This is a genomic window from Aeromonas sp. TW 6, assembly GCF_013168745.1.
Taxonomy (GTDB): Bacteria; Pseudomonadota; Gammaproteobacteria; order Enterobacterales; family Aeromonadaceae; genus Aeromonas; species Aeromonas caviae.
In genome coordinates, this window is sequence record NZ_JABERS010000011.1 from 1 (window position 1) to 57671 (window position 57671).

Annotated in this window: 44 protein-coding genes (1 of these 44 running past the window's edge); 30 read left to right on the forward strand and 14 right to left on the reverse strand. The window is 64.1% G+C overall.

Going from position 1 to position 57671, the window contains the following annotated elements; all coding sequences use genetic code 11:
• Positions 1-555 precede the first annotated feature (555 nt).
• The 11 genes from hybO to HKD46_RS07480 all read left to right on the forward strand — a co-directional run bounded on the left by hybO (position 556) and on the right by HKD46_RS07480 (position 11722).
• On the forward strand, positions 556-1689 hold the full coding sequence (gene hybO, locus HKD46_RS07430) for a hydrogenase 2 small subunit (protein WP_042008183.1): 1134 nt from the start codon (positions 556-558) through the stop codon (positions 1687-1689).
• Positions 1690-1691: 2 nt separating this feature from the next.
• Positions 1692-2735 carry a hydrogenase 2 operon protein HybA gene (gene hybA, locus HKD46_RS07435; protein ID WP_139700855.1) on the forward strand — a complete coding sequence of 348 codons (1044 nt, stop codon included), beginning with the start codon at positions 1692-1694 and terminating at the stop codon, positions 2733-2735.
• Entirely contained in the window at positions 2728-3915 is a 1188-nt protein-coding gene (hybB, locus tag HKD46_RS07440; protein WP_139700856.1) for a Ni/Fe-hydrogenase cytochrome b subunit, read from the forward strand. Before hybA ends, hybB begins: the two co-directional genes overlap by 8 nt.
• Positions 3912-5615, forward strand: a complete 1704-nt coding sequence (gene hybC / locus HKD46_RS07445; RefSeq protein WP_139700858.1) for a hydrogenase 2 large subunit — start codon at positions 3912-3914, stop codon at positions 5613-5615. The genes hybB and hybC overlap by 4 nt, the downstream gene beginning before the upstream one ends.
• The gene (locus tag HKD46_RS07450) at positions 5615-6145 is read left to right on the forward strand and encodes a HyaD/HybD family hydrogenase maturation endopeptidase (RefSeq protein ID WP_139700860.1); all 531 of its coding nucleotides are present in this window, start codon (positions 5615-5617) and stop codon (positions 6143-6145) included. Before hybC ends, HKD46_RS07450 begins: the two co-directional genes overlap by 1 nt.
• A complete protein-coding gene (gene hybE / locus HKD46_RS07455; RefSeq protein ID WP_139700862.1) occupies positions 6127-6657 on the forward strand; it encodes a hydrogenase-2 assembly chaperone in 531 nt (176 codons plus the stop codon). Before HKD46_RS07450 ends, hybE begins: the two co-directional genes overlap by 19 nt.
• A 121-nt stretch (positions 6658-6778) precedes the next feature.
• On the forward strand, positions 6779-8398 hold the full coding sequence (locus HKD46_RS07460) for an ABC transporter substrate-binding protein (protein ID WP_139700864.1): 1620 nt from the start codon (positions 6779-6781) through the stop codon (positions 8396-8398).
• Complete coding sequence (locus HKD46_RS07465; RefSeq protein WP_139700866.1) at positions 8383-9393, forward strand: ABC transporter permease; 1011 nt, start codon at positions 8383-8385, stop codon at positions 9391-9393. Before HKD46_RS07460 ends, HKD46_RS07465 begins: the two co-directional genes overlap by 16 nt.
• Positions 9383-10198 (forward strand): ABC transporter permease, encoded by an 816-nt coding sequence (locus tag HKD46_RS07470; protein WP_139700868.1) that lies wholly within the window; start codon positions 9383-9385, stop codon positions 10196-10198. Before HKD46_RS07465 ends, HKD46_RS07470 begins: the two co-directional genes overlap by 11 nt.
• Positions 10192-10980 carry an ATP-binding cassette domain-containing protein gene (locus HKD46_RS07475; RefSeq protein WP_139700869.1) on the forward strand — a complete coding sequence of 263 codons (789 nt, stop codon included), beginning with the start codon at positions 10192-10194 and terminating at the stop codon, positions 10978-10980. The genes HKD46_RS07470 and HKD46_RS07475 overlap by 7 nt, the downstream gene beginning before the upstream one ends.
• 100 nt (positions 10981-11080) lie before the next feature.
• Entirely contained in the window at positions 11081-11722 is a 642-nt protein-coding gene (locus tag HKD46_RS07480; protein WP_139700871.1) for an ATP-binding cassette domain-containing protein, read from the forward strand.
• Positions 11723-12073: 351 nt separating this feature from the next.
• Here the strand turns inward: HKD46_RS07480 and hypB are convergent, their stop codons facing one another.
• Complete coding sequence (gene hypB / locus HKD46_RS07485) at positions 12074-12946, reverse strand: hydrogenase nickel incorporation protein HypB (protein ID WP_221413907.1); 873 nt, start codon at positions 12944-12946, stop codon at positions 12074-12076.
• Between hypB and HKD46_RS21310 the strand changes: the two genes are divergently transcribed.
• Complete coding sequence (locus HKD46_RS21310; RefSeq protein ID WP_234887563.1) at positions 12827-13207, forward strand: hypothetical protein; 381 nt, start codon at positions 12827-12829, stop codon at positions 13205-13207. The two genes, hypB and HKD46_RS21310, sit on opposite strands and share 120 nt — an antisense overlap.
• Here the strand turns inward: HKD46_RS21310 and hypA are convergent.
• The 5 genes from hypA to hypF all read right to left on the reverse strand — a co-directional run bounded on the left by hypA (position 13185) and on the right by hypF (position 18460).
• Positions 13185-13526 carry a hydrogenase maturation nickel metallochaperone HypA gene (gene hypA / locus HKD46_RS07490; protein WP_139700876.1) on the reverse strand — a complete coding sequence of 114 codons (342 nt, stop codon included), beginning with the start codon at positions 13524-13526 and terminating at the stop codon, positions 13185-13187. The two genes, HKD46_RS21310 and hypA, sit on opposite strands and share 23 nt — an antisense overlap.
• Before the next feature lie 69 nt (positions 13527-13595).
• Positions 13596-14600 carry a hydrogenase expression/formation protein HypE gene (hypE, locus tag HKD46_RS07495; RefSeq protein WP_171865086.1) on the reverse strand — a complete coding sequence of 335 codons (1005 nt, stop codon included), beginning with the start codon at positions 14598-14600 and terminating at the stop codon, positions 13596-13598.
• An 85-nt stretch (positions 14601-14685) separates the two neighbouring features.
• Positions 14686-15798, reverse strand: coding sequence for a hydrogenase formation protein HypD (hypD, locus tag HKD46_RS07500; RefSeq protein WP_139700880.1), 1113 nt, complete (start codon positions 15796-15798; stop codon positions 14686-14688).
• Positions 15792-16043 (reverse strand): HypC/HybG/HupF family hydrogenase formation chaperone, encoded by a 252-nt coding sequence (locus HKD46_RS07505; RefSeq protein ID WP_139700882.1) that lies wholly within the window; start codon positions 16041-16043, stop codon positions 15792-15794. Before HKD46_RS07505 ends, hypD begins: the two co-directional genes overlap by 7 nt.
• A 5-nt stretch (positions 16044-16048) precedes the next feature.
• A complete protein-coding gene (gene hypF, locus HKD46_RS07510; RefSeq protein ID WP_139700884.1) occupies positions 16049-18460 on the reverse strand; it encodes a carbamoyltransferase HypF in 2412 nt (803 codons plus the stop codon).
• Positions 18461-19205: 745 nt separating this feature from the next.
• On the opposite strand from hypF, the gene recR reads away from it, so the two are divergent.
• The 9 genes from recR (at position 19206) to HKD46_RS07555 (ending at position 28999) form a co-directional block, all read left to right on the forward strand.
• The gene (recR, locus tag HKD46_RS07515; RefSeq protein ID WP_010674419.1) at positions 19206-19808 is read left to right on the forward strand and encodes a recombination mediator RecR; all 603 of its coding nucleotides are present in this window, start codon (positions 19206-19208) and stop codon (positions 19806-19808) included.
• 443 nt (positions 19809-20251) lie between these two features.
• Positions 20252-22165 (forward strand): molecular chaperone HtpG, encoded by a 1914-nt coding sequence (htpG, locus tag HKD46_RS07520; protein ID WP_039038912.1) that lies wholly within the window; start codon positions 20252-20254, stop codon positions 22163-22165.
• A 240-nt stretch (positions 22166-22405) separates the two neighbouring features.
• Entirely contained in the window at positions 22406-23050 is a 645-nt protein-coding gene (gene adk, locus HKD46_RS07525; RefSeq protein ID WP_010674422.1) for an adenylate kinase, read from the forward strand.
• 119 nt (positions 23051-23169) lie between these two features.
• The gene (hemH, locus tag HKD46_RS07530) at positions 23170-24144 is read left to right on the forward strand and encodes a ferrochelatase (RefSeq protein WP_010674423.1); all 975 of its coding nucleotides are present in this window, start codon (positions 23170-23172) and stop codon (positions 24142-24144) included.
• A 64-nt stretch (positions 24145-24208) separates the two neighbouring features.
• Entirely contained in the window at positions 24209-24601 is a 393-nt protein-coding gene (locus HKD46_RS07535; RefSeq protein WP_010674424.1) for an MAPEG family protein, read from the forward strand.
• 175 nt (positions 24602-24776) lie between these two features.
• Entirely contained in the window at positions 24777-26081 is a 1305-nt protein-coding gene (locus HKD46_RS07540) for an inosine/guanosine kinase (RefSeq protein WP_069784835.1), read from the forward strand.
• A gap of 162 nt (positions 26082-26243) precedes the next feature.
• A complete protein-coding gene (locus tag HKD46_RS07545; protein WP_039038910.1) occupies positions 26244-27872 on the forward strand; it encodes a methyl-accepting chemotaxis protein in 1629 nt (542 codons plus the stop codon).
• A 123-nt stretch (positions 27873-27995) separates the two neighbouring features.
• Complete coding sequence (locus HKD46_RS07550) at positions 27996-28358, forward strand: DUF2750 domain-containing protein (protein WP_010674427.1); 363 nt, start codon at positions 27996-27998, stop codon at positions 28356-28358.
• A gap of 146 nt (positions 28359-28504) precedes the next feature.
• The gene (locus HKD46_RS07555; RefSeq protein ID WP_010674428.1) at positions 28505-28999 is read left to right on the forward strand and encodes a hypothetical protein; all 495 of its coding nucleotides are present in this window, start codon (positions 28505-28507) and stop codon (positions 28997-28999) included.
• Here the strand turns inward: HKD46_RS07555 and HKD46_RS07560 are convergent.
• Positions 28962-30599, reverse strand: a complete 1638-nt coding sequence (locus tag HKD46_RS07560; protein ID WP_102948326.1) for an EAL domain-containing protein — start codon at positions 30597-30599, stop codon at positions 28962-28964. The genes HKD46_RS07555 and HKD46_RS07560 overlap by 38 nt on opposite strands.
• A gap of 188 nt (positions 30600-30787) precedes the next feature.
• Between HKD46_RS07560 and glgC the strand changes: the two genes are divergently transcribed.
• Positions 30788-32062, forward strand: a complete 1275-nt coding sequence (gene glgC, locus HKD46_RS07565; RefSeq protein ID WP_010674430.1) for a glucose-1-phosphate adenylyltransferase — start codon at positions 30788-30790, stop codon at positions 32060-32062.
• A gap of 58 nt (positions 32063-32120) precedes the next feature.
• Here glgC and HKD46_RS07570 read toward each other — a convergent pair whose 3' ends face one another.
• On the reverse strand, positions 32121-34121 hold the full coding sequence (locus HKD46_RS07570; RefSeq protein ID WP_042863724.1) for a hypothetical protein: 2001 nt from the start codon (positions 34119-34121) through the stop codon (positions 32121-32123).
• 146 nt (positions 34122-34267) lie between these two features.
• Positions 34268-34819 (reverse strand): lipoprotein, encoded by a 552-nt coding sequence (locus tag HKD46_RS07575; RefSeq protein WP_102948328.1) that lies wholly within the window; start codon positions 34817-34819, stop codon positions 34268-34270.
• A gap of 335 nt (positions 34820-35154) precedes the next feature.
• Here HKD46_RS07575 and HKD46_RS07580 point away from each other — a divergent pair, with 335 nt between their 5' ends.
• From HKD46_RS07580 to amoH, 7 genes are all read left to right on the forward strand, one after another.
• Positions 35155-36327, forward strand: a complete 1173-nt coding sequence (locus HKD46_RS07580; RefSeq protein ID WP_171865087.1) for an isochorismate synthase MenF — start codon at positions 35155-35157, stop codon at positions 36325-36327.
• A 76-nt stretch (positions 36328-36403) separates the two neighbouring features.
• Positions 36404-38071 carry a (2,3-dihydroxybenzoyl)adenylate synthase gene (locus HKD46_RS07585; RefSeq protein WP_171865088.1) on the forward strand — a complete coding sequence of 556 codons (1668 nt, stop codon included), beginning with the start codon at positions 36404-36406 and terminating at the stop codon, positions 38069-38071.
• 23 nt (positions 38072-38094) lie between these two features.
• A complete protein-coding gene (gene amoB / locus HKD46_RS07590; protein ID WP_171865089.1) occupies positions 38095-39018 on the forward strand; it encodes an amonabactin biosynthesis bifunctional protein AmoB in 924 nt (307 codons plus the stop codon).
• A complete protein-coding gene (amoF, locus tag HKD46_RS07595) occupies positions 39015-42116 on the forward strand; it encodes an amonabactin biosynthesis non-ribosomal peptide synthetase AmoF (RefSeq protein ID WP_171865090.1) in 3102 nt (1033 codons plus the stop codon). Before amoB ends, amoF begins: the two co-directional genes overlap by 4 nt.
• 20 nt (positions 42117-42136) lie before the next feature.
• Positions 42137-42886 carry an amonabactin biosynthesis protein AmoA gene (gene amoA, locus HKD46_RS07600; protein ID WP_161646496.1) on the forward strand — a complete coding sequence of 250 codons (750 nt, stop codon included), beginning with the start codon at positions 42137-42139 and terminating at the stop codon, positions 42884-42886.
• 14 nt (positions 42887-42900) lie between these two features.
• Positions 42901-49212 (forward strand): amonabactin biosynthesis non-ribosomal peptide synthetase AmoG, encoded by a 6312-nt coding sequence (gene amoG / locus HKD46_RS07605; protein ID WP_171865091.1) that lies wholly within the window; start codon positions 42901-42903, stop codon positions 49210-49212.
• Positions 49209-50753 carry an amonabactin biosynthesis glycine adenylation protein AmoH gene (gene amoH / locus HKD46_RS07610; protein WP_171865092.1) on the forward strand — a complete coding sequence of 515 codons (1545 nt, stop codon included), beginning with the start codon at positions 49209-49211 and terminating at the stop codon, positions 50751-50753. The genes amoG and amoH overlap by 4 nt, the downstream gene beginning before the upstream one ends.
• Positions 50754-50837: 84 nt before the next feature.
• On the opposite strand, the gene HKD46_RS07615 is transcribed toward amoH, so the two are convergent.
• Positions 50838-51776 (reverse strand): iron-siderophore ABC transporter substrate-binding protein, encoded by a 939-nt coding sequence (locus HKD46_RS07615; RefSeq protein ID WP_042017262.1) that lies wholly within the window; start codon positions 51774-51776, stop codon positions 50838-50840.
• A gap of 185 nt (positions 51777-51961) precedes the next feature.
• On the opposite strand from HKD46_RS07615, the gene HKD46_RS07620 reads away from it, so the two are divergent.
• Positions 51962-52690: a 4'-phosphopantetheinyl transferase gene (locus tag HKD46_RS07620; RefSeq protein WP_161646493.1), complete on the forward strand. Its 729-nt coding sequence runs from the start codon at positions 51962-51964 to the stop codon at positions 52688-52690.
• A gap of 90 nt (positions 52691-52780) precedes the next feature.
• On the opposite strand, the gene HKD46_RS07625 is transcribed toward HKD46_RS07620, so the two are convergent.
• The 4 genes from HKD46_RS07625 to HKD46_RS07640 all read right to left on the reverse strand — a co-directional run.
• Complete coding sequence (locus HKD46_RS07625) at positions 52781-53599, reverse strand: amonabactin ABC transporter ATP-binding protein (protein WP_161646492.1); 819 nt, start codon at positions 53597-53599, stop codon at positions 52781-52783.
• A gap of 43 nt (positions 53600-53642) precedes the next feature.
• Positions 53643-54692, reverse strand: a complete 1050-nt coding sequence (locus HKD46_RS07630) for an amonabactin ABC transporter permease subunit 1 (RefSeq protein WP_161646491.1) — start codon at positions 54690-54692, stop codon at positions 53643-53645.
• Between the two features lie 12 nt (positions 54693-54704).
• On the reverse strand, positions 54705-55721 hold the full coding sequence (locus tag HKD46_RS07635; RefSeq protein ID WP_010674444.1) for an amonabactin ABC transporter permease subunit 2: 1017 nt from the start codon (positions 55719-55721) through the stop codon (positions 54705-54707).
• A 78-nt stretch (positions 55722-55799) separates the two neighbouring features.
• Positions 55800-57671, reverse strand: partial view of a siderophore amonabactin TonB-dependent receptor gene (locus HKD46_RS07640; RefSeq protein ID WP_010674445.1) — the 3' portion only. The gene runs 102 nt beyond the window's last position; 1872 of the gene's 1974 nt are visible here — the last part of the coding sequence; the start codon falls outside the window, past its right edge; it ends in the stop codon at positions 55800-55802.

Below are 57671 nucleotides of genomic sequence, written 5' to 3' on the forward strand. Positions count from 1 at the left end.
AAAGACTGGAATGGGCAGCTGATTATTTGGCCAAGAACGCTTGCCGAACCAAGCAGAGAAAATCGATACAGAACAGGACCTTGGAAGGAGTTTTAAAGGGACTCAACGCTTAAGGTCCTGTACATGAAAAGCTGATAATAAATATCGTTTGCGCGTTCATTTTGGTTGGTGATATATAATTAAATAAAATTTAAAGGTATATGTTTTTAGCTACTTCTGACGCGGAAAAAAGCCTGTAACTGGTAGCATAAATATTGGATCAAATAGTGTGACAACGCTTTCATTCTGATTATTTAACATCACGAACTAACGGGTAATTTAAATGAATTAAATTCAATAACACGCAAAAATACCCCCTAGTGGGTATTTTGGTGGCCCACGCCATGCTTTCTAAGTCTATGCTATATATGGATTTTTTAAATCCATGATGATGAGTTTTCTATTTGAATAATGTTCCGTCACTTGATGGAGATCAACATAAAGGGGGAGGGGGAGGCATAGCATTCCCGCAATTAAGCATTTGTCAAACAATGCTCACTGACGGGAATAAGAAAAATGGTCGAGGATACTTTTTTATCGGCTCATGGAATTAATCGCCGTGACTTTATGAAATTGTGCGCCGGGATGGCCGCAACTCTGGGATTAAGCCAGCATGCCGTGGCCAAGATGGCCACCGCGCTCACCAGCCCCGAGCGGCCGCCGGTGATCTGGATAGGGGCGCAGGAGTGTACCGGTTGCACCGAATCGCTGCTGCGCGCCACCCACCCCACCATCGAGAACCTGATCCTCAACACCATTTCGCTGGAGTATCACGAGGTGCTCTCGGCGGCCTTCGGTCATCAGGCCGAAGAGAACAAGCACAATGCCATCGAACGCTACAAGGGCAAGTATGTGCTGGTGGTGGATGGTTCCATCCCGCTTAAAGATGGCGGCATCTACTGCATGGTGGCCGGTGAACCCATCGTCGACCATATTCGCCGCGCGGCTGCCGATGCGGCCGCCGTCATCGCCATCGGCTCCTGCGCCGCCTGGGGCGGGGTGCCTGCCAGTGGTGGCAACCCGACCGGCGCCGTCAGCCTGGAAGAGGCCCTCGGCAACCTCGGCACGCCGATTATCAATATCCCGGGCTGCCCGCCCAACCCCCACAACTTCCTCACCACGGTCGCCTACTACATCACCTACGGCAAGCTGCCGGCGCTCGATGCCAAGAAGCGGCCGCTGTTTGCCTATGAGCGGCTCATCCACGAAAACTGCGAGCGTCGTCCGCACTTCGACGCCGGCCGTTTCGCCAAGGAGTTTGGCGACGAGGGCCACCGTCAGGGCTGGTGTCTCTATCACCTGGGCTGCAAGGGGCCGGAGACCTACGGCAACTGCTCGACCCTGGAGTTCTGCGACGTGGGCGGCGGCATCTGGCCGGTGGGCATCGGCCACCCCTGCTACGGCTGCAACGAGCAGGGGGTGGGGTTCAGCAAGGGGATCTTCCAGCTCGCCAAGGTGGAGAATCCCACCCCGCGGGTGAACAAGCCCGACGTGGCCATCCAGGAGGGAGGACACATGTCGCCCACCGCCACCGGCCTTATCGGTGGGGCGCTCGGGGTGCTGGTCGGGGTGAGTCTGATGACGGTGCGCGAGCTCGGTCGCCAGCAGAAGCGCCATGAAGCCGGACAGCACTCATCACGGGAGGAGTGACCGTGAACAGACGCAATTTTCTCAAATTCGCCTCCGTCGGTGCGCTGGCGGCGGGCACCACCGTTTCCGGCACCGCGCTGGCGGCGGCCGAGAACAAGCCGCCCATTCCCGGTGCGCTCGGCATGCTCTACGACTCCACCCTCTGCATCGGTTGCCAGGCCTGTGTGGCGGAGTGTCAGCGCCTCAACGGCAACCCGGTCAATCCGGCCGGGGAAGCGACCTGGTCCAACAACGACAAGCTGAGCCCCTACACCAACAACATCATTCAGGTGTGGAAGAGCGGCACCGGCGAGCACAAGGATCAGCTGGTGGATGGCTATGCCTACATCAAGAAGCAGTGCATGCACTGTGTCGATCCCAACTGCGTCTCCGTCTGCCCTGTGCAGGCGCTGACCAAGGATCCCAAGACAGGCATCGTCCATTACGACCCGGACGTCTGCACCGGCTGCCGCTACTGCATGGTGGGCTGCCCGTTCGATGTGCCCAAATATGACTACGACAACCCGTTCGGGGCGATCCACAAGTGCGAGCTCTGCAACCAGAAGGGGCTTGAGCGCATTGATCAGGGCAAATTGCCCGGCTGCGTCGAGGTGTGCCCCACCGGCGCCGTCATCTTCGGCACCCGCGAGGCGCTGATGGCCGAAGCCAAGCGCCGGCTGCTGGCCACCCCGGGCAGCGAATATGCCTACCCGCGCCAGACCCTCTTAGCCAATGACCCTTACCTGCACCAGGTACCCAACTACCAACCTTACGTCTATGGCGAGAAGGAGGGGGGCGGCACCCAGGTGCTGGTGCTGGCCGGGGTGCCCTACGCCAGGCTCGACATGCCCGACTTGCCGGAGCTCTCCTCCGGGGCCCGCTCCGAACATATCCAGCACACCCTCTACAAGGGGATGGTGCTGCCCATGGTGGTGCTGACCGGGCTCTCGGTGCTCATTCGCCGCAACAGCAAGAAAAATGGCCAGGATCACCATGATGACGAGGGCCATGGGCCTGACAGTCATCCGGATCAGGGCTCGGTAAAGGGAGGCAAGGATCATGAGTAATCACAAGGCACATCCGCTGGGGGGCAGGCTGGTCAGCTGGCCGGTACTGGTGCTGGCCCCCTTCGCCGTGCTGTGCGGCATGTTGATCTTGAAACGCCTCGTCTTCGGACTGGGTTCGGTCACCGATCTCAACGGGGGTTACCCCTGGGGGCTCTGGATCTCGTTCGATCTGCTGATCGGCACCGGTTTTGCCTGCGGCGGCTGGGCGCTGGCCTGGGCGGTCTATGTGTTCAACCGGGGGGAGTATCACCCCCTGGTCAGGCCGGCCCTGTTGGCGAGCCTGTTCGGCTATTCCCTGGGCGGCCTCTCCATCACCATCGACGTCGGCCGTTACTGGAACCTGCCCTATTTCTACCTGCCCGGTCACTTCAACACCTCTTCGGTGCTGTTCGAGACGGCGGTCTGCATGACGATCTATATCGGGGTGATGGCGCTGGAGTTTGCGCCCGTGCTCCTGGAGAAGTTCGGCTGGAAAACCTCCATGGCGCGTCTCAACAAGATCATGTTCTTCATTCTGGCGCTGGGGGCCCTGCTGCCCACCATGCACCAATCCTCCATGGGATCCCTGATGATAGTGGCGGGGGAGAAGATCCATCCGCTCTGGCAAAGCTACGAGCTGCTGCCAGTCTTTTCGCTTCTGACTGCCTTCATCATGGGCTTCTCCATCGTGGTGTTTGAAGGCTCCCTGGTGCAGGCGGGGTTGGCGGGGCGCGGCCCCAACGAGAAGTCGCTGTTCTACAAGCTGACCCAGGTGATCGACATCTTCCTGATCCTGTTCGTGGCGCTGCGCTTTGCCGAGATCGTCATCAACGACAAGTCGGAGTATCTCTCCGAGTGGAATCGCTACGCCTTGATGTTCTGGAGCGAGATCGCGCTGATGATCTTCCCGCTGCTGGTGTTCCACTGGGACAAGAGCCGCCGGGATTCCCGCATGTTGTTCCTGGGGGCCCTCAGCATGCTGCTGGGCGCCGCTCTCTGGCGACTGGACTACTCCCTGCTCGCCTTCAACCCCGGCAATGGCTACCACTACTTCCCCTCCGCGGCGGAAGTGCTGATCTCCTTGGGCTTCGTCGCCATCGAGGTGTGTGCCTATTTGCTGCTGATCCGGCTGCTGCCGGTACTGCCATCACTTGAACGTGTTCACCAAGATTATCAGGCCCGAGGGAAAGCCAACGTATGAGCCAACGTATCACCATAGACCCCATCACCCGCATCGAGGGTCACCTGCGTATCGACTGTGAAATCGAAGGCGGCGTCGTCACCAAGGCCTGGTCGTCCGGCACCATGTGGCGCGGGATGGAGGAGATCGTCAAGGGCAACGACCCGCGCGATGCCTGGATGATAGTGCAGCGCATCTGCGGGGTGTGCACCTCCATTCACGCCATCGCCTCGGTGCGGGCGGTGGAGAACGCCATCGGCGCCAAGGTGCCGGTCAACGCCCAGTACATCCGCAACCTCATCATCGCGGCCCACAACATCCACGATCACATCGTCCACTTCTATCAGCTCTCCGCGCTGGATTGGGTGGACATCACCGCGGCCCTTGAGGCCAACCCGCAGAAGGCGGCGGACATGCTCAAGGGGGTATCGACCTGGTCCCTCAACAGCGCCGAGGAGCTCGCCAAGGTGCAGGAGAAGATCCGCGCCCTGGTGGCGAGCGGCCAGCTCGGCATCTTTGCCAACGGCTACTGGGGTCACAAGGCGATGAAGCTGAGCCCGGAGGTGAACCTTATCGCCGTGGCCCACTACCTGCAGGCACTGGAGTGCCAGCGCGATGCCAACCGCATCGTCGCCATCCTCGGTGGCAAGACCCCCCACATCCAGAACTTGGCGGTGGGCGGCGTGGCCAACCCTATTAACCTGGATGCGCCGAGTGTGCTCAACCTGGAGCGGCTGCTCTATGTGAAGAGCTTTATCGATCGGCTCGGCGAGTTCATCGAGCAGGTCTACAAGGTGGATGCCGCCATCATAGCCGCCCACTACCCCGAGTGGCTGAACCTGGGGCAGGGGGCTAAGCACTACCTGAGCGTGCCGGAGCTTCCCACCGACGGTAACGGCGGTAGCTTCCTGATGCCCGGTGGCTACATCGAGAATGGCAATCTGGCGGGGTATCGCCCCATCGAGAGCCATCAGGATGGCTGGCTGATGGATGGCATTGCCGAGAGCAACAAGCACGCCTGGTACAAGGATGACGAGCCCCTCAAACCCTGGGAGGGCAAGACCGAGCCCGATTACACCGGCTGGCAGGATGACGGCAAATACTCCTGGGTCAAATCCCCCACCTTCTACGGCAAGGTGGTGGAGGTGGGGCCGCTCGCAGACTTGCTTGTGAAACTGGCCGCCAAGCACCCGGAGACGGTGGCGCACTTCGATCAGCTGAACGGCCTCTACAAGGCGCTGACCGGCTCTGCCATCAAGACTGAACAGCTGCACTCCACCATGGGTCGCATCATCGGTCGCGCGGTGCGCTGCTGCGTGCTCAAAGACACCCTGTCACATCAGTGGAAGGCGCTGGTGGACAACATCGGCAAGGGGGACACCACCGCCTACATCAAGGCAGAGATCCCGGCGGACAAGGAGTTTCGCGGGGTGGGCTTTGAAGAGGCGCCGCGTGGCATGCTCTCCCACTGGATCGTCATCAAGGGCGGCAAGATCGAGAACTATCAGGCGGTGGTGCCGTCGACCTGGAACTCGGGCCCGCGCAACTTCAACGACGAACCTGGCCCCTACGAGCAGGCGCTGGTGGGCACCCCGGTGGCGGATCCCGCCAAGCCACTGGAAGTGGTGCGCACCGTTCACTCGTTCGACCCCTGCATGTCCTGCGCGGTCCACGTGGTGGATACCCAGAGCGGCGACGTGACTCAGGTGAAGGTGCTGTGATGAACACCCTGATCCTGGGCGTAGGCAACCTCTTGCTGAGCGATGAGGCGGTGGGGGTTCGCATCGTCGAGGGGCTGGAGCGCGACTACCGTTTCGCCCCCGGCATCGAGCTGCTTGACGGCGGCACCGCCGGCATGGAGCTGCTCGAAGCGATGGCCAGTCGCGACCACATCATCCTGGCGGACGCGGTGCGCAGCGGCAATCCGCCGGGTACCGTGGTGACCCTGAAGGATGAAGCGATCCCGACCCTGTTCGGTCGCAAGATCTCCCCCCATCAGCTGGGGCTGGCGGACGTGCTCTCGGCGCTGCACATGACGGGGGAGTCCCCCAGGCGGCTCACCCTGATCGGGGTCGAGCCCGAATCCCTCGAACCCCGCATCGGCCTCACCCCCGTGGTGGCGGCTGCCATGGGGGAGGCGACGGATCGGATCCTGACCCTGCTGGCCAGCCTGGGAGCACCGGCCATCCCGCTCTCCGAGCAGGAGAAGGCCGAGCGAGCGCGGGAGGGCCTATGGCGCAATCCATTGTGAATGAGACCGAGATAGTGAATGTGCAGAAGATCGAGCCGGTGCAGGAGTTTGCCGGTTTTGCCGCGAACCCAGCCCCGCGCCTGGTGGCCCAATACGAGCGGATCGCGCAGCAAGAGATGCAGGCCCTGCCGTTCTACCACCCGGCCATGCCGATAGTGGCGCAGTGCACCCTGTTTGAAGATCAGTGGCTCGGCTGCGTGCTCACCCCCTGGATGTTGAGCGTGGTGGTATTGCCGGGGCCGGATCAGCTCTGGCCGGTGCGCAGCAGTAGCGAACGCCTCGCTCTGCAGCTCCCCTGCGGCAACCTGACCTTTATGGTGGGGGAGTTGCCCGAGACGGGGCAGTTGCTGGCCTGCTCGCTCATGTCCCCCATCGACCCGCATCTGGGGGCCGACGAGGGTCGGGCGCTGGTGAGCAGCACCCTCAAGATGCTGCTTTCGCTTCCGGTGCAGCAGGGGGAGGGCGGCGTGGATCTGGGGCGCCGACGACTGTTCGGGGGACGAAAGTCCTGAGACCAAGGCGTGCCGACAACCGGGCGCGTCAGTTTGACACAGGGGCCGGCATGGGCCCCTCACTCGCCTCATTGAGGTGGCGTTGCATCTCTGCGAGTGAATCCTGGGAACAAGGATCATGATGAAGATTGAACATGGCCTCATCGATGGCCTGCTGGGTGCGCCAGTCCTGGTGCGGGCACTGCCCCTGCTGGCCCTGCTATCGGGCGGTTTCTCTACCATGGCGCTGGCTGCCCAGCCCGTCCCCGCCGAACTCAAGCTCGCCATTGGCAGTGAGCCCACCGAAGGGTTTGACCCGCTGCTTGGCTGGAGCCACGGCAGCTACCTGCTGCTGCACAGTCCGCTGCTCAAGCAAAACGCCGACCTCAGCTGGCAGAATGTGCTCACCCAATCGGTGACCCCGAACCAGGATGGCAGGGGGTGGCTTATCCGCCTCAAGCCGAACCTGACATTCTCCAACGGCGCGCCCCTCACCGCCGAAGACGTGGCCTTTACCTACAACAGCGCAGCCCAGGGGGGCGGCAAGATCGACATGGGCAACTTTGTCTCGGCCAAGGTGCTCTCGCCTACCGAGGTTGCCATCACTCTTAGCGCCCCCCAGAGCACCTTCGTCAACGTGCTGGGATCGCTTGGGATAGTGTCGAAGAAGGATTACGATCCCAAGCGCTATGCTCGCGAGCCGGTCGGCGCAGGCCCTTACCGGCTGGTGAGCTTCCTGCCCGGTCAACAACTGGTGGTGGAGGCCAACCCCTATTACACCGGTGGCAACAATGATTTCAAACGGCTGGTGTTCGTCTTTATCGATGAAGAGAGCGCCTATGCCGCCGCCCGGAGCAATCAACTCGATCTGGTGCGTATCGCCCCGTCACTGGCGCCCACCGTGCCTGCTTCCCTCAAGCTCTGGGTACGGCCGAGCGTGGAGAACCGCGGCATCGTCTTCCCCATTCCTCCAGCGGGTAAAAACGATGCCAAGGGTTATCCCATCGGCAACGACGTGACCTCGGACGTGGCGGTGCGCCGCGCCATCAACTACGCCATCGACCGCAAGTTGCTGGCCGACCAACTGCTGGAAGGGCACGCCATCCCCGCCTATAGCGCGGTAGAAGGCTTGCCCTGGCTAAACAAAGCCACCGCCTTCAAGGATGGCGATGCCGCCCACGCCAACGCCCTGCTCGACGAGGCGGGCTGGAAGATGGGCAGTGACGGCATTCGCCACAAGGGCGACCTGCGCGCCGCCTTTACCCTCTGGTACACCAGTGGCGACAGCACCCGCCGGGATCTGGCGGAAGCGGTGCGGGCCATGCTCAAACCCATCGGTCTTGAGGTGAGCCTCAAGTCCGGCAGCTGGGAGCAGGTGGAGCGTGAGATGCACGCCAATCCGGTGCTGATGGGGTGGGGGAGTCTGGATCCCATGGAGCTCTATCACCACTACCAGAGCGGTTCCGGTGGCGTGGAGTTCTACAACCCGGGCTACTACAGCAATCCGGTGGTGGATGGCCACCTCAAGCAGGCGCTGGATGCCCCGAACTGGCAGGCGGCAGTGCCGTTCTGGCAGCAGGTGGAGTGGGATGGCAAAACCGGCGCCGGAGTGCAGGGGGATGCGGCCTGGGCCTGGCTGCTCAATGTGCAGCACACCTATCTCGCCAACCGTTGCATCGATCTTGGCAAGGGGGCGCCGGAGATCCACGGTAGCTGGTTTTTGCTCAACAACCTGCAGGATTGGCGGTGGACGTGCCGTTAAGTTCGCCCTTGAGTCATTCAGGTTATCTGTTGCTAAAAGCCCTGCTGCGTCTGGCAGGGCTGTTATGTCTGGTCTCGGTCGCCACCTTTGTGCTGCTGAGTTACTCCCCCATCGACCCCATCAAGGCCTATATCGGCAACGATCTGCTCCATGTGCCGCCGGAGCAGTACGCCCGCATTGCCGCTCGCTGGGGGCTGGATCAACCGCTCTGGCTGCGCTACTGGCACTGGTTTACCCAGGTGCTGCGGGGGGATCTCGGTTACTCCATGCTCTATAACGCACCGGTGGGTGAGGTAATAGGCCAGCGCTTTGCTGCCTCCTTCCTGTTGCTGGCGGGCGCCTGGCTGCTCTCCGGCTTGTTCGGCATCCTGCTTGGGCTCTGCGCCGGTCGCTATCTCAATCGCTGGCCCGATCGACTTATCTGCCGCTTTGCCTACCTGCTCGCCTCCCTGCCCACCTTCTGGGTCGGCCTGTTGCTGCTCGCCCTGTTTGCGGTGTACTGGCCGCTACTGCCGGTCTGCTGCGCCTGGACGCCGGGGCTCGCTGCCGATGAGGCGGATTGGGCCATGCGGTTGCGTCATCTGCTGCTGCCGGTCACCACGCTCGCCCTGCTGGGGCTGGGCAATATCGCCCTGCATACCCGGGGGCGGGTGGCCGAGGTGCTGGAGAGCGACTTTATCCGCTACGCCCGCGCTCAGGGGGATGGCGGCTGGCCCATGCTGCGCTTTCACGTGCTGCGCCACGCCCTGACCCCGGCGCTCTGCCTGCAGTTTGCCTCCCTTGGCGAGCTGATTGGCGGATCGCTCTTGGCCGAAAAGGTCTTCTCCTACCCGGGGCTCGGCCAGGCCACTGTGGATGCGGGGCTGCGGGGGGATATCCCCTTGCTGATGGGCATCGTGCTCTTCTGCACCCTGCTGGTCTTTATTGGCAACACGGTGGCCAGTTTGCTGCTGGCCCGCATCAATCGGGGTTGGGAGGGTGAGCATGCTGTTTAACCCGTTTCCCTCCATACTGCGGCTGGTTTTTGCCCTGCTCGGATTGGCGCTGCTGGCCACTTACGGCTGGATCCTCTCTCATCAGGATGTGCCGATGGATCTGCTGGCGCGCCAGCAACCTCCCTCGCTGACCCACTGGTTCGGCACCGATCAGATGGGGCGGGATCTCTGGTTGCGCGCCTTTCAGGGCACCCTCACCAGTCTGGAACTTGGGCTAGGCACGGCGCTCTGCAGTGGTCTGCTGGCCATGGTGGCGGCAAGCGTGTCGCTCATCCATCCCAGATGCGATGCTGCGGTGAGAATGGTGATCGACGCCATGCTGGCGCTGCCCCATATGCTGCTCTTGATCCTTATCTGCTTCACCGTGGGGGGCGGCATGCGCGGGGTGATCCTGGCGGTGGCGCTCACCCACTGGCCCAAGTTGGCGCTCATTCTCTGCGCAGAAGCGCGGCGGATCGCCTGCAGCGACTATGTGGTGCTGGCCCGCTGTCAGGGGATGGGGGCGCTGCGTCGCTGGCGCATCCACCTGCTGCCGGGGCTGTTGCCCCAGTGGTTTATCGGCACCCTGCTGATGTTTCCCCATGCGGTGCTGCACAGCGCGGCCTTGAGCTTTCTCGGTTTTGGGCTGGCGGCCCACGAGGCCTCGCTGGGCCTGCTGCTGGCCGATGCCCTGCGTTATCTGGCCGGTGGCGGTTGGTGGCTGGCGCTCTTCCCGGGGCTGATGTTGCTGCTGCTGGTTCTGCTGTTTGATCAGGCTACCCGCGCCTTGCAACAGCTGTTGTGGCACAGGAGTGAACCATGCTGAGTTTTGATCAGGTGACCATAGAGGCGGCCCACTACTCCTGGCTGGGGCGGCGCAGCTGGCAGCCTTTGCTGACCGATATCAGCCTGCAACTGGCGCCGGGGGAGATAGTGGCGCTGGTGGGGGGGAGCGGCGAGGGCAAGAGCCTGCTGTTGCAAAGCGCTCTGACATTGCTGCCGGACAACCTGCGGATGCGCGGCAGCATCTCCCTCGATGGCGTGCCCCTGTGCGACGCCAGCCGAGCCCGTCTGCGCGGCCACACTCTCTGCTATGTGGCACAGGGGGTAAGCGCCCTCAATCCATTGCTGACGGTGGAGCGTCAGCTGGGACGGGCGGCACGCCTCTGCGGCCAGAGCGGTTCTCGCGAGCGGCTCGGCGAGCAGCTGCTGCGCTACCAGCTGCCCGCGACCACCCTGGACAGATTCCCGCGCCAGCTCTCCGGCGGCATGGCCAAGCGCATTCTGGCCTGCACTGCGGCGCTCGGCGGTGCCCGCTACATTCTGGCAGACGAGATCACCGCCTGGCTCGACGAGGGGCTGGCCTGTTTGCTGCTTGGCCAGTTGCGTGAATTGGCCAATCAGGGTAGCGGCATCCTCTGGGTGACCCACGATCTGGCGCTGGCGGCCCGCTTTGCCGATCGCATTGTGGCGCTGCATCAGGGCCAAGTGAGCGACACCCTGAGTTGCCACCATCTGCGCCAGGGGCAGGGGAGCGAGATGCTCAGAGCCCAGTGGCAGGCGCTGCCGGAGTTCAATGTGCTCTTCCCTGCGCCGGAGGTTTCCTGATGTTGGTATCTCTGAGACTAGCCGTGTGTTGCGCGGCAGACATTCAGTGGCAGGCGCTGCCGGAATTCAATGCGCTCTTCTTTGTGCCGGAGGTTTCCTGATGTTGGAAGTACGAAATCTCACTATCGCCCAGGGGGAACGTCCCCTCTGGCAGGGTTTATCGCTGACGGTGAAAGCGGGCGAACGGCTCGGCATCTCTGCGCCGAGTGGCCATGGCAAGACCACGTTGGGGCGGGTATTGGCCGGTTGGCAACCGGTTGGGGCCGGCGGGCAGATCCTGCTGGATGGGCAGCCGGTGCCTGAACAGGTAAAAGGTTATAACCCTATGCAGCTGGTGCCCCAGCACCCGGAACTCACCTTCAATCCCTATCGCACCACCGGGCAGGCGCTGTGGGATGTGTGGCGCCCCGATGACGCCATGCTGGCCCGCTTTATGGTCAAACCTGAGTGGCTCGGCCGTAAACCCGGTCAGCTCTCCGGTGGTGAGCTGGCCCGCATCGCGTTGCTGCGCGCCCTCGATCCCCGCACTCGTCTGCTCATTGCCGACGAGGTGACCGCCCAGCTGGATCCGCAAATCCAGCGCCAACTCTGGCGTGAATTGATGGTTGAATGCGAGCAGCGCGGCCTTGCCATGCTTGTCTTCAGTCACCAGCAGGCACTGCTGCGTCAGATCTGTCATCGGGTGCTGCGCTTTGGTGAGATGCAGCCCGTGACTGGTGTATTGGCTGAAAATGCGGCCTGAGGGTTAGTTCCCCCTCATCCCCAGCCCTTCTCCCGCAAGGGGGGAAGGGAGCAGAAGGTGCCATTTCGCCAGGCTCGGGGTTTAGGGTTTGGAGAACCTCTGGGTTTGAAAATATGGCTGGTTGTTATGCTCGAAGCTCCCCTGAGGGGTTTGAGGGCGTCGTATAGTCGCGGCATCCACAAACCGGTTCCCTCTCCCTGGGGAGAGGGTCAGGGTGAGGGGACGCGAGTATGAGGCGCGGGCCATTCGGTATAGAGAGAACGCCTGATAAGGTTTGTAAATAAAGAGAGGGAGGCATCAGCCTCCCTCTCTTGTTTTCTACCGTTATCAGCGGCGTTTAACCGGTTGATTTCAAGCACTGGCCAGCCAGTTGAGCCAGGCATCCATCCCTTCCCCCGTGGTGGCGCTGACCTGGATCACCTGGATATAGGGGTTGACCCGTTTGGCGTTCTCGATGCAGCGGGCCACATCAAAGCTGACGTAGGGCAGCAGATCAGTCTTGTTGATCACCATCAGCTGGGCGGCGGCGAACATGTCCGGGTATTTCAGCGGCTTCTCTTCCCCCTCGGTGACGGAGAGGATCGCCACCTTGTACTTCTCGCCGAGATCGAAGCTGGCGGGGCAGACCAGATTGCCCACGTTCTCGATAAAGAGGATGCCCCCTTCATTGGCGGGCAGCTGGTGGCAGGCATCGTGCACCATCTTGGCGTCCAGATGGCAGCCCTTGCCGGTGTTGATCTGCACGGCAGGGACGCCGGTGGCACGGATGCGATCCGCATCGGCGCTGGTCTGCTGATCCCCCTCGATGACGGCGCAGGGGCGCAGGCCTTCGAGGCGGCGCAGGGTTTCGCACAGCAGGGTGGTCTTGCCCGAGCCCGGGCTCGACACCAGGTTAAGCACCAGTTGGGCCGCCTCGTCGAAGTGTTCGCGGTTGTGGGCGGCCAGCGCGTTGTTTTTGGCCAGCACATCCATCTCGATGGCGATCAGCTGGCGCTGCCCCATGCCGGGCACCGACAACCCAGCTTCCCCTTTGCCGTAGTGCAGATCACCCTGCTGATGGTCATGGTCATGGTCATGGTCATGGTCATGGTCATGGTCATGGTCATGGTCATGGTCATGGTCATGGCTGTGATCATGGGGATGCGCGTGGGAATGGCCGTGGTCATGAGAGTGGGCATGTTCATGATGATGGTCGTGTGGGTGATCATGCCCCTCATGGCTCATGGGAGCCCGCACCCCGTGGTAGTGGTGATGGACATCCCCCTGATGGTGATAGTGGTGGTGAATGATCAGGGGGCGCGGCGCACTCTGCTCGTGGTCATGGTGGTGATGGGCGTCATGAGCATGATGATGGTCGTGCTCATGACCATGTTCATGGTGATGTTCATGTTCGTGATGATGCTCATGATCGTGCTCATGGCCGGCGATCCGCGCCTGGCCGCATCCGCATACGCTACACATATCAACTTACCTCGATGTCGGTGATGCGCAGGCTATCACCCTGCGCGACTCGTAATTTGTACCCACCACACTCGGGACAGGCCTGCCCGCGCTCGGTGAGGGTGACCGTCTGGTTGCAGTCGTAACACCAGGCCTCTGCCGCCTGGTGCTGAAAGTGCAGTTGGGCGCCTTGGGCCACGGTGCCCTTGGCGGCGGCCTCGAAACAGAAGGCAATGGTGTCCGGGTCGACGCAGGAGAAGTTGCCGACCTCGAGCCAGAGGGCGGTCACCTTGGTAAAGCCCCGCTGGGTGGCCTGTTCAGCCGCCAGATCGATGGCGGCCATGGCCAGAGACATTTCGTGCATGGTGGCTCCTTAACCGATATGGGGAGGAGCTGTGACTCCTCCCTGTAATTGACGTAACGGCATGGTTGCTCAACAGATCCGCGGCAGCAGCTCCCCCTGCGGTAGCTCCAGATAACGGCGGCTGCCCCAGGGGTTGTTCAAGATCACCTTGTGGCGATCGCTCGCCTGCACCACGCCGATATGGCTGGCGGCGGGGTTGAATTGCCGCAAGATGCCCAGCGCGTCCCGCGCCTGTTCGGCGGGCAGGGCCAGCACCATGGTTCCCTCGTTGGCGAGATCATGGGGCTCGAAACCGTAGAGCTCGCAGAGGCCCCGCACCGGATCGCACACCGGAATGGCGGACTCCTCCAGTTCGATGGCCACCTGGGAGGCGCTGCTCCACTCGTTGAGCACGGCGGCAAGGCCGCCGCGGGTGGCGTCGCGCAGGGCGTGAGGGGTAATACCCGCTTTTAGCAGCGCTTCTACCTGCGGCCAGAGGGTGGTGCAGTCGCTCTTGAGATCAGATCCCAGTTGCAGGGCGTCGCGGGCCATCAGGATGCAGGCGCCGTGGCTGCCGATATCCCGCGACACCAGAATGGCGTCACCGGCCTTGAGGTTGCGTACCGAGATGCCCCGGCTCTGCTCAGGCAACGGGAAGGTGCCTACCCCACTGGTGTTGATAAAGATCTTGTCGGCCGCTCCCTTGGGCACCACCTTGGTGTCGCCGCAGACGATGCGGGCGCCGCTCTTGGCAAGCTCTGCTGCCATCGACTCGACGATGTGGGCGAGATCGGCGTAGGGGAAGCCCTCCTCGATGATAAAGCTGGCGCTCAGATACTCGGGCTTGGCCCCCATCATGGCGAGATCGTTGACCGTGCCGGCGATGGCCAGCTTGCCGATGTCGCCCCCCTCGAAGAAGAGCGGCGAGACGGTAAAGCTGTCGGTGGTGAAGGCGACGGGGCCCTCTACCGGCAACAGGGCGGCATCTTCACCGCGCAGCAGGATCTCGTTGCCAAAGTGGCGAAAGAAGAGCTGGTTGATCAGCTGGTTCATTTCTACACCGCCGCCGCCGTGGCTTAACTGAATTTCTCTCATCGGGTCTGGTTCTCCACAAGATTGCAGAAACAGGCTGGTTCATCTCTCCTCATCACCCGACCACCTTGGCTTGACTGAATTTCTCTCATTGGATCCCCATATATCGGTAGTAGGCATTGCAGGCCCCTTCGGAGCTGACCATGCAGCTGCCCATGGGCTGGGTCGGGGTGCAGCCCCGGCCAAAGACGTTGCACTGGTTCGGCTTGACCAGGCCGCGCAGGATATCGGCGCACTGACACGCCTTGTGGTCATCGATGGGAGTCTGATTGAGTTGAAAGTGGCGCTCCGCATCGCGTTTGGCAAAGGCATCGCGCAGGCGCAGGGCGGAGGCGTTGATATCGCCGAGGCCTCGCCAGCGAAAGTGCTCACGGGTCTCGAAAAAGCGCTCGACCATCCGCTGGGCGGCTTTATTGCCGCTGGCGGTGACGGCGCGGCTGTACTGCACCTCCAGCGCGTAGCGACCCTCCACCTTCTGGCGCACCATCATCAAGAGCGCCTCCATCACGTCCACCGGCTCGAAACCGCTCACCACCACCGGTACCTGATAACGATCGACGATGGGCAGGTAGATATCGGCGCCGGTGATGACGCTGACGTGGGAGGGGCCGATAAAGGCGTTCACCTTGGCAACGCCGTCGGCCATCACCGCATGAATGGCGGGGGGCACCAGCACATGGTTGATATGAAACAGCAGGTTCAGGGCCCCTTGCTCTTCAGCGGCAGCCAGCAAGGCGGCGGTCATCGGGGTAGATGTCTCGAACCCGATGGCGAAGAAGACCACGGTTTTCTCGGGGTTCTCTTTGGCGATGCGCAGGGCGTCGAGGGGGTCATAGACGGGGCAGATATCGCTCCCCTTGGCCCGCTGCTGGGCCAGCGTGCCCTTGGAGCCCGGCACCCGGATCATGTCCCCCAGGGTGACCAGAATGACATTCGGTTGACTCGCCAACTCGATGGCCTGATCGATGCGCTCCTTGGGCATGATGCAGACTGGGCAGCCGGGGCCGTGAACGAACTCGATGCTGGCCGGCAGCAACTGGTGCAGGCCGTACTTCATGATGGTGTGGGTATGGCCGCCACACACCTCCATCACCCGCAGCGGTTCGGGCAGATCGTTGGCCAGTTCATTAATTTGGGCGGCGAGGGCGCGGATCACCTCGGGCTGGCGAAAGCCCTGAAAGAGGTCATTCAAGGTCAGCATGGCAAGATATCCTGCGCAGGGATAAGGGCCACCATCTGGCGGAAGCTCTCGAGGCTGGCCTGCGCCTCCTCTCCGTCAATCTTGCTCATCACAAAGCCGATATGGAGCAGCACATAGTCGCCCACCTGGAGAGGCTCTTCGAGCAGCATGCAGCTGACGCGCCGCTGCACCCCCAGGGTGTCGACGGTGACGCAGTTATCTTCGGGGTGCAGCTGCACCACCTGAGAGGGGATGGATAGACACATGGATTTCAGGACTCCGACAAGGTGGCACAACCGGTGGTGACAGGCTGGTGCGTAGCAAGATGGTGGATGGCAAACCAGAGCTGACCGGCGGCGATGCCACCGTCATTGAGCGGCAGGGTTTCGCTGGTCAATACCTGCCGGCCGGCCGCTTCGAGAGCGGGCACCAGCTGGTCCATCAGCACCCGGTTTTGAAAGACGCCGCCCCCGAGCGCCACCGGATAGCCGGGGAAGCGCTCGGCCAGGGCGATGACCAGATTGCGGATAGCGCGGATAAAACCGGCGGCCAGGCGGGCGGTGGAGGTGCCTTTGCGCCGCTCGCTGACAAGGGTATTGATGAGCTCCCTCCACTCGATCTGCAGCGGCCCTTCCGCTGATTGGCTGAGATCAAAGGCGAGGGGAAAGGGCTGCTCATCGGGGGCCAGCTGCAAGGCGGCTGCCTCCAGCAAGAGTCCCGCTTCGCCCTCGTAATCGGGGGTATCGATCACCCCAAGCAGCGCCGCCACCGCATCGAACAGCCGACCGATGGAACTGGTATGGGGGGCGTTGCGACCCAAGCGCCAGAGTTGGTGCAGATTGTTGATCTGCCCAGCGGGCAGTTGCTTGATCAACGGAATATCGAGGGCACCGATCTGCTCAGGGCTGTGCGATTCAAACAGCAGCCCCAGCAACTGGCGTACCGGCTCGCGGATGGCCGCTTCGCCGCCGATCAGCTTGAAGGGTTTGAGGTGGGCAACCCGTGTAAAGCTTTGAACGTCGGCCAGCAGCAGCTCGCCGCCCCAGAGGGTGCCGTCATCGCCAAGGCCGGTGCCATCGAAGGCCACCCCCAGCACCGGGCCCGTGATGTTGTGCTCGGCCATCACCCCCAGCAGGTGGGCGTGATGGTGCTGCACCTCGAGATGGGTTGCATTGTGATCACGGCAATAGCCCTTGGCCCACTGGTGGCTGAGGTAGCCGGGGTGGCGATCCGACACCAGCAGTTCGGGCTTGAGATCGTAGAGATCGCGAAAGGTGGCCAGGGTCTGCTCGAAGTGCTCCTGCATCGGCAGGCTGTGCAGATCGCCGATATAGGGGCTGTAGATGCGCTGGCGGCCGAAGGCGAGCGCTAGCTGGTTCTTCTGCTGTGCCCCGACTGCAAGAAGCGGCGCCTTGACCGCCTCTTGCAAGCTGGGGGTGCAGGGGGCATAGCCCCGGGCGAGGCGCAACGTCTGGCGTCGCCCGCCGGCCCACTGCACCAGACTGTCGTCGCACGGGTGCAGGATGGGGCGGTTGTGATCCAGGATGCCGTCAATCTCGCTGCCGAGTTCCCTGACCACCGCCTCGTACTCGATAAGGATTGGGCTGCCGCGACCATTGGCGCTGGTGGCCACCAGCGGCATGGCGCAGGCGTCCAGCAGCAGCTGATGGAGCGGGGTATAGGGGAGCATGACGCCGAGGTAGGGGATGCCGGGGGCGATCCCCTCGGCCAGCGGCGCGGTTGTCTGTTGGGATTCGGAGTGCCGATCATCGTTTTTGCGCTTGCGCAGCAAGGTGATGGGTCTGGCCTGAGAGGCGAGCATCTTCCACTCTGCCTCGCTGCCGGTGACATACAGTTTGGCCTCGGCAAGGGAGCCTATCATCACCGCCAGCGGCTTGCGCGCGCGCCGTTTGAGCATTCGTAATCTGGAAACACTCTGTTCATTGCGAGCATCGCACATCAGGTGATAACCCCCCATCCCCTTGACCGCAATCAGGGCGCCCGCTTGCAGGGCGAGAGCAGCTTCGTGCAGGGCATCCTCGCGCTCGGCCAGGGCATCGCCACGGCTATTTCGCCAGCTGAGGTGAGGACCACACTCGGGGCAGCTCACCGGCTGGGCGTGGTAGCGTCTGTCCAGCGGGTTTTCATAGGCCGCCGCACAACGCCGGCACATGGCAAAGCCTGCCATGGCGGTGTGGGGTCTGTCGTAGGGGAGGCGGCGGATAATGGTGTAGCGCGGGCCGCAGTGGGTGCAGTTGGTAAAGGGGTAGTGGTGGTGGCGATCCGCGGGGTTGGCCACGTCCCGGGCGCACGCCTCACACATTCCCTGATCCGGCGAGATGGCGACTGTGGCAGCGCTCTGCTGCTGGCTGGCTTTAATTCGAAACTGGCCATGAAATTGGCCATCGAAGTCGGGATCCTGATCTCGAGGCAGTTCCCGCTCGCTGAAATGATCGATACGGCTCAAGGGCGGCGCCAGTTCCCGCAGTTCTCGGGCAAAGCTGGCGAGCTGCTCAGGGGATCCTTCGGCGCCGATGGTGACGCCATTGGCATCGTTCAATACATAGCCGGCAAGGCCGTGGCGCAGCGCCAGCCCATAGACGAAGGGGCGAAAGCCGACCCCCTGCACGATACCGTCTATATGAAATTCCCGGCGCAGTCGAAGGCGTGTCGACGTGGTCATGGCGCCATCCAAAGAGGGGCCAGCGCCCCTCCCTGATAACCGGGGGGCAGGGAACCCTCCCTCATGACAGGGGGGCTGGGGAGGGCCGACAGGGGCGGCCATCCGGCGATCATCCTGGGGGATGTCATGCGATATCGAACTCCCATCTGCTGGCCTGCCGCCACGGCATGGGCCATCGGGTGCAACGAACGGGGGGCAACGGGCTGCGTCGCGATAGAAGGGGCGTAGCCTTGGCAGGAAGAGGAGGCCCTCGCCCTGTCACGGGGGCCAAGTTTACCGGGGCACTTGTCCCCAATACTTTGATCTCGCCCCTGTTTGAGTGCCAGATGCGGCGCTTCTTTGCGATCCTGTGAGCCTGCTCCGCCAGCGATCGGCGTGTGAGAACTGGCGGCGCCGCGCCCCCGGGGCGCTGAACCGGCCCCTGAAGGGGGCAAATCGAGGATGGCGGGGCCAACACGCAGGTTTTTTGTTTGGTTTTATTTAACGATTGCGGTCAATCGAGTAGAAAAATTGAACACCTTGGGGGCTGTTTTACCCCTTGCGGGGGCTGACGGGGTCTGCCGGCCCTGAAAAACGGCGCCAGCCCGGTTTCCCGGTGCGTCTCGGCGGCGAGGCGCCTGCGGGCGGGATCTGCCATTGGCGGCCCTGGGCTGGTATAGTCCTGCGCCAACAAAAGAGGTTGGAGAGACGGCTTGCCGATGCCCCTGGGGCGGCGCCTCTCTTCGCGGCATCAAAGGATATCCCCATGAAATTCAGTCCCCTGCTCGATGAGATGATGAAGGCGCTGCAGGTCTTGCCGGGCGTGGGCCCGAAATCGGCCCAGCGCATGGCGTTCACCCTGCTGGAGCGCGAGCGCAGCGGCGGCCTGCGTCTGGCCTCCCTGCTCAACCGGGCGCTGACCGAAATAGGTCATTGCAGCCACTGCCGCACCTTCACCGAGAACGATCGCTGCGAGATCTGCGCCAATCCCAAGCGTGAGGAGAACGGCTTGCTCTGTGTGGTGGAGAGCCCGGCGGACGTGGCCGCCATCGAGCAGACCGGCCAGTTCTCCGGCCGTTACTTCGTGCTGATGGGCCACCTGTCGCCCCTTGACGGCATCGGCCCCGAGGAGCTGGGGCTCGATATCCTGGAGCGCCGCCTGCAAGAGGAGCAGATCAAGGAGCTGATCCTCGCCACCAACCCCACCATCGAGGGGGATGCCACCGCCTGGTACATCGCCGACATGGCCCGCACCGCCGGGGTGGAGGTGAGCCGCATCGCCCATGGCGTGCCGGTGGGCGGGGAGCTGGAGCTGGTGGATGGCACCACGCTCTCCCACTCCCTGATGGGGCGCCAGCGCCTGAGCTAAAGACGCCACGGACCCCACCCCGGCCCTCCCCTTGGCAGGGGAGCAACCAATCCCACCCATTCCTCCCCGTGGCTGGGGAGAGTGCAACAGATCCCGCCCCATGCTTCCCCTTGGCTGGGGAGGGATCAACCAATCCCCCCTCCCTTGTCAGAGGAGGGAGCAATGGATCCCGTCTCATGCCTCCCCTTGGCAGGGGAGAGCAAGGCTGACCCCGCTATATGTCACCCCTCTCGATTCCAGTCTGACCCCTTCGCCAGACAGGGGACGACGGTGCACCTCCCCCTTGTGAAGGGGGAGGCCGGGAGGGGGTTGCCTGTGTGGGCCAAGCGAGGGGCCGGTGTGCAAATTTGCTCTCAAGTTTGCACGCAAGCCCCTTGATATTTGAAAGGCCAACCCCATCTAGCTTGGGAATCTGTTCAACCCGACGTTTTGAGGACTGGTCGATGACCCAAAGTGTTCACGCCGAAACCCACGGCTTTCAGACTGAAGTCAAACAACTGCTGAGCCTGATGGCTCACAGCCTCTACTCCAACAAAGAAGTATTCCTGCGCGAGCTGATTTCCAACGCCTCCGATGCGGCGGACAAGCTGCGCTTCAAGGCGCTTTCCGATGCCTCTTTGTTCGAAAACGACGGCCAGTTGCGCGTGCGCCTGGTGGTGGACAAAGAGAACAAGACCCTGACCATTTCGGATAACGGCATCGGCATGACCCGTGACCAAGTGATCGAGCACCTGGGCACCATCGCCAAGTCCGGCACTGCCGAGTTCTTCAAGCACCTCTCCGGTGACCAGGGCAAGGATTCCCAGCTGATCGGCCAGTTCGGGGTGGGCTTCTACTCCGCCTTCATCGTGGCCGACAAGGTGACCGTGGTCTCCCGCGCCGCCGGCACCGCGCCGGAGCAGGGCGTGCAGTGGGAATCACAAGGGGAAGGCTCCTTCACCGTGGCTGACGTGACCAAAGCCGGTCGCGGCACCGACGTCATCCTGCACCTGCGCAGCGATGAAGAGGAGTTCCTGGACGACTGGCGCCTGCGCTCCGTGGTCAGCAAATATTCCGACCACATCAGCGTGCCGGTGGAGATGTTCAAGGAGGGTACGCCGGATCGGGAAGAAGACGGTGAAACCATCGTCGGCACCCCGGGGGAGTGGGAGCAGGTCAACCGCGCCACCGCGCTCTGGACCCGCAACCCGAAGGACATCAAGGACGAGGAGTACCAGGAGTTCTACAAGCACGTCGCCCACGACTTCGAAGATCCGCTCCTGTGGGGTCACAACCGGGTGGAAGGGGCCCAGGAGTACACCAGCCTGCTCTACATCCCGGCCCGCGCGCCGTTCGATCTCTACAACCGCGAACAGAAGCACGGCCTGAAACTCTATGTGCAGCGCGTCTTCATCATGGACGACGCCGAGCAGTTCATGCCGACCTACCTGCGCTTCGTGAAAGGGGTGCTGGACTCCAACGATCTGCCGCTCAACGTCAGCCGTGAAATCCTGCAGGACAACAAGGTGACCGCCTCCCTGCGCAAGGCCTGCTCCAAGCGCGTGCTCACCATGCTCAACAAGCTGGCGAAAGAGGATGGCGAGAAGTACGCCAAGTTCTGGAGCGAGTTCGGCAATGTGCTCAAAGAGGGTCCGGCCGAGGATTACGCCAACCGGGAAGAGATCGCGAAGCTCTTGCGCTTTGCCAGCACCGCCGGCGAGGGCGAAGCCCAGACCGTCTCTCTCGAGGATTACGTTGGCCGCATGAAGGAAGGTCAGCAGAAGATTTACTACATCACCGCCGACTCTTATGCCGCTGCCAAGAACAGCCCGCACCTCGAGATCTTCCGCAAGAAGGGCGTCGAAGTGCTGCTGATGTGGGAGCGGGTGGACGAGTGGCTGATGAGCCACCTGACCGAGTTCGACGGCAAGCAGCTGGTCTCCGTCACCCGTGGCGAACTGGATCTCGGGGATCTGGAAGACGACGCCTCCAAGCAGGCGCAGGAAGAGGCCGAAAAAGCCAACGCCGGTCTGGTGGAGCGGGTCAAGAAGAGCCTCGGGGAGGCGGTGAAAGAGGTGCGCGTCACCCACCGTCTGACCGACTCGCCGTCCTGCATCGTCACCGACGCCCACGGCATGAGCACCCAGATGATCAAGCTGATGCGCGCCGCCGGTCAGCCGGTGCCGGAGCAGAAGTACATCCTGGAGCTCAACCCCGACCATGCCCTGGTGAAGAAGCTTGGCACCATCGAGGATGAGAGCCTGTTTGGCGAGTGGGTCTCCCTCCTGCACGAGCAGGCCCAGCTGGCGGAGCAGGGCGGCCTCAATGATCCGGCGAGCTTCGTCTCCCGTATCAACCGTCTGCTACTCCAGGCGTGATGTGATTGTGATTGGCCCACTGCATGACAGTGGGCTTTTTTTTTTGGCCGTTCCCCTCTGGTGCGCTGCTGCATTTTCAATCATTTTTCGTGGTCGTCGTCTGCGTCTTTGGTCGCAGAGACGGGGCGGGAGTGTGGTGATAATCTGGCCACTCACACGGGGCGAGCTTGTTAATACGGGCGAAAACGTGTAGTTTTTTGCCTTCTCAAGAATTGAATAACCAATCAACTAGGAGCGTGTATGCGCATTGTTCTGTTGGGAGCTCCGGGCGCCGGCAAGGGTACCCAGGCTCAGTTCATCATGGAAAAACACGGTATTCCGCAGATCTCCACCGGCGACATGCTGCGTGCGGCGATCAAGGCGGGTACCGAGCTGGGCCTCAAGGCCAAAGCCGTGATGGACGCAGGTCAGCTCGTCTCCGACGACATCATCATTGGCCTGGTCAAAGAACGCATCGCGCAACCGGATTGCGCCAACGGCTTCCTGCTGGACGGCTTCCCCCGCACCATTCCCCAGGCGCAAGCCATGAAGGATGCCGGTGTGACCGTGGACTTCGTGCTGGAGTTCGACGTGCCGGACGAAGAGATCGTCAAGCGCATGAGCGGCCGCCGCGTGCACTCCGGCTCCGGCCGTACCTACCACGTGGTGTTCAACCCGCCGAAAGTGGAAGGCAAGGATGACGTGACCGGCGAGGATCTGGTGATCCGTGCCGACGACGAAGAGACCACAGTGCGCAAGCGTCTGGATGTCTACCATCAGCAGACCGCGCCGCTCATCGGTTTCTACGGCAAGGAAGCGGAAGCGGGCAACACCCGTTACGTCAAGATCGACGGCACCCAGCCGGTGGATCTGGTCAGCCAGCAACTGGCCGCCATTCTCGGTTAAGCCATTCAGGGCCGGCAGGACGCAGCCGTTCGCCGGCTGGCTATGAGGGTGAGAAAAGGGTCCATACCGGGCCCTTTCTTGCATTCCATTCCCACGACACAGAACGACAGGATGCTAACGTGACCACGAAAACCGGGATCTTGCTGGTCAATCTGGGTACCCCGGCCGCGCCGACCACGGCGGCGGTCAAGGCGTTTCTCAGCCAGTTTCTGCACGATCAGCGGGTCGTCGACCTGCCGCGCTACCTCTGGTGCCCCCTGCTTCACTTCATCATCCTGCCGACCCGCTCCCCCAAGGTGGCAAAGCTCTATCAGCAGGTATGGACCGAGCAGGGCTCCCCTCTGATGGTCATCAGCCAGCAGCAGCGCGCGGCCCTGGAGCACGAGCTCAAGCGGGAAGGGGTCGAGGTGCCGGTGGCGCTCGCCATGACCTATGGCGCCCCGTCGCTGGCCGATGGCTGGCAGGCCCTCAAGGCCCAGGGGGTCAACCGGGTGATCCTGCTGCCGCTCTATCCCCAGTATTCGGTCAGTACCACCGCCTCGGTGTTCGACGCCTGGGCCAGGGCGATGAAAACCGAGCGCAATCTGCCGGTGGTGCGGCTCATCCGCGATTACCATGCCCACCCGGAGTACATCCAGGCGCTGGCCATGAGCGTGCGTCGCCACTGGGAGCAGCACGGCCAGGGGGAGCATCTGCTGATGTCCTTCCACGGCATTCCCGAGCGCTACGAGCGGGAAGGGGATCCCTATGGTCATCAGTGCAGGCGCACCGCCGCCCTGCTGGCGGAGGCCCTGGGGCTGGCCCCGGAGCAGTGGACCGCGAGCTTCCAGTCCCGCTTTGGCAAGGAGGAGTGGCTCAAGCCCTACACGGACCTGACCGTGGCCGACTTGCCCTCTCGCGGCGTCAAGCGGCTCGATGTCATCTGCCCGGCCTTCTCGGCGGATTGCCTCGAGACCCTGGAGGAGATCCAGGTGCAGAACCGGGAGATCTTCATGGCCGCCGGTGGCGAGCAGTTTGAATACATCCCGGCCCTCAACAGCGATCAGGCCCATATCCGCATGATGGTTTCCCTCATCTGTCGCGAGCTGGCATGATGGCCGTTCTCATCCGGTGCCCGACGTGGCGGACGTTCGGATTCAACGATAAAGGAGTGTCCTGATGATGCATATCACGCTGATTTACGCCGGCCTGCTCGGGCTCTTGTTCCTGCTGCTCTCCTTCTGGGTGGTCAAGCGCCGCGCCCAGTTCAGGGTGATGATTGGGGAGGGGGAAGCCCCCGAGATGCTGGCCGCGATCCGCGCCCACGGCAACTTTGCCGAGTACGTGCCCCTCACCCTGCTGCTGATGGCCCTGTGCGAACTGGCGGGGGTCGGGGCGCTCTGGCTGCACCTGGGCGGTGTGCTGCTGCTGGTGGGTCGCATCCTGCATGCCATCGGCATCCAGATCCCCAGGGCTCCCAACATGCCGCGCCTCTTCGGCACCCTCTTCTTCTGGCTGTCGCTGGGGATTTTCTCGGTGCTGGCACTGGTGCAGGGGCTCTCGGCAAGCTGAATGTCATCCCGCAACACCACCCCGTCACGGGGTGGTTTTTTGTGGCAGACAAGTCAAACGTTTTCCTCGCAAACCCTTGTCTATACTGACCTCAAAATTCAATCGTGCGACTTTTCGGCGTGGTGGATTGTGTTAAAATCCCGCCCCTCTTTTCCCCAGAGCACAGAAGATTGCCATGAAATTTCCCGGTCAGCGCAAGTCCAAACACTACTTCCCGGTCGACAGACGTGATCCCCTGATCCCGCAGAACTCCCAGCTCACCGAACTGGGCAAGGCCTATGTAGTGGGCATCGATCAGACTCTGGTGGATATCGAAGCCCATGTGGACGAAGACTTCCTGAACCGGTACGGCCTGAGCAAGGGCCACTCCATGCTCATCTCCGACGAGGTGGCGGAGCTGGTCTACGACGAGCTCAAGGCCAACAACATGGTGGTGAGCGAATTTGCCGGCGGCACCATCGGCAACACCATGCACAACTACTCCGTGCTGGCGGACTCTCACTCCATCCTGCTTGGCGTCATGAGCCAGGACATCCGCATCGGCAGCTATGCCTACCGCTATCTGTGCAACACCTCCTCCCGGGTCAACCTCGACTACCTGCAGCCGGTGGACGGCCCGGTCGGACGCTGCTTCACCTTCATCACCGAAGGGGGAGAGCGCAGCTTTGGCATCAACGCCGGCAAGATGGATCACCTGGATGTGGAGCACATCCCCGAGACCATCATCAAGGAGGCCTCGGCCCTGGTGATCACCGCCTACCTGGTGCGCGGCGCCGACGGCACCCCCATGAAGGAGGCCGCCATGGCCGCGGTGCGCTATGCCCGCGAGGCCGGGGTGCCCGTGGTGCTGACCCTGGGCACCCGCTTCGTCATCGACGAGAATCCCCAGTGGTGGCGCGATTTCATCAGCGAGAACGTGACTGTGCTCGCCATGAACGAGGACGAGGCGGAGGCCCTGACCGGGATAAAGGATCCCCTCGGCGCGGCCGACAAGGCGCTGGACTGGGCGGACATGGTGCTCTGCACCGCCGGCCCCATCGGCCTCTACATGGCGAGCTACACCGACGAGGACTACAAGCGCGAGACCACCCACACCCTGCTGCCCGGCGTCATCCCCGAGTTCAACATGTACGAGTTCAGCCGCCCCATGGCCCGGGACAAGTGCCGCAAGCCTGCGCGTATCTACTCCCACATCTCCCCCTACATGGGCGGCCCGGAGAAGATCAAGAACACCAACGGGGCAGGGGACGGGGCGCTGTCCGCCGTGCTGCACGACATGGTGGCGAACGCCTACCACCGCATGAACGTGCCGAACTCCGCCAAGCATCTCTCGGAATTCCTGACCTACTCCTCTCTGGCCCAGGTGTGCAAGTACGCCAACCGGGTGAGCTACGAGGTGCTGGCCCAGAGCAGCCCGCGCCTCTCCCGCGGGTTGCCGGAGAAGGAAGACAGCCTGGAAGAGGTGTACTGGGAGCGGTGATACCTCTTCCTGTCGACCACAAGAAAGGGTGCCACTGGGCACCCTTTCTTGTTTTTGGGGCTGGATCATGTTTTTGGCATCGCTTTTGCTGACATCGTGGACAGCCCGCGTCGCGGCGGCATACCTTGTGTTAAGGATATGTAGCTGCTGCGGGGCGAGGGTATGTTGAGACAATGGAGTATCGGTCGGCGTCTGTCGCTGGTGACCCTGATGGTGCTGGCGCTGCTGGGACTGCTGCTGTTCTTCTGCCTGCAGATCTATCAGCAGGGGCTGATGGGGGAGAAGAGCCGCCAGACCCAGGCCCAGGTAGAGACCGCCTACAGCCTGGTGGCGGGGCTGGAAGCCAGGGTACGCAAGGGGGAGCTGGACGAGGCGAGCGCCAAGGCCGAAGCGCTGGCGCTGATCAAGGGGTTGCGTTACGGCAACGATGACTACTTCTGGATCAACGACAGCCACCCCACCATGGTGATGCACCCCATGAAACCCGAGCTGGACGGCAAGGATCTCTCCGGGGTGGAGGACAAGCAGGGGCTCAGGCTGTTCGTCGCCTTCGCCGATCTGGCGCGGGCCCAGGGCGCGGGGGAGGTGGCCTACTACTGGCCCAAGCCGGGGGTGGACGAACCGGTACGCAAGATCTCCTACATCAAGCGCTTCGCCCCCTGGGACTGGATCATCGGCACCGGCGTCTATGTGGACGACGTCGAGGCCCAGTACCGGGAGGTGCTGCACACCCTGCTGGGGATCGGGCTGGTGCTGGCCCTCCTGCTGTTTGCCGTGGTCGGCCTCATTGTGCGCAGCATCGTCGTGCCCCTCTCCCGTTCTGTCTCGGCCCTTGGCAACATCGCCAGGGGGGAGGGGGATCTGCGGGTACGTCTGCCAGAGTCTGGGCGTGACGAGCTGAGCCAGCTCAGCATCAACTTCAACCTCTTCGCCAGCCAGATGGCGCAGCTGGTGGCCCGCAGCCAGCAGATAGCGGATCAGAACCGGGTGCATGCCCACCAGCTGGCCGAGGTGGTGGAGCGTACCGGCGCCATCGTCACCGGCCAGGAGCAGGATACCCTGCGGGTGGCCAGCGCCATGGAGCAGATGACGGTGAGCAGCCGCGAAGTGGGCCAGCACGCGGCCCAGGCCGCCGATGCGGCGGACTCGGCCCTCAATCTGGCCCAGCATGGCCGCGAGGTGGTGGTCCAGACCCGGGAGTCCATCAGCCAGTTGGCGGACGAGATGGTGGAGACGGTACAGGCGGTGAGCCGCCTCGAGCAGGAGACTCAGCAGATTGGCTCCGTGCTCGACGTCATTCGCGGGGTGGCGGAGCAGACCAACCTGCTGGCCCTCAACGCCGCCATTGAAGCGGCACGGGCCGGGGAGCAGGGGCGCGGCTTTGCGGTGGTCGCCGACGAGGTGCGTACCCTGGCGACCCGCACCCACAGCTCCACCGACGAGATCCGGCAGATGATCCAGCGGCTGCAGGAGGGGGCCGGCAAGGTGGTCAGCGGCATCAGCCAGTTGCAGCAGCTCTCCCGCGCGACGGCGGACAGGGCCGGCGATGCGGATGTCGCCATCAATGCCATCGATGGATCCGTCCACACCATTACTGCCATGAATGGGCAGATTGCCACGGCGGCGGCGGAGCAGAGCCGGGCGGCGGAGGAGATCAACCAGCGGCTGGTGGCCATCACCCAGCTGGCGGCGGATGCCCTGGCCCAGAACCGGCTGACCGAGCAGGCATCCGGGCAACTGGCGCTGGCCTGCGACGAGCTGGGGGCCCTGGTGGCGAAATATCGCATCTGACGGCCTTTCTCCCCGCTTTTTCGGGATAAGGCTTGAGTCTGGGGGGCTTTTGGGACACCATCTGCCCCATTCTCGGCCAGCCTTGGCCGACAGCCTGCCATTGCTTTGCAAGAGAGAGACCCCATGAGCAAACTAACTGACAATCTTGACGCCAATTTCCAGCTGTTCATCGAAGAAGTCCGCGAGTCGGGTCAGGTGTGGGGTCTGCGCTACGGTGAAGACTGGGTGGTGTGCCGCTCCGCCGAGTTCGAAGATGCGGACGTGATGCCGCTCTGGTCCGCCGAAGGGGATGCCCGCCTGCACTGCGTGGACGAGTGGGCGGATTACGAGCCGGAAGTGATCGAGCTCGAAGAGTTCCTGGACATCTGGATCAACGATCTGGACGAGGACGACGTGCTGGTCGGCCCGAACTGGAATGCCGATCTGGAAGGTCAGGAGCTCGAGCCCATCGAGCTGGCCAAGGCGCTGGTGGAACTGGACGCCTGAGGCTGCCGTCCCGCCGGATTGTGATGAACCGGCCCCCTTCGGGGGGCCGGTTCTTTTATGGCCGCCATGGGCCATGAAAGGCGATTTGCCTTTGCACCCGTCCCGGGGATGGGTCATCATCAACCCTTTGCCGATCGGGAGGTGCCATGTTTGTCTTTGACGTGACCACGAAGGCGGGGGCGCAGGGGAGGATCCAGGTTCAGGCGCTGGACTGGAGCCAGAGCGGCCCGGTGAGCTTTCAGTGTGACAGCGACGAGCTGGCCCTGGTGCTGCTGAGCGGGTGCCGCTGCGATGCCGTGGGGTACTTCAATCTGCTGGGGGGCTGCAAGCCGCTCTACGTGGAGCAGTGGCTCACCTATTTGCAGGAGCGTGGCCAGCTGGAGAAGGTCACGGCCCGCCAGGAGAGCCCGTCCCAACCCGATTACCTGACCCGGGCCGGGCTGGCGGACGACGAGCTCAATGCCCTGCTCGGCCAGATCTACAAGGTGGCCGGGTTCAACCGCCTGCAGATCAACCGCTACCTCAAGCATCGCCACAACCCGACCATGCTGGCGACCCGTTACGATCAGAAGGAGCTGGAGCGCTATCGCCAGCTCAACGACATCATTCTGACCCTGTTGAAGCTGAAACCGTCTCCGTGAAGATCCCCATTTGACCGATCTCCGGTCCCAGCTCCTGGGGCCGGGCGATGAGGTAGCCCTGCAAGCCGTCCACATACATGCTCTGCAGCATCTGCTTCTGGCCTATCTGTTCCACCCCTTCCGCGATCACCAGGCAGCCCATGCGATGGGAGACGTCGACGATCATCCGCACGAACTGCTGATTGGTGAGATCCTGCTCCAGCTCGGTGATGAGTCCGGGGTCCAGCTTGATGTAGTCGGGTTTGAGCTCGCGAAACAGGCTGAAGGAGCCGATCCCCTTGCCGAAGTTGCAGATGGCCGAGCGGCTGCCGTGGCGCCTGAGCAGCTCGAACAGCCGCCTGGACCCGGTCAGGTTGCGCTCCAGGTGCTCCTCGTCGAGCTCGAACACCAGGTTGGCCCCGATGTCGGGGTCTTTTTGCAACTGGTGATCCAGCCAGATGAGAAAGGCGCTGTTTTGCAGCAGGGAGCCCGGCAGATTGAGACCCCATCGGCTGTTGTGGCCTCCGAAGGCGCGGTATTGGCGGATGACGTGGCGGATCACCATCTGGGTCAGGCGCAGTACCATGTCCAGCCGCTGTGCCATGGCGAGCAGGGTATCACTTGGCAGCACGGTGCCGTCGCTGCTGCAAAAGCGGGGATAGATCTCGTGATAGGCGAGCATGCCGCGATGCAGGGGCTGGATGGGCTGGCAGGTGAAGTTGATGCTCTCCTGCTCCAGCAGATCGGTCAGCACCTGGGTCCAGTGACGCTGACCCTGCACCTCGACCACCTCGTCGTTCTGCTGGATGGCCCAGCCATTGACCACCTCTGTCTGGGCGCGGGCCAGCGCGAGATCCGCCCGGGCCAGAATGGCCTCTATCTTCTGCTCGCTGCTCAAGCGGGTCATGCCCGAATAGGCGGCGCTCTCGAGCTCGTGATCGTGCTGATAGCGATCGAAGGCGAGCTTCAGATCCCGTCCCAGCAGATGGGGCGGGATCTGGGCCAGGGGGGGCAGCAGGACGGCAAAATCGGCCCCCGAGATGCGATAGACCCGGTGGCCCGGGAAGCGGCTGACGGTGTGGCTGATGAGGGCGGCGATGTCCCGGATGTAGGCATCCCCGGACTGGAAGCCGCGCTGGGCGTTGAGGGTCCCGAGCTCGGTGGCGCGGATGAGCACCAGGATGGCGGTCTGGGTGTTTTCCTGTTGCAGCAGCTCGGTCAGATCGCGCCGGAAGGCGTGGCGGTTGCCAAGGCCCGTCATCTCGTCCCGGGTCGCCTGATTGTGCAATTCGGTGATCTGGCGGTGGGCATCGATCTCGGCCTCATTGAAGGATGCAAGGAGCTGGCGCAGAGCCGTTTGTGCCTGTACGCTGTCGAGCATGGCGGGATCCCGCTGCTGCAGCGCCAGCAGCCAGCGTTGCTCCTGCCTCGCCTTTTCCCCACGGCGCACGCTGTGGGTGAGAAAGAGCAGCAGGGCGAATCCCGTCAGGGTGGTCATCAGGACCAGCAGCAGGGTGAGCGGTGAGGCGGGGGGGGCGAGCAGCACTCCCTGCAACAGCAGCATGGGAATGCAGACCAGTGCGCTGACCAGCAGCAGGTTTCCCTCATGTTTATTCAACATCGTTTCATCCTTGATGATGTTCATGATGTAGAAATTCTAACCAAGTCGCTGGCGCAAAACATGAGTACTCACGCAACTCCACGATAAAGCGCCGGCGGAATGCAACTAAATGTGAGTGAAAACACTTTCATGGTCTGTAAAAAAAGCGAAGATGGGTTGAAAACAGCCCCAACAGAGCAGAGGTAGATATGTTGCTAGAACCCGTAGACACCGCCAAAGCACGGCAACTATTGAATCAGAGTATGGCCTTGGTGCTCGCAGGGGGACGGGGCAGCCGCCTGAAGCAGTTGACCGATAACCGCGCCAAGCCCGCCGTCCACTTTGGCGGCAAATTCCGTATCATCGACTTCGTGCTCTCCAACTGCATCAACTCCGGCATCCGCCGGGTGGGTGTGGTGACCCAGTACAAGTCCCACAGCCTGTTGCGCCACCTGCAATCGGGCTGGTCTTTCCTGCGCTACCAGATGAACGAGTTCATCGACTTGCTGCCCGCCCAGCAGCGGGTGGACGAGGTGCACTGGTATCGCGGCACCGCAGATGCCATCTACCAGAACGTCGACATCATCCGTGACTACGGTCCCAAGTACATCGTGGTGCTGGCAGGGGATCACATCTACAAGATGGACTACGCCGCCATGCTGCTCGATCACGTGCGCCTCGGCGCCAAGGTGACGGTGGCCTGTATCGAGGTACCGCGCTGCGAGGCATCGGCCTTCGGCGTGATGGACATCGACGAGCAACGCAAGATCCGCGCCTTCGTGGAGAAACCGGCCAATCCGCCCGCCATGCCGGGCTGCGAGGATCGCTCGCTGGCCTCCATGGGCATCTACATCTTCGAGGCGGAGTACCTCTACCAGTTGCTGGAAGAGGACATCCACAATCTGGAGTCCAAGCACGATTTCGGCATGGACGTGATCCCGCGCATCGTGGGCGAGGGCAAGGCCTTTGCCCACCCGTTCAACATGTCCTGTGTCGGGGCCAAGGAGGGGCAAAAACCCTACTGGCGCGACGTGGGGACCCTGGATTCGTTCTGGGAGGCGAACATGGACCTTGCCTCCGTGGTGCCCGAGCTCGACATCTATGACGAGAACTGGCCCATCTGGACCAGCCAGAACATGTCGCCACCGGCCAAGTTCGTGCAGGACAGAAACGGCCAGCACGGCATGACCATCAACTCCATGTTTGCGGGGGGCTCCATCGTGAGCGGCTCCTTCGTGCTCAACTCGGTGTTGTTCACCAACGTGCGGGTGCACTCCTTCTGTACCCTGGATCAGGCGGTGATCTTCCCCGGGGTCGAGATCGGGGCTGGTTGCCGCTTGCGCCGGGTGGTGGTGGACAAGGGGTGCAAGCTGCCAGACGGCCTGGTGGTGGGGGAGAACGCGGACGAGGATGCACGCCGCTTCTACCGCTCCGAGCAGGGCATCGTGCTGGTGACCAAGCCGATGCTGGCCAAGCTCGGCTAACCTCGTCGACACAGACAAAAAAAGGGAGCCCTGGGCTCCCTTTCTATTGGTGGTCGATTTATTTCTCGCTGACCAGGGCCTTGCCGGCCATCACCATGGCGGTGCCATGCTTGCCACCGGCGGCGGTCACTTGCGGGACACCATCTTCGTCGGTGTCGCTGCCGGCACCCTCGATGACGTTCTCGCCGGAGTCGCCGATCCACTCGGCCATCTGCATGCCGCCGTTGACGGTGCCGCGGAACCAGCTCACGTAGCGCTGGGTCAGCTGTGCCAGCTCCAGCTCGGGTGCCTTCTCGGCCCCTTCGTTGCGCAGGTTCAGCATGGCAGAGCGCAGGGCGCCGGAGATGGCGGCCTGGGTCCAGGGGGTGTATTCACCCTGCTTGCCAGCGAGCCAGGTACCGGCCTTGGCATTGAAGTAGGCCTTGTCGGCGGCGATGAAGAGCTCGCGTGCCGCGGTGCGGTACTTGGCATCCGAGGTGGCCAGGAAGGCGGCGGTGAGGCCGCGGATGGCGGCGAACTGCGCGTCGATGGACTGACCGGCGTCAAGCTTGCCGCCCAGGGTCAGACCGTCATGGACCAGGCCATTCTTGCCCTTGAGGTTGGCGAGGATGAAATCGGCCTGCTTGCGGACCAGTGCGATCGCCTGCTCACCCTGTGGGGTCTTGAGGTTCAGCTCGCCATTGTCACCGGCGGCGTAACCCACCGGCAGCGCATCCTGGGCGCGCTGGAAGATCTGCAGGGCGACCAGAGCGTAGGCGGCGTCGAAGGTAGTGACGTGCCCGGCCTGTTTGCCAGCTTGCCAGCTGTCGACCAGGGTGCCAGCCTTGGGCTCGAAGTGCAGGGCCTGCAGGTTCTTGAAGGTGAGGTTGGAGAGGTTCAGGGCCAGGGAGAAGGCATCGCTGCCCGCCACCGCCTTGCCCAGATCGTTGGTCTGGTTGGCAGCCGGAGCGGCGGCGAACGGGGCACCATCAAACACGGCGTGGAAGGCCGGGTTCTGGTTGGTGTTGGCCGTGCGCTGATCGCTGAAGGCGTAGAACTCGGAGAGGGGCCACAGCAGCATCCAGGCGTCGCGCAACTGGGCGGAGCCGTCCACGACCTCCAGCTTGCCGATGGCACCGGCGTCGTTCTTGCTGGTCTCGGTCACTTTCACCTGATGAGGGAAGTAGACAACCCCCTTGGCCGGATCGTACTGCGGGGTGATTTTGGCGCCCAGGGTCTTGCCGTCAAAGCCGAGCTGACCTTGCAGGATGGCGAGCTTGTCGATGGACTGCTCGGTCAGCATCATGCCGTTGAAGCCGTCGGCGGCAGAAACCCCCAGCTTGTGCTTGCCGTCCTGATCCATGGTGGCGGACGCGGCTTCCACCTCTTCATCGGTCTCGGCCACGTGCATGCCGCCCAGGAAGTCCTGGGACCACATCACTTCTTTGAGCAGGATGCCGCCCACGGCGGCCGGGACCAGCAGGTTGTCACTGCCGCTCCAGCGCAGGGTGGCGTAGTCGCGGAAGTAGGCGGGGACCTGGGTCTTGACGCTCTTCTCGTTGCCCTTGGCGGTCTTGATGGTGATCTGGTCACCGTTGACCGGGGTGGCGTTCACGGCCTGGGCGAACTCCGGGTTGGCGGAGGCGTAGGGCAGGGAGAGGGGATACATGCCCTGAGGAATTTCATCGGCGGGGAAGCCGACGGCCTCGGCCATGGCCAGTACCCGTTTGCCCAGGTCGGCCAGGGTGCCGCCACGGGCCTGGTTTTGCGGCCCGTTTACCAGATGGGGGCCCATGCCGGACTGGTAGTTGAGGGCGTACATTGCCTCTTCGGAGTATTCATAGGATTCGATGCCGGCGGCGAAGTCGAACGGGGTCGGCTCGTCGGCGCGGTTGGCGTCCAGCACATCCAGATCCAGACCGAGGGCCTCGGCCAGCGGCTCGCCGGAGAGCTCGAATTCGGTGTAGGCCAGCATGTTGGCCGCGGTGTTGAACGTCTTGTCCTCCACCTTGACGGCAGCCTGTGCGGCGCTGCTGAGGAGTGCGCAGGCGATCGCCTGCACCAGTACGGTTTTTCTCATGTCCTTCTCACCATATTGTTGATTTTATTATGACGCTTCTCATGAATCTAAATGAGAATGGTGTGCATTATGGGGCAAAGGGCGGGGCTTGAGAAGAAAAAAACCGCGCCCCGGTGGGGTGAAGAGGAGAGGCGCGGCGGCAGGCGTCACATCAGTTTGAAGGGGATGACCAGTCGGCCCGGCTCCACCTTGAGGGCTTCGACCTTCTCCTTGATCCGCGCCTCGTTCTGGCGGCTGCCATCGAGCCGGTAGACGGGGGTCTGGGAGAGGAACAGGGAGAGGGACTGGTTGAAGGTGGGCAAGAGCGGGGAGAGGGCGGTGCCCACGTCCGCCGGCTCGGTCTTGACAGAGATGAGCTCGAGATCGCGCAGATAGATGGCGCCCTGTTCGGCCACGTAGTCGGGGCGGGCACTCAGGGAGAGGCGGATCTTCATCTGCTGGCTGCCCAGCGGGCTCGCCACCTGCAGCTCGCCGGCGGCATCCAGTTCGACCTTGTCGGCCTGGCTGCGGCCGATGCGGCTTTGCATGTCATCGAGTCGGATCTTGCTCGACATGATGCCGGGGATCCCCAGCTGTTTCTCGAAGGCGACTCGCTCCTTGAGGTACTGGTTGATCTCTCCTTCACTGACGCTGTACTGGGTCAGCGAGCAGGCCGCCAGCAGCAGGGCGAAGGGGAGCAGAAGCAGGTGTTTCAACATGGGAGGGTTCCATTTTCGGGGCTATCACAAGAGGTTGCGCCATCTTAGAGGCAAAGCGGGTTGGCCGCCAGTGGGGCCGCCCTGACCGGTTTCTGTCGCATCCCCCATATGGGGATGGCAATCCGTTTTCATTCGAGTAGCAGTTTCCCTTCATTGCCAGCAGGCCCGCCCTGGCGTCATCCCCGACATACCCACAGACAAGCTCCTGTTTTAACGATGCAAAATCCCATTGACCCCGCGATTTCAAAGCGAGTATTTTACCGCCGCACAAAATCAAATTGATAATCATTATCATTTTGAATCTTCTTTGAGGGTATGACGTGAAGACTCGAGTAATGGACAATTGCACATCTGCCGAGGCGAAGATGTCGCCTGATTTCTTGTTTACCTCGTGTCAGGGCACGATCAGTGCCACTGACCTGGGGCAACCCATCACCACCCCCGCCTGCGAGTGGCCCCTGCTGGCACAGCAGATAACCCTGGCCCTTGATGCCGCCAGGGCTGCCGGCCAGAGCAACCCCCTGCTCATCGGTGCTTTTGCGTTTGATCCGGCAGAGGCTTCCTGCCTCTATGTGCCCGGCCGTTATGAGCGGGGCGAGAAACTGGCCCCGACAGAGCCGACACCGGCGACAGAAGTGGAGCAGACCGTCGAGGCCAACCGGGTCATCTCGGTGCAGAGCACCCCGCCGGCCAGCGAATTTCAGGCCTCGGTCAGTGCGGCGCTGGATGCGTTTGCACAAGGTCGGCTCGCCAAGGTGGTGCTGTCGCGCAAACTCACCCTCACCCTGCACCGGCCCGCCGACCCTACGCAGGTGATGGCCCGTTTGATGGCCCAGAATCCCCACGCCTTCCACTTCTCCCTGCCGCTCGGCCAGGACCGCCGCCTGCTGGGCGCCAGCCCGGAGCTGCTGCTGCGGGTCAGCGGGGGAGAGGTGTTCACCCATCCGTTGGCGGGCTCCGCCAGACGGGTAAGCGAACCGGCGCAAGATGAAATGGTGGCCCGAGATCTGCTGGCCTCTCGCAAGGATCAGCATGAGCACCGCCTCGTGATCGACGAGATCCGCCGGGTGCTGACGCCCCACTGCCGTGAGTTGGCGATCCCGTCCAGCCCCTCGCTGATGAGCACGGATACCCTCTGGCATCTGGGCACCCCCATCGCCGGCCGGCTCAATGGCGGCGAGGCGTCGGTGCTCTCCTTGGCCTGCCAACTGCATCCCACCCCGGCCCTGTGCGGCTATCCCACCGATCTGGCCCGCCAGTTCATCCGCGAGCAGGAGCCCTTCCGGCGAGCCCTGTTCAGCGGCATCGTTGGCTGGTGCGACAGCCAGGGCAATGGCGAGTGGGCCGTGGTGATCCGCTGCGGGGTGCTCGATGGCCATCAGGTCGAGCTGTTTGCCGGCGCCGGTATCGTCGCGGGCTCGGATCCCGCCATGGAGTGGGCCGAGACCGGCACCAAGCTGGGCACCATGCTCAAGGCACTGGGCCTGGATTTGGAGGTGGCGCAATGACGCAGCTTCAATATCTGGGCTGGCCGAGTGGGCAGCCAAATCTGAAAGCCCTGGATCTGAGTCCGGAGGTCGCGCAATGAGCGATACCAACCGCTTCCTGCCCTATACCCGCTGGCCCGACGAATTGGCCCAGCAGTACCGCGCCAAGGGTTATTGGCGCGGCGAGCCCTTGACCGCCATGCTGGCGCGTCAGTGCGAGCTGGCCCCCGACGCCGAGGCGATCCTCTGCGGCGAGCGCCGCTTCAGTTATCGTGAGCTGGACGCCGCTTCGAGCCGGCTGGCCGCAAATCTGGCCCGCCACGGCCTGGGGGTGGGGGATACCGCCCTGGTGCAGCTCCCCAACGTGGCCGAGTTCTATATGGTGTTCTTCGCCCTGCTGAAGGCCGGGATTGCACCGGTCAATGCGCTCTTTAGCCACAACCGGCTGGAGCTTCTCTCTTATGCCGAACAGATCACTCCGCGCCTCTTTGTCGGCTCGCTGGCTCACCCGCTGTTTGCGAGCAAGGGGCGCGAGAGCGAGCTGCTGACAGCCATCGGCACCGAGCTGGTGCTGCTGGATGGTGACGCAGGGGAGCTGGGGCTGACCCGCTGGCTTTGCGAGGGGGATGAGGGGGGCTCCCCATCCGTCTCCTTTGCCCCGACCCCGGCGAACGAGGTGGCCTTCTTCCAGCTCTCCGGCGGCAGCACAGGCACTCCCAAGCTTATCCCGCGCACCCATGACGACTATTACTACAGCGTGCGCCGCAGCAATGAGATCTGTGGCCTCGGCTCCCATACCCGCTATCTGTGCGCCCTGCCGGCCCCCCACAACTTCCCCCTGAGCTCCCCGGGCGCCCTGGGGGTATTCGAGGCCGGCGGCGCCGTGGTGCTCGCCCCCGATCCCAGCCCCATCAGCTGTTTTCCGCTGATCGCCCGCCACCGGGTCAATCTCACCTCGCTGGTGCCGCCGGCGGTCTCGCTCTGGCTGCAGGAAGCGGAAGCGGACCCCACCGCGCGCACTCAGCTCGAGAGCCTAGACTTGCTGCAAGTGGGCGGCGCCAAGCTGGGGGAGGCGGTGGCCAGCAAGATTGGGCCGCTGCTCGGCTGCCGGCTGCAGCAGGTGTTCGGCATGGCGGAAGGGCTGGTCAACTACACCCGGCTCTCTGATCCCGACGAGAAGGTCATTCACACCCAGGGCCGTCCCATGAGCCCGGACGACGAGGTGCGCATCCTCGATGAGGCGGGCAATCCGGTTGCCCCCGGCGAGCCTGGCGCCCTGCACACCCGCGGCCCCTATACCTTCCGCGGCTACTACCAGAGCCCGGCCCACAACGCCCGGGTGTTCGATGCCGAGGGCTTCTACTGCTCCGGCGACCTGGTGGTACAGGATGCCGATGGTTACCTCACCGTGGTGGGGCGGCAGAAGGATCAGATCAACCGGGGCGGCGAGAAGATCGCGGCGGAAGAGGTGGAAAACCAGCTGCTGCATCACCCGGCCATCACCCATGCGGCCCTGGTCTCCATGCCTGACAGCGCCATGGGGGAGAAGAGCTGCGCCTTTATCGTCAGCACGGATCCCGCCTTGAAGCCGCTGGCCTTGCGCAAGTTTCTGCGCGAGCGCGGAGTGGCGGATTTCAAGCTGCCCGACCGTTTCGAAACCCTGGACGCCCTGCCCATGACGGCGGTGGGCAAGATTGACAAGCAGGGGCTGCGGGCGCGCATTGCGCACGCCATCGCCGCCAACCAGTCCCTGACAACAGCATAAAACTAAAAAGGAATCATGACGTTATGGCTATCCCAACCCTGAACAATTACGCCATGCCCAGCCAGTGGAAGGCCAACAAGGTCAACTGGTCTCTGGATCCCAAGCGCGCCGCCCTGCTGATCCACGACATGCAGGAGTACTTCACCGCCTTCTATGGCGAAAACAGCCCGCTGATCGCGGCGCTCACCGAGCGCCTGGCCGCCGTGCGCAAGCAGTGCAAGGCCCTCGGCATCCCGGTCTTCTACACCGCCCAGCCCAAGGATCAATCCCCTGAAGATCGCGCCCTGCTGAGCGACATGTGGGGCCCGGGTCTCAACAAGAGCCCCGAGCTGCAGCAGGTGGTGGCAGCCCTGCGCCCGGAGCGGGACGACACCGTGCTGGTCAAGTGGCGTTACAGCGCCTTCCAGCGCTCCGAGCTGGAGCCGATGCTCAAAGCGCTGGGACGGGATCAGCTGATCATCGGCGGCATCTACGGCCATATCGGCTGCATGATGACCGCCTGCGACGCCTTCATGCGCGACATCCAGCCCTTCTTCCTGGCGGACGGGGTGGCGGACTTCTCCCTGGCCGACCACCAGATGGCGCTCGACTATGTGGCAACCCGCTGCGGCAAGGTGATCCCCTGCGAGGAGGTGCTGGCCCTTGCCCCGGCTTCCGCTTCTGCCGCCCAGAGCAATTCGTTGTCCGCCAATCCGTTGCTGACGTATGAGGGGCTCAAGGCGCGGCTGCTGAGTCATATCGACGAGGACGAAGATGAGTTTGACCCCGACGAGAACCTCATCGACTACGGGCTGGATTCGGTGCGGATCATGGCCCTGCTCACCGAGTGGCGCGCCGCCGGGGTGGAGCTCGGCTTCGTGGATCTCGCCAAGCTGCCGACCCTCAATGGCTGGTGGCGCCTCATCGAGGCCAGGCTGGCAGCCCAGGCGCTGGAGGTGACCCCATGAACCGCTTCCCCTTGACCATTCCCCAGCAGGGGCTCTGGTCCGGACATCTGCTCAATGACGACAAGGCGATGTTCAACACCGCCGAGTGCATCGCCTTTGACGGCAAGGTCGAGGCGGCTGTGCTGGTCGCGGCCCTTGCCAAGGCGGTGGGGGAGTGCGAGGCGCTCAAGGGCCACTTCGAAGACGATAATGAGGCGGTCTGCTTCGTCTCGCATGAGCTGCCCCTGGCCTATGAAGAGGTCTCCCTCGAGCACGATGACGAGACGCTGGCCCGCGCCTGGGCCTGGGCCGATCTACGCCGCCCGTTCGAGCTGACCCAAGCAGCGCCCTGCCGCTTCGCCCTTTTGCGCGGCCCCGGCCGCGATTATCTCTACAGCTGCGTGCACCACATCGCCCTCGATGGCTTTGGCACCACCTTGCTGTTCCAGCGCATCGCCGAGCTGTATGCAGAGGGGCTGGCCGGTAAGATGAACTCCCCATCGCCCTTCGGCTCGTTGGCTGAGGTGCTGGCGGAAGAGGCGAGCCGCGAGCAGAGCGGCAAGAACGCCGCCGCCCGCGCCTTCTGGCAGGAGCAGTTGAAGGAATGGCCCGAGGTGCGCTCCTTCAGCGAATCCCGAGCCCCCATCGCCGCCGAATTTATCCGCGAGAGCCGTCCGCTGCCGGCGGCGCTCTGGCAATCCCTGACCGGCTTTGCCGACGAGCACAAGCTGGGCTGGCCCGATCTGCTGCTGGCCGGTCTCTCTGCCCAGCTGTCGCTGTCGAGCGGCCAGGATAAGACCCTGCTCGGCCTGATGATGATGAACCGCATCGGCTCGGCGTCGCTGACCGTTCCCTGCATGCAGATGAACATCACCCCCCTTGCTCTGGAGCTCGAAGAGGGACTGAGTCTGGCGGAGGCCGCCGGCGCCGTGGCCAAGGCCAAGCGCGGGGTGCGCAAGCACCAGCACTACCGCTACGAGCTGCTGCGCCGCGACCTTGGCCTGGTGGGGGGCGACAAGCGCCTGTTCGGTCCGCTGGTCAACATCATGCCGTTTGATCACGCTCGCCGCTTCGGGCCGCTATCTGCCCATATTCTCAACATCAGCGCCGGCCCGGTGGAGGATCTCACCATCGAGGTGCAGGTCGGCGTCGATGGCCAGCCACGCCTGGATCTGGACGCCAACCCCGACTGCTACCAGCAGGCCGACCTGGCGGCCATCGCCGATACCCTGTTTGTCCTGCTGGGCCGCTGGCTGGCCGAGCCCGCCCAGACCCTGGGAACGCTCAAGGCCGACTGGCTGGCGGAGCAGCGAGCCAGCGCCCTGATCGTCGGCCCCGCCCATGAAGCTCTCCAGGTGCGGCCTGTGCTGGAGGCGCTCTGCCACTTCGCCGCCCAGACCCCGGACAAGATTGCCTTGATTCAGAGCACGGCGCAGGGAGAGGTCCGCTTCAGCTACGAGGCGCTGCTGGCCAGAGCCGAACAGATGGCGGCCGCCCTGCAGGCCGCAGGCGTCGTCCCCGGCGACAAGGTGGGGGTCATGCTGGCCCGCACCCCACAGGCCATCTTCGCCCAGCTGGCGGTGCTGCTGGCCGGCGCCGTCTATGTGCCCCTCGACCCCGAGCAGCCGCTGGAGCGCCAGGGCCATATTCTGCGGCTGGGGGAGGTCAAGACCCTGATCACCCAGGCCGAGTACCGTCACAAGCTGGCCAGCCTGTTTGAGGGGCGCACGCTGCTGGCGGGGGATCTGGTGAGCGATAACCGCTTGAACCAGCCGGCCGCCGGCCGCGCCGTCGCCTACCTGATGTTCACCTCGGGCTCGACCGGCCTGCCCAAGGGGGTGGCGGTGAGCCACGGCGCGCTGGATCACTTCGCCGCCGCCGCCCGCTGCCGCTACCACCTGGATGAAGACGCGCGGATGCTGCAATTCGCCCCCTTCAACTTCGACGCCAGCATCGAGGAGGTGTTCGCCACCCTGAGCGCCGGTGCCACCCTGGTGCTGCGCACCGACGCCCTGCTCGAATCCATGCCCGCCTTTGCGGCCGGGGTGGAGCAGATGGGGATCACCCACCTCGACCTGCCCACCGCCTTCTGGAACGAATGGGTGGTGGCGCTGACGGCGGGTCAGGCCCACATTCCTGCCGGGCTTACCACCGTCATCATCGGCGGCGAGGCGGTCTACCCCGAGCAGCTGGCCCAGTGGCAGCGCCAGGGCCGCTCCGATGTGCGCCTGTTCAACACCTACGGCCCCACAGAAACCACTGTGGTGGTGACCACCCAGGAGCTGCAACAGGAAGACCCGAGCCAGGCCCAGTTGCCCATCGGCCTGCCGCTGCCCGGCATGCAGGCGCTTATTCTGGGGGCGGGGGAGCAACCTGCCGAGGAAGGAGAGTTGGTGCTGCTCGGCCCACAACTGGCCAATGGTTACGTGGGCGGTGTGCAAGGGAGCTTTGGCACCCTGCGGGTTGGCGCGGAGCTGATGCCCGTCTATCGCACCGGCGATCGGGTGCGCCTGGTGGCTGGCCGGCTGGTCTACCTCGGCCGGCGCGATAACGAATTCAAGATAAGCGGCTATCGTATCCAGCCCGGCGAGGTGGAGGCCCAGTTGCTGGCCCTGCCGGGGGTGGACGAGGCATGCGTGCAGGGGGTGAGCATCGGCAGCGTGCGCCGACTGGTGGCCTTCGTGGCGGGGCTGGAGCGCGACAGCCGGGTCATCAAGGCGCAGTTGGCCAGGGTGCTGCCCGCCGCCATGATCCCCACCGACTATCGCCACTATGACCAGTTGCCCCGCACCGGCTCCAACAAGCTGGATCGCAAGGCCCTGCTGGCCGCCTACCAGGCGGGCGGCGAAGCCCTGACCCTGGGCAGCGAGACCGAGAACCGGGTCGGCGCCATCTGGCAGCAGATCCTGGGGCTGGCCACCATGGCGCCCACGGACAACTTCTTCGAACTGGGGGGTCAGTCCCTGCAGACCATCCAGATAGTCAACCGGCTCGGCGCCGAGTTCGGGGTGCAGGTCAAGGTCTCCGACGTGTTCGATCACCCGCGCCTTGACGACTTCTGCCGTTTCCTCGACGGCCTGCTTTCCGAGGACGAAGAGAGCGTGGAGATGGTGTGGTGATGGATAAGGAGCAACAAGCAATGGCCTTTGATTTCACTGGCAAGCGGGTCTGGGTGACCGGGGCCGGGCGCGGCATCGGCCGCGAGGTGGCGACGCAGTTCGTGGCGGCCGGTGCATCCGTGGTGGGGCTGGATCTGGCGTTTCCCGAAGCCGACTACCCCTATGCCACCCGGCTGCTCGATATTGGCGATTCGAAGGCGGTCAACGCCTGCTGCGCAGCGCTGCTGGCGGACGGCGGGCTCGATGTGCTGGTGAACGGGGCCGGGGTGCTGCGCCTCGGCCCCACCGAAACCTTAAGCGATGACGACTGGCACGCCTGCATGACGGTCAACGCCAGCGGCGTCTTCTATCTGCTGCGGGCCCTGGTGCCCCACTTCAAGGGGCAGCGGCGCGGCGCCATCGTTACCATCGGCTCGAACGCCGCCCATGTGCCGCGCATGCTGATGGCGGCCTACTGCGCCTCCAAGGCGGCGGTCACCAGCCTGACCCAGACGGTGGGGCTGGAGCTGGCCCCCTTCGGCGTGCGCGCCAACCTGGTGTCGCCGGGCTCGACGGATACCCCCATGCTGCGCGGCATGCTGCCAAGCGAGGAGGCCATGGCCCGCACCATTGCCGGGTTGCCGGAGCAGTTCAAGCTCGGCATCCCCCTGCGCAAGGTAGCCACCCCGGCGGAGATCGCCCATACCGTCCTCTTCCTGGCCTCGGATCTGGCCAGCCACATAACGCTGCAGGATCTGGTCGTCGACGGCGGCGCCACCCTGAGTGCCTGAGGCTTGAGAAACAGATGAACAATATGATTTTGCTGTTGAAACAGCTGGAACGGCAGGGAGTGAAGCTTGCGCTGAACGACAAGGGCCAGCTTATCTCCCAGTCGAGCAAGGAGGCGGTGACGCCGGCCATCGGTGCCACCATCAAGGCCCACAAGGATGAGCTGGTGCGCTGCCTGGCGGCCCGTGCCGCTTTCGAGGCACCCATTCTTGCGCAACGTGATGCCGAGGGCGCCCGGCAGGGGCCGCTCTCGTCGTCCCAGAGCGGGCTCTGGTTTATCGAGCAGTACGAGGAGGCCTCCCACCTCTACAACATGCCGGTCTATTTTCGCGTCAAGGGAGAGCTGGACACGGCGGCGCTGGAGTTTGCCTTCGACCACCTGTTTGCCCGCCACCCCAGCATGCGTACCCGCTTCATCAAGGACGAGGCGGGCAGGGGGGCCCAGGAGATCCTGCCCCACACGCCCTTCAAACTGCAGATTGAGGACGTGAGCACAGAGCCCGCTGCCGAGCGGGAGGCCTATGTGGCCCGCCGGGTGCGCGAGGAGATAGGCCGCCCCTTCTCCCTGACCCAGGGGGATCTCAGCCGGGTGCATCTTATTCGGCTCGGCAGCCGCGAGCACGTGCTGCTGATCACCCAGCACCACATCATTTCCGACGGCTGGTCGGTCAAGAACATGTTCGCGGATCTCAAGCGTGCCTTTCTTGCCCATCAGAACCGCGAGCCTCTGCAGGTAAGCGAGCTGCCGCTCACCTACATCGACTATGCCCGCTGGTTCAACTCACCGCGTTTTCTCGATTATCACGCCGAGTTCAAACCGTTCTGGGTCGATCGGCTCGGTGGCAGCCCCGAGGTGCACGGTCTGCCGCTCGACAAGCCGCGCCCGGCCCATCAGGACAGCGGCGGCGAGCTGGTCTTCTCCACCATCGAGAGCGACCTGTGGGAGAGCTTCAAGCGCCTCTGTCAGCGCCACAGCACCTCCAACTTCATCGGTCTGCACGCCCTGTTTGCATTGCTGATGGTGCGCCAGAGCGGCGAGAAGGAGGTGGTGATCGGCACCCCGCTCGCCTATCGCGAGCGCCACGAGATCGAGTCGCTGGTGGGCTTTTTTGTCAATACGCTGGTGCTGCGCACTCAACTCAGCGGCAAGCCCAGCTTTGTCGACTATCTGCAGCAGTGCCGGGAGGAGGATCTGGCGGCCTTCGATCACCAGCTCTACCGTTTCGAGGCGCTGGCCGAGGCCATCGGCGCCGATCGCACCACCGCCATCAACCCCATCTTCCAGATCATGCTGGTCTATCAGGCCAAGGTGGACTTCAACGATCTCATCCCCGGTTGCCAGCTGGTGGAGGAGACCTCGCCTGTGTTGCCTGCCAAGACCGACATCTCGGTCAAGGTGACCGAGCTGATGGACTCCGTCCGGGTGGACTGGCTGTTCGCCACCGCCCTGTTCGAGCGGGAGACCATCCAGGCCTACGCCGATCGTCTGCTGCACCTGATGCGCGCCGTGGTGGCGGCCCCCGAGACCGACATCTGGCAGTTGCCGCTGGAGGCGGGCACCGACCAGGCGGCGCTCGCCGCCGAGCTTGCCGACCTGCCGCGGGATTACCCGAGCCGCGACACTCTGCTCTGCCATATCGAGCGGCGCGCTATTCAGTTGCCGGGCGCGTTGGCGGTGAGCGACGGCGCGCAATCGTTGACCTATGGCGAGCTGGATACGCGTGCCAACCGGCTGGCCCACTGGCTGCTGGCTCAGGGCGTCACCCCGGGCGCCGCCATCGGCATCCAGGCCAGACGCGATGTCGCCTTCGTCATCGCCCTGCTCGCCTGCTGGAAGGCGGGGGCGGCGTATGTGCCCCTCGACCCTGCCTATCCCGCCGAGCGGCTTGCCCATATCCTGAGCGACGCCTGTATTGCGCTGGTGCTCGGGGGAGAGCCGGACGCCCGGCTTGCCGAGGCCATCAAGGGCACAGATGCCGGTTACCACAACCTGCACCAGCTGGCGCTGGACAAGATGCCAACCAGCACGCCCGCACTGCCTCGGGACGCTGCCATGCTGGCCCAGATCATCTACACCTCCGGCAGCACCGGCCTACCCAAGGGGGTCATGGTGGAGCAGGGCAGCCTGGTCAACCTGATGGCGGATCACGGCGATCGCATCGCCATTGATCAGAGTGGCGCCATGTTCAACTGCATGTCCCTCTCGTTTGATGCGGGCAACATGACCACTTTGCTGCCGCTCTACTGCGGCGCAGCCCTGCACTTCGGCGAGCCGGGGGAAGGGGTGATCGCTGCCGCCATCAGCAAGGGCGCCAGCCATATGATTTTGCCGACCGCCCTGCTCGCGAACCTGCTGCCACCGACGGATCTCGGCTCCCTCAAGGCCATCGGTTTTGGCGGCGAGGCGTGCCCGAGCAGCCTGGTGGATCGTTGGGGAGAGCGGGTGGCGCTGTTCAACATGTACGGCCCGACCGAGTGCACCGTCACCGCGCTCTGCGCGCGGCTCACCCCGGGGGCGCCCATCACCATAGGTCGACCGATCAACCACCTGAAGGCGCTGATTCTTGACGAGGCGGGCAACCCCTGCCCGGTGGGGGTCCCCGGCGAGCTCTGCCTGGCGGGGCTGGGGCTGGCTCGCGGCTACCTCAATCTGCCGGAGCGCACTCAGGAGGCCTTTATCGAGCTGGCGCTGGCGGAACGTACCCATCGCCTCTATCGCACCGGCGATCGGGCCCTGCTGCGCCGCGACGGCAACATCCAGTATCTGGGCCGGATAGACGAGCAGATCAAGCTGCGCGGCTATCGCATCGAGCCGGGTGAGATAGAGACCCGGCTCGCCGAATTGTGCCCGGCGATGCGTCAGATCAAGGTGGTGGTGCAGGAGGGGCGCCTGCTCGCTTACGCCTGTTTGCAGGCAGGGGCGAGCGAGCCCGATGGCGATGCCCTGCTGCAGCGGGCCGGCGAGTGCCTGCCCGAATACATGGTGCCGGCGCGCCTCTGCTGGCTGCCCGAGATGCCGCTCACCCCCAACGGCAAGCTGGATTTGCGCCGCCTGCCCGCCATCGTCTGGCAGCAGAGCAAGGGCGAGCCGCAAAACGAACTGGAGCAGACCGTGCTCGCCATCTGGCAAGGGGTGCTCAAGCAGCCGCTCGGGGTGGAGGATGATTTCTTCCGGTTGGGCGGTGACTCTATCCTCAGCATCCAGCTCACCACCCGGTTGCGGGATGCCGGGTTGCACTGCAGCGTGAAGGACGTGTTCGAAGCCAAGACGGTGCGCCGCCTCTGCCGCCAGCTCGGCCAGCAGCAGGCCGTCAGCCACAGGAGCGAGCAGGGCAGCCTGACCGGCGAGTTCCCGCTCCACCCCATTCAGCACTGGTTCTTCGAGCAGGGCTTTGCCAAGTCCGGTCACTGGAACCAGGGGGTGATCCTGCGCCTGCCGGCAGGGGTGGACGATGAGGCCCTGCGCGGCTGGCTGGATACCCTGCGCCAGCACCACGATGCCCTGCGTCTGGCGGTGACCCCGACCGGCCAGCGCTACCTGGCCGAACTGCCATTGCCGCCGCTACCGACCCTGGATGCTGGCAGCCTCGATGAGGACGAACTGCAGGCCCGCCTGACCGAGCTGCAGGGAGAGCTCGACCCCGCCAGCGGCCACACCCTGGCCTGGGCCCGCCTGCGGAATCTCTCTCTGGAAGGTGAGCGGGAGGGCGAGCGCGAGACGGTGGAGGGGCTCTTCCTCGCCTTCCATCACCTGGTGATCGATGCGGTCTCCTGGCGCATTCTGGCCGAAGATCTGGCCCGGGTGAGCAGGGGCGAGCCGCTGCCCGCCAAGGGCAGCAGCTATCGCCAGTGGGGCGAGGGGCTGGCGGCCTACGCCAAACGGGAAGAGGATCAGCTTGGCTTCTGGCTGGCTCAGGGGGAGGGCAGCCAGGGTCACCTGCTGGAAGCGGCCCGCGCCGCCGATGGCCGCGCCGCCGCCAGCGTGCTGCAACTGAGTCAGGAGACCACAGCCCGTCTCATCGACACCGCCAACCAGGCCTACTTCACCCGGGTGCCAGACCTGCTGCTGGCGGCCCTGACCCGTACCCTGAGCGAGCAGGGTTACGGCAGCCGTCACTGCGTGATGCTGGAAGGACACGGCCGTGAGGCCATCGATGCGGAACTGGACGTGAGCCGTACCCTGGGCTGGTTCACCAGCACCTACCCGCTGGCACTGGCGGATGCCGGGGCGTGGGATGCGCTGGTCTGCGCCACCAAGGAGCAGCTGCGCGCCGTGCCGGACAAGGGGGTGGGCTTCAACGCCCTGCGACTGCACCACCCCCGTGGCTGGGCACTGCCCGAAGCCCTGGTGGTCTTCAACTACCTGGGGGTCAGCCATCAGGGCGAGGCTGCTCAACCTTGGCAGCCGCTGCCGCTGGCGCCGGGGGCACCCACGTCCCCTGACAACCTGCCGCGTGAGCTGGTCAGTCTGCACGGTGGCGTGTTTGATGGCCGCCTCACCCTGCGCCAGGTGGGCGCCCTCAACCAGCAGGCGAGCGACGCCCTGATGGCGCGGCTGGCGGACAACCTGACGGCGCTGGTGGAACACTGCTGCACGGTGAAGGCTCCGCGCCATACCCCGAGCGACTTCCCGGGGCTTGGCCTCTCGCAAGCTGCGCTCGATCGGGTGCTGAGCGGACGCGAGGTGGAGACCCTGCTGCCCATGACCTCGCTTCAGCAGAGCATGTTCCATCACAGGGCGCTGCTGCCCCGGGATCACGCCTATCACCTGCAGACCGAGGTCGACTATCACCAGCCGCTGGACGTGGCGGTCTACCGTCAGGCCTGGCAGGGGCAGATTGCCCGCTGGCCGGCCCTTCGCAGCGAACTGGTGCTGGCGGATGGGGTGGCGCTGCAGCGTATCCTCAAGCATGCCGAGTTGCCATTCCACTATGAGGACTTGTCTGAAGTGGAACATGCAGAGGCACGGGTCCAGGTCTACCGCGAGCAGGATCTGGCCCGCCCGATCCCGCTCGAGCAGGCCACCCTGCTGCGCCTTGCCTGTTTCAAATTGGCCCCCGATCACCACAAGGTGATCTTCAGCGCCCATCACGGCGTGCTGGATGGCTGGAGCGGCCCCGTGTTGCTGGGTTCCTTGCATCGCGCCTATCAGGCGCTGATGAACGGCCTGTTGCCGCAAGGCGAGCCGGATACCGCCTGGCTCGAGTTTGGTCGCCATATCGCCAGCCAAGCCCGCAGCGCCGAGGCTTACTGGCAGGGGCGGGAGGAGCTGCTAACAAAGCCTAACGATCTCGCCTGCTTGTTCGGGGTGACGCTGGACGCTAGCGCAAGCGGACGCCACACCCAGCAGCGACCGGCGGTGTGCGTCACTGTGCTGCCGACCGAGGTGGCGACCTTGCTCGCCCATCGTGCCCGCGACCTTGGCGTGACCGCGGGCCTGTTGGCCCAATATGCCTGGCACCGTCTGCTGGCTCGCCGCTCTGGCGATGCCGTTACCCTGGTGGGCAACGTGACCCCGGGTAGGGACTACCCCATCGAGGGGATCACCGCGAGCGTCGGGCTCTACATCAACAGCCTGCCGTTGGCCCTGGCGTGGCGCACCGAGCTGACCCTGGCCGAGCATATCGCCCGGTTGCAGACCGATCTGATGGCGCTCAATGAGCACGGTACCCAGTCGCTGGCGGCACTGACCAAAGGCCGGGCACGTCTGTTCCAGAGCCTGTTCGTGTTTGAGAACTACCCCATGCCGGCGGCCCCTGTCGCCCCCGAACCTCACCAGCTGGTGCCACGTTTTGGCGCCGTGGTGGAGAAGGTGGAGCTGCCGCTCTCCTTGGTGGTCAGCAGCCGGGGCGAGACGCTCCAGCTGCGCCTCGAGTTCGACGGCGAGCAGATCCCCGAGGCCCGGGCCGAGGCGGTGCTGGCTGACTGGCTGGCCGAGCTCGACTGGTTGGCGCAGACGGATCTGGGCCAACCGGCCAGCGTGGCGGCGGCCGCGCTGTTCCCAGTGAGGGCGCAAGGGGCTGCCACACTATCGGCAGCCACACAAATGGCCGCCACCAGAGCTGAACCCGGCCTGACGCAACCGCCGGCCGAGGCCCGCGTGCTGGTGGCCCTGTGGGAGCGCCAGTGTGGCGTGCCCGGCATCTGGCAGCAGACCCTGTGTGAACTCGGGGTGGATTCGGTGCAGCAGCTCGCCCTGCTGGCGGCCCTCAACGAGGCGTTTGGCCAGGAGCGGGTACCACTTACCCTGCAGGCCCTCAAGGCCCATCCATCCCCCTGCCGGCTCTATCGGCACTGGCTGGTGCGCCAAACGGAGGCAGCGCTATGACCGTGACCATCAAGCATGAGGCTCCGCTCGTGCAAACCCGGCCTGCCCCCCGTGAGGGGGCGGCCAACCTGGGGGCGCGGCTGGCGGCCTGTCTGGCCGCCACCCCGCTGGCTCCCGCCATTCGCATGGGCGGGGAGGGCATCAGTGAGGGCGGATCAGATGAACAGTGGCTTAGCTACGGCGCGCTCAATGCCAGGGTCGGCGAGATTGCCGCCCGTTTGCAGGGGCTGGCGGTGGGGGAGCGGGTTGGCCTCTATCTCTCCCGCAGCCCCGATCTGGTGGCCAGCCTGCTGGCCTGCCTGCGCCTCGGTCTCACCTTCGTGCCCCTTGAGCCGGATTTTCCGGTGGAACGACTGCAGGGGATCGCACGCCAGGCGCGCCTGTCGGCGGTGATCTGCGACGGCGACAGACCGGCTCCCGCCTTCGGCTGTCCGCTGCGTACCCTCGACGGGCCGGCAGCGGCAGGGCCGATCTCCTGGCCTCAGGTGGATGACGCCCTGGCTGCCTACATGATGTTCACCTCGGGCTCCACCGGCGAGCCCAAGGGGGTGGTCATCAGCCGGCGGGCCCTGCTCTGCTTCCTCGACGGGATCCGCGAGCGGCTCGGGCTATCACCGAGCTGCCACTGGCTCTTCATCACCACCCCGGCCTTCGACATCTCCCTGCTGGAGATGCTGGGGCCGCTCTGGGGCGGTGGCCGGCTGACGGTGGCTGGCGGTGAGCACAACAAGGATCCGATGGGGATGCTGGCCTTGCTCGAGGCAGACCCCTCCATCAACTGGCTGCAGGCCACCCCAGCCTGCTGGCGCATGCTGCTCAAGGCCGGCTGGCAGGGGCGCAATACCCTCACCGCCCTGTGCGGTGGCGAGGCGCTGGACTCTGGGTTGGCCGAGCAGCTCTGTGCCCGCACCCGGCGACTGTGGAACTGCTATGGGCCCACCGAGGCCACCGTCTGGTCCCTGGTGAGCGAGGTGCGCTGGCCGCCGGTTGGCGGGCAGATCACCATCAGCCACAGCCTGCCCGGCTATCGTCACTGGGTGCTGGACGAGGCGGGGCAGCCGGTGGCAGAGGGAGAGTGTGGCGAGCTCTGCATCGAGAGCCCGGCCCTGTGCGAGGGGTACTGGCGCAAGCCGGCCTTAACCAGCGCCGCCTTCCTGCGCCTTGCCACCCATCGCCTCTATCGCACCGGCGATCGGGTGCGCCTCCTTGGGGCGGACCGCTTCCTTTATCTGGGGCGGCGTGACGATCAGATCAAGCTGCGCGGTTTTCGCATCGAGCTCGGCGAAGTGGAGGCGGGACTACGTCGTCAAGCCGGGGTGCAGGAGGCGGCGGTGCGTCTGGTGGGTGAGGGGGACGAGGCCATGCTGGTGGGCTACGTGGAGGCGAAAAGCGGGGTGACGCTCAATCGCCTCGCCCTGCGCAAGGGGCTGCAGGCGACGCTGCCTCACTACATGGTGCCGGCGCGGCTTATCCTGCTGGATGCACTGCCCAAGACCGGTAGCGGCAAGCTCGACAGAAAGGCGCTGCCCTTGCCCGAGTAGGCGGCCTTGCCGGACGGTAAGAGCGATGGATAAAAAAGAAGCCCGCATCATGCGGGCTTCTTGTTGGCTGTAAACCGAGGGGGCTTAGTGAGCGATGGGGGCGGCATCCGGTTTGGTGAGCAGGCGCTCGACGTCGTCGATCACCTTGAGGGCCGCCTGGGGGCCGCCGGTGGAGGTCCACAGCGACCCGTCCACGGCGCCGAAGCGCTTGCCCTTGATGGCGCCGAGTTGCTGGAAGGCCGGGGTCTGCTCGGCCTGCTTCATGGCATCCACCGCATCCCCGCTGGTGCTGAGGGTGCCGATCACCAGCCAGTCACCGTCCAGCAGGTTGAGGGATTCGAGGCTCAGGGCCGGGGAGTGGGGGCTCTTGTCGCCAATCTGGTGGGAGGGGCGGGTGAGCCCCATCTCGGTGACCACGCTGCTGGCAAAGGTGCCGCCGTGCATGTAGCTCGGCCCCTTGGGGTTCCAGCGCACTATGCTCATCTGTTCACCCTGATGCTGGGCGAGCTTGCTGCGGGCCTCTGCCAGGCGGGCCTCATACCGGGTGAGGAACGCCTTGGCCTCGGCCCCCCGGTTCATCGCGTCGGCGCTGCGACCGAACACGGTTTTCCAGGGCTCGCCCCAGTTGCCGGTGACGACGGTGGGGGCGATCTCCTTGAGCAGGGCGAGGAGCTCGGGCTTGGTCTGGCCGGTGAGGATGAGGTCTGGCTCCAGATCGATGAGGGTCTCCAGATTGGGGTTGTCCAGATCCCCGACCACGGCGATCTCCTTGCCCGCCTTGTCCAGCAGATAGCGGGGCAGGGTGGACTGGCCGCGTCCATTGACGGTGCCTACCGGCTGCACCCCCAGAGTCAGGGCGCTGTCGAGATCGAGTTCGCTCAACACGACGACCCGCCGGGGCGCATCGGGGACGCTCTGGGGCTGGCCGTTGGCATCGATGACCTGGCGGCTGCCCGCCTGGGCCTGGAAGCCCGTCAGGCTGGCCAGCATGAGCAAGGTGGCCAGCGGGGAGAAGATCTTCATGGTGACATCCTTATGGGTGAAATCGGTGGGCCGGAGTCTGTGGAAAGTGCCTGAGAGCCGCCCGGCCAGCCCCGAATGGGCGGGGACATGCTACCACAAAGCAAGTGAGAAGCGTTGTCATTTGTATTTGTGGCATGGCCTCGGCTTGCTTTGGTACCATCGCAGGCCCCTGTCAGGAGCCTTTCATGTTGCCTCGTTGTCCCTCACTCGATGGATCCTTTGTCCGTCAATTCGATACCTTGTGCCTGCCGGGTCTTGAGACGCTGCCTCTTCATCGGGTCTGTTTTGATCCCGCCGCCTTCTCGCCGGAGTGCTTTGGGGCCCAGGGCATCATCCTGCCTGCTTCATTGCAGGGTGCCCCCAAGCGCCTCGGGGAGTTTCTGGCGGGGCGTCTCGCAGCCCGTGAGGCCCTGCGTCCCTTCGGTCTTGCTGGATGCAGCGTGGCCATCGGAGCGGCCCGGGAGCCACTCTGGCCTGAAGGGGTGGAGGGGAGCATCAGCCACAGCCGGCTGGCGGGAGAGGGGGTGGCCCTGTGTGCGGTGCGCCCGGGCCAGGAGGGAATTGGGCTGGATCTGGAGGCCTGGCTCGATGGCGACCAAGGGGCGCAGCTCTGGCCCGGCATCATGGATGGGGAGGAGTGGGGACGGCTGGAGGCGGGGGTTCACGACGCCCAGCTGAGCCTGGCAGAGGGCGTGACCCTGGTGTTTTCCGCCAAGGAGAGCCTCTTCAAGGGGCTCTATCCCCGGGTGGGGCGCTACTTTGACTTTCTCGATGCCCGCTGGCTCGCCATGACGGCGCAGACTCTCACCCTGGAGCTCAAATGCCCGCTGACGCCGACCCTGCCCGCCGGCTGGCGCGCCACCCTGCACTGGCAAGCCCTGCCGGGGGGCGTGCTTACCGTCTTGCTGCTGTGAGCACGATACCAGCGCCCGGATAACGCCAACGCAAAGCCCAGAGAAAGAAACCGCCATCAGGCGGTTTCTTTCTCTGGCACAGGGTCTTGCTCAGGCCGACACGTCATGGTCGGTGCGCAGGCGGGGCACTTCGTCAGCGCGTCGGCGGGGCACGATGACAGGGGCCCCGTCGCCGGGGGTGTGCAGTATGTCCACATCGGTCTGGTAGAGGCGATCGATGAGGGGCTTGGTCACCACCTCCCGGGCCGGGCCCATGGCCTGGATGGCGCCATCCCCCAGGGCAATCAGCTCGTCACAGTAGCGGGCGGCGGTGGCGAGATCGTGGATGACGATAAGCACCGTCTTGCCCTCGGCGGCGACCCGATGGATGGCTTCCATCACCTCGGTCTGGTGGCCGATGTCCAGCGCGCTGGTGGGCTCGTCCAGCAAGATGATGTCCGCATCCTGGGCCAGCACCATGGCGAGCCACACCCGCTGGGCCTGACCGCCGGACAGCGAACTGGCGCTCTGATGCCAGATGGCATCAAGCTGCATCCGCTCCCGGGCCCAGTCCACCATGCGGGCATCTTCCTCGCTCCACTGATTGAACCAGCCCTGATGGGGATGGCGGCCATATTGCACCAGCTGCTCCACCAGGATACCGGGGGGGACCAGGGGGCGCTGGGGCAGATAGGCGAGTTCCCGAGCCAGGGCTTTGGCGCCATAGGCACCGAGTGGCTTCTCCTTGAGCAGGATCTCCCCGGACCGGGGTTGCTCCTGTCCCGCAAGGAGCTTGAGCAGCGTGGATTTGCCGCCGCCGTTGGGGCCGACGATCCCCACCAGCTTGCCCCGGGGGAGGGAGAAGGAGATCTCCTTGAAGATGGTCTTTTGCGGGTAGCCGAACTGGAGTCGGTTCACGGTGAGCGTCATCGGGCGGCCCTCGGTCTGTATTGAAAATGGATGAATGCCATGGTCAGTCGGCCTTCTGGCGATCTTTGAGCAGGATGAAGAGCAGCAGCAGGCCGCCGAGAATGCGGGTCATGATGCCGGTAGCCACTTCGTGGGGGCTGGCCAGCACCCGCACCAGGGTGTCGCTGGCGAGCAGCATCAGGGCGCCGCACAGGGCGGCAATCCAGAGCGGCACGATGCGATCCCGGCTGAGCCAGGAGGCAAGGATGGGTGCCGCCATGGCGATGAAAACCACGGGGCCGCCGATGGCGGTGCCAAGGGCTGCGACGATGATGGCCTGGGCCAGCACCCCGAGCTGGACCCGGTTCACGTTGACCCCGAGAGTACGGGCGGTGACCGGTCCCAGGCGCAGCACGCCGAGGGAGCGGGAGAGACAGACGGTCCAGGGGCAGATGAGCAGGAGCAGCAGGCTTACCGGCAGCAAGGTGCCATAGCCCTGACCGACGAAGCTGCCCATGTTCCACAGATAGAGGCTGGTGAGGTGCACCAGGGACTGGGTGGACATGACGAACTGGCCGAGGGCATTCATCAGCTCCGAGACCCCGATGCCGATCACCACGAACAGGTAGCCCTGCTCCCCCGGCTTGTTGCACAGGGCATAGAGCACGGCGGCGGCAAACAGGGCGCCGAAGGGGGCGGCCCACCAGGGCCAGGTACCCAGGGTCAGATAGAGGGAGAAGATGATGATGGCCAGGGATGCCCCCTCGTTGACCCCGATCATGTCCGGGGTGGCGAGGCGGTTTCGCACCAGGGTCTGCACCAGGCAGCCCGAGAGTCCCATGGCGGCGCCGGCTACCAGCACCGCCAATAGGCGCGGCAGTCGGATCTTGAAGACGGTTACCTGATCGAGTCGGCTTCCCTCCCCGAGCAGGGTCTGGATCACCCCCATCATGGTGATCTTGCCGGAACCCAGGGTGAGGGCCAGCAGGGAGAGCAGGGTGAGGGCGACCAGGAGCCCCAGGGTGATGAGCCAGGCGCGGCGGTGCAGCAACAGGGTGCGGCTGCCAAGGCGAAGGCAGAGGGTGCCGCTCGGGAGTGAGAGAGAGTTCTTCATGGGCGTGGCACCTTATTTGACGGCCAGCAGGGAGCGGAAGCCGCCGCTGCGCACCACCAGGATGAGCACAGGCGCCCCGATGAGCGCCAGAATGACGCCGTTGGGCAGCTCGTAGGGCTGGATAAGCCAGCGGGCCAGCACATCGGCACCGAGCAGAAAGAGCACCCCGAACAGGGCAGAGAAGCGCACCTGGATGGCGAGGCGAACCGGCTCCACCAGGCGGGCGCAGTAGGCGGCGAGGAAGCCGACAAAGCCGATGGGACCGGCGATGGCGATGGCGCAGGCGGTGAAGAGCGTTGCGGCCAAGAGCACGCCGATCCGCACCCGGGTGGGGCGGATGCCGAGGGCCCTGGACTGGTGATCCCCCATTTGCATCAGGGTGAGAGGGCGACAGAGCGCCAGGGTCAGCAGCAGGGCGGCAAGGGCGAAGGGGACCACGGTGAGTACAGCTTCCAGACTGGAGGCGGCAAGGGACCCTAAGTTCCAGAAGCGGAACTGCTCCAGCACCACCCGGTTGGAGAGCAGCAGGAAGTTGGAAAGACCGCCGAAGGTGGCGGAGAGGGCGACCCCCACCAGGATGAGCTTGAGGGGGTTGGAGCGCCCCACCATGAGGCCGAGGCCCAGCACGATGAGGTTGCCGAGCAGGGCCCCCATGCCGGACCAGAGCAGATACCCGTAGGCGGATTCGACGCCAAACCACGTGAGGCCGATCACCAGGGCAAAGACGGCGCCGGCATTGACCCCGAGCAGGCCGGGTTCGGCCAGAGGGTTGCGGGTGGCACTTTGCAGCATGGAAGCCGCCAGGGAGAGTGATGCCCCCACCACCAGGGCTGCCAGGGTGCGGGGCAGGCGCAGGGTATGGACTATCATGGCGAGCTTTTCATCGGCCACGAAGGCGGGATCGCCCATCAGGAAACCGGCGACTTCGCGGCCACCATAGACACCGGCCCCGGTGGCCAGTGACAGACAAATCAGCAGGAAGAGGAGCAGCACGCCGAGCCAGAACAGCCGAGCTTGGTATCTGAGCACTCAATGACTCCTTGAATTCGGGGAGGCAGAAACGCAAAAAGGGAGCCCCGCGACCGGGGCTCCCGCATACAGGATGGATTACAGCTTGTAATCGACCCCTGCGTAGACGGTGCGACCTTCCAGGATGAAGTCGGCGTCGGTCGCCACCTCGTCACGCTGGGTGTTGGTGAGGTTGGTGATGCCGAGCTTGAAGTCCAGGGCCGGCGTGACGGTCCACTTGGTGTTCACGTCCAGGGTCTGGTAGTGCTTGGAGGTGAATGCCTGGGCGTTGCGGGCCGGCACCTTGATCACCTGGCTGCCGACATACTGCCAGGCCAGGTTGGCGCTGACGACGTCGCTCGCCTTCCAGTCCAGGCCGATGTTGCCGGTGTGATCCGGGGTCTTGGCCAGATCGTCACCCGTGCTCTTGTCTTCGGAGTCCAGCAGGGTCAGGTTGCCGGTCAGCTGCACGTTGTCCAGCACGTCGAACCAGCCGGTCAGCTCCAGCCCCTTGATGCGGGCCTTCTTGACGTTGAGGTAGGTCATGACGGTCGGACGGTAGCCCGGGCCCCACTGATCGCTCTGGATCAGATCCTCGATCTCGTTGTGGAAGCCGGTCACGCCTGCACCGAAGCGATCGGCGTTGTAGGCGGTGCCAAGCTCGTAGCTGACGGAGGTTTCCGGCTTCAGATCCGGGTTGCCTATCACCTTGCAGGCGCCGCGGCAGGCGGTGGTGGCGAACCCTTCGCTGGACTGGGCCAGGGTCGGGGCCTTGAACGCCTTGCCGGCGCCGCCCTTGATCACCCACTCGTCACTCAGGGAGTAGAGGGCGTAGGCACGGGGGCTGAACTCGTTGCCATAGGTCTCGTGGTGATCCAGACGGCCGGAGAGCGTCAGGGCCAGATCCCCAAAGCCGAACTCGTCTTGCAGGTAGAGGGCGCTCTGGCTCGCATCCACGCTGCCGTTCTGGATGCTGCGGCTGTGCTCCAGCTCGGTCTTGCGGAACTCTGCACCCGAGGTCAGCAGGTGATCCCCGAGGTAGCCGCTCAACTGGCCATCCACCGTGTTGTTGGTCTGGGTGATGTCGGCGGCGCCACCGTTGAGCTGGGAGTCATCCATCAGATCGGTCTGCTCGAAGTAGTAACGAGCGCGGCTGTCGAAGTGTTCCCAACGGCCGTTATGGGTCAGCCCCAGGCTCAGGCGATCGAGTTTCTGCACGTTGTGGGGGGTGGCCGGTGCGGTCGGGGCACGGGGCACGTTGTTGAAGTAGCTGTCCATGTCGTTCTGGTTGTAACCCAGATCGAAGTCGATGTCCTGGTTGTCGGCCACCAGCCACTTCAGGCTGGAGAGCACGTTGACCACTTCCCGTTTCTCCAGAGCGTCGGCATCCGGGTTGTTGGACTGCTCGCTCTTCCAGCGATCCCGCTGATAGCCTTCCACCACCACGCTGCCCAGCAGCTTGTTGTCGATCAGGGCGCCGGAGACGAAGGCGCTACCCTGGTTGGCATCCCCGCCATCCCCCTTGGTGGGCATGGTGTGGGTGTAGCCGACGGCCGCTTCGGTGTTCTCCTTGGCCTGGCGCAGGATCACGTTGACCACGCCGCCGAGGGCATCGGCCCCGTACAGGGAGGAGACGGGACCGCGGATCACTTCGATGCGCTCGATGGCGGCCATGGGGATGGAGCTTAAGTCGAAGTCGTTGCCAAAGGAGCTGCCCAGGGTCTCGCGGGCGTTGACCCGCTTGCCGTTGACCAGCAGCAGGGTGTAGTCACCGCCCATGCCGCGGATCTTGATCTCGTTGCGACCCGTGGGGTTGGTGCCGATGATGTTGACACCGGGCACGTGCTTGAGGGCATCGCCGATGTTGTTGACGTTCATCTTGTCCAGATCGGCGCGGGTGACCACGGAGACGCTGGCCGGGGCGGTCAGCTCGGTGTGCTTGGTCTGGGTGGCGGTGACCACCACCGTCTC

Excerpts from the sequence above, each read along its gene's own strand:
- hybO (WP_042008183.1), top strand. The coding sequence starts at position 556 with ATGGTCGAGGATACTTTTTTATCGGCTCATGGAATTAATCGCCGTGAC.
- hybB (WP_139700856.1), top strand. The coding sequence starts at position 2,728 with ATGAGTAATCACAAGGCACATCCGCTGGGGGGCAGGCTGGTCAGCTGG.
- hybC (WP_139700858.1), top strand. The coding sequence starts at position 3,912 with ATGAGCCAACGTATCACCATAGACCCCATCACCCGCATCGAGGGTCAC.
- HKD46_RS07450 (WP_139700860.1), top strand. The coding sequence starts at position 5,615 with ATGAACACCCTGATCCTGGGCGTAGGCAACCTCTTGCTGAGCGATGAG.
- hybE (WP_139700862.1), top strand. The coding sequence starts at position 6,127 with ATGGCGCAATCCATTGTGAATGAGACCGAGATAGTGAATGTGCAGAAG.
- HKD46_RS07460 (WP_139700864.1), top strand. The coding sequence starts at position 6,779 with ATGAAGATTGAACATGGCCTCATCGATGGCCTGCTGGGTGCGCCAGTC.
- HKD46_RS07470 (WP_139700868.1), top strand. The coding sequence starts at position 9,383 with ATGCTGTTTAACCCGTTTCCCTCCATACTGCGGCTGGTTTTTGCCCTG.
- HKD46_RS07475 (WP_139700869.1), top strand. The coding sequence starts at position 10,192 with ATGCTGAGTTTTGATCAGGTGACCATAGAGGCGGCCCACTACTCCTGG.
- HKD46_RS07480 (WP_139700871.1), top strand. The coding sequence starts at position 11,081 with ATGTTGGAAGTACGAAATCTCACTATCGCCCAGGGGGAACGTCCCCTC.
- HKD46_RS21310 (WP_234887563.1), top strand. The coding sequence starts at position 12,827 with ATGGTCATGGTCATGGTCATGGCTGTGATCATGGGGATGCGCGTGGGA.
- hypB (WP_221413907.1), bottom strand. The coding sequence starts at position 12,946 with ATGAGCCATGAGGGGCATGATCACCCACACGACCATCATCATGAACAT.
- hypA (WP_139700876.1), bottom strand. The coding sequence starts at position 13,526 with ATGCACGAAATGTCTCTGGCCATGGCCGCCATCGATCTGGCGGCTGAA.
- hypE (WP_171865086.1), bottom strand. The coding sequence starts at position 14,600 with ATGAGAGAAATTCAGTTAAGCCACGGCGGCGGCGGTGTAGAAATGAAC.
- hypD (WP_139700880.1), bottom strand. The coding sequence starts at position 15,798 with ATGCTGACCTTGAATGACCTCTTTCAGGGCTTTCGCCAGCCCGAGGTG.
- HKD46_RS07505 (WP_139700882.1), bottom strand. The coding sequence starts at position 16,043 with ATGTGTCTATCCATCCCCTCTCAGGTGGTGCAGCTGCACCCCGAAGAT.
- hypF (WP_139700884.1), bottom strand. The coding sequence starts at position 18,460 with ATGACCACGTCGACACGCCTTCGACTGCGCCGGGAATTTCATATAGAC.
- recR (WP_010674419.1), top strand. The coding sequence starts at position 19,206 with ATGAAATTCAGTCCCCTGCTCGATGAGATGATGAAGGCGCTGCAGGTC.
- htpG (WP_039038912.1), top strand. The coding sequence starts at position 20,252 with ATGACCCAAAGTGTTCACGCCGAAACCCACGGCTTTCAGACTGAAGTC.
- adk (WP_010674422.1), top strand. The coding sequence starts at position 22,406 with ATGCGCATTGTTCTGTTGGGAGCTCCGGGCGCCGGCAAGGGTACCCAG.
- HKD46_RS07535 (WP_010674424.1), top strand. The coding sequence starts at position 24,209 with ATGATGCATATCACGCTGATTTACGCCGGCCTGCTCGGGCTCTTGTTC.
- HKD46_RS07540 (WP_069784835.1), top strand. The coding sequence starts at position 24,777 with ATGAAATTTCCCGGTCAGCGCAAGTCCAAACACTACTTCCCGGTCGAC.
- HKD46_RS07545 (WP_039038910.1), top strand. The coding sequence starts at position 26,244 with ATGTTGAGACAATGGAGTATCGGTCGGCGTCTGTCGCTGGTGACCCTG.
- HKD46_RS07550 (WP_010674427.1), top strand. The coding sequence starts at position 27,996 with ATGAGCAAACTAACTGACAATCTTGACGCCAATTTCCAGCTGTTCATC.
- HKD46_RS07555 (WP_010674428.1), top strand. The coding sequence starts at position 28,505 with ATGTTTGTCTTTGACGTGACCACGAAGGCGGGGGCGCAGGGGAGGATC.
- HKD46_RS07560 (WP_102948326.1), bottom strand. The coding sequence starts at position 30,599 with ATGTTGAATAAACATGAGGGAAACCTGCTGCTGGTCAGCGCACTGGTC.
- glgC (WP_010674430.1), top strand. The coding sequence starts at position 30,788 with ATGTTGCTAGAACCCGTAGACACCGCCAAAGCACGGCAACTATTGAAT.
- HKD46_RS07570 (WP_042863724.1), bottom strand. The coding sequence starts at position 34,121 with ATGAGAAAAACCGTACTGGTGCAGGCGATCGCCTGCGCACTCCTCAGC.
- HKD46_RS07575 (WP_102948328.1), bottom strand. The coding sequence starts at position 34,819 with ATGTTGAAACACCTGCTTCTGCTCCCCTTCGCCCTGCTGCTGGCGGCC.
- HKD46_RS07580 (WP_171865087.1), top strand. The coding sequence starts at position 35,155 with ATGGACAATTGCACATCTGCCGAGGCGAAGATGTCGCCTGATTTCTTG.
- HKD46_RS07585 (WP_171865088.1), top strand. The coding sequence starts at position 36,404 with ATGAGCGATACCAACCGCTTCCTGCCCTATACCCGCTGGCCCGACGAA.
- amoB (WP_171865089.1), top strand. The coding sequence starts at position 38,095 with ATGGCTATCCCAACCCTGAACAATTACGCCATGCCCAGCCAGTGGAAG.
- amoF (WP_171865090.1), top strand. The coding sequence starts at position 39,015 with ATGAACCGCTTCCCCTTGACCATTCCCCAGCAGGGGCTCTGGTCCGGA.
- amoA (WP_161646496.1), top strand. The coding sequence starts at position 42,137 with ATGGCCTTTGATTTCACTGGCAAGCGGGTCTGGGTGACCGGGGCCGGG.
- amoG (WP_171865091.1), top strand. The coding sequence starts at position 42,901 with ATGAACAATATGATTTTGCTGTTGAAACAGCTGGAACGGCAGGGAGTG.
- amoH (WP_171865092.1), top strand. The coding sequence starts at position 49,209 with ATGACCGTGACCATCAAGCATGAGGCTCCGCTCGTGCAAACCCGGCCT.
- HKD46_RS07615 (WP_042017262.1), bottom strand. The coding sequence starts at position 51,776 with ATGAAGATCTTCTCCCCGCTGGCCACCTTGCTCATGCTGGCCAGCCTG.
- HKD46_RS07620 (WP_161646493.1), top strand. The coding sequence starts at position 51,962 with ATGTTGCCTCGTTGTCCCTCACTCGATGGATCCTTTGTCCGTCAATTC.
- HKD46_RS07625 (WP_161646492.1), bottom strand. The coding sequence starts at position 53,599 with ATGACGCTCACCGTGAACCGACTCCAGTTCGGCTACCCGCAAAAGACC.
- HKD46_RS07630 (WP_161646491.1), bottom strand. The coding sequence starts at position 54,692 with ATGAAGAACTCTCTCTCACTCCCGAGCGGCACCCTCTGCCTTCGCCTT.